Raw genomic sequence first — 57671 nt, 5'->3', positions numbered from 1 at the left:
TGGACGCTGTCGCTTAAGTGTTTGAAACCCTGGGGGAACTTCTTGGCGTTGACGAACCAATCCCCTAAAGAACTGGTGTCATCGTCGCGATGACCGAACCAACCATCGTCTAAAACTAACATTTCGATGCCCATTTTTTTAGCAGATTGGGCAAAGGCCAGCAATTTATCGGCAGTGAAGTCAAATTGAGTGGCTTCCCAGTTATTCACTAGAATTGGCCGTTCTTTGGCTGCAAAGTTTTGGTTCACCAGATGTTTGGCGTAAAGATCCCCCAGTTGTTGGCTCAGCTGATTGGTGCCCTGGTGGCTGTAACTCATGACGGCTTCTGGAGTTTGAAATTGTTTTTCAGGCGCTAAGGTCCAACCGAATTCTGCTGGATTGATCCCCGTTAAAATCCGGGTGGTGTCATATTGATCCACTTCTACCTGATCCATAAAGTTGCCGGAGTAAACTAAGTTAAAGCCAAAGGCGGCGCCGGCATCTTCGGTGGTGGTTGGCCGGGTCAATAAGAAGAAGGGGTTTTGTTGGTGGCTAGAAGACCCCCGCCGGCTGCTGATGCCTTGGGTCCCCACGTGAATGGGATTTTTAAATAAGTGTCGCTCTCTGGCCCAACTGCCGGAAAATTGGATCAGGTCGTACTGACTATCCGGCAAGTCCAACTGCAAGCTTAGCGCCCGGTTTAACACCACCGATTCTTGGCCCTGATTGGCAAAGGTGGCACTGCGGACAATGACGTCTTGATGGGGGAACACGGCGTAATTTAAGTCTAAGGCTAACTTAGCCCAGGCGTCGGTCAAATGAATGGTCAAACTGGTCACGTCATCGTCACTGGCAAAGGTTGAAGGCAAGGCACCTAATCTCGCTTTACCGGGGGTGACATCATAGCCGGTGACGGCAAACTCGGAAATGCGACTGCCATCGGCCAAAGTCACTTGAAAAGCTGGCTCGCGAAAATCCCCCTTGCCAAAACTGGCATATTCTTGTTTTAAGACTCCAGGTTGTAAGTCAGGCTGGTCTTCGCTAACAGCAGCATTGGCATTGCGCCATTCCCGGGCAGCTAAATTGGGATAAGCGGCCTGATCGTGCAAGCGGGGGCCGTAGTAAAGCTGGCCCAATTCGCCATTTTCTAAGACGTTAAAAATATAACTGGTGTGATCGGTTTGTAGATGGAATAGGGATTTGTCTTGATTGATGTGGATACTCATTAAAAATCCTCCTTAATTAGGGACAATAATATCTGGTTGGGATAAGGCTAAAGCTAGGTCACCGGATTGAACATCCCCAGTTGTTCGGGCATATTCAAATTTCTTCAGTATTTGATGGTTGGTGATCACCACCATGACGGTATCGTCTAGCTGGGCTTTTTTGATGACCCAATCGGAAAATTCTAGGAGCTTTTGGCCTTGTTTGACATGTTCCCCAGCTTCAACAAATTGAGTGAAGCCATTGCCGGCCAACCCCACGGTGCCCGTGCCAATGTGGATCAGAGCCAAGATACCATTATCCGACCGTAAGCCAATGGCATGGCGGGTGGGAAAAGTGGCTTCAATTCTGCCGTCAAAAGGTGCCACGATGGTTTGGCCAGTAGGACGAATGGCAAAGCCTTTACCCATGGTGCCATCGGCAAATTTTTCTTCGGACACTTTTGCCAAGGGGAGTAATTCACCGCTGACAGGAATAATGAAATTCGTGGTGCGGTCAGCTGCAGTGGCCTGGGCATCCACGCTGGCTTCGATGTCCGCCATGGCTTCACTGCTGTCGGCTAAATGTTGATGCCAAGTTTTTTCCAGTTCTTCAACGATCACCGCGTGTTTCTTTTCGTCCAAGGTAACTTTTTTATAGAAGACTAGGGTGGCGGTTAACAGGAGCACGGCGGGGATGCCAAACATCATAAATTTAAAGATCAAGGCGCCCCGGCCAGTGACATCACCGGCCGTGACCCCAGCGGTCATGCCGGCTAAAACAGCAGTCAAACCAGCCACACCGTTGGAAACAGCGCCGCCTAATTTATCCAATAAAGGCCGCACCGACAAGGTCAAGGATTCATCCCGGTGGCCAAACTTCAATTGGCCGTACTCCACGGAATCACTGATGATCATTAAGACCACTAAGAAAACTAAGGGTTGGGGGATATAAAACAAAACGGCGGCGGTCAAGACTAGGGGTAGGGATGTGCCAGCCAAAGCAAAGACGATGATGGATATGAATAGTAGCCCAATGGCCAAGAAGAAGACATTTCTACGGCTGAATTTATGGGCTAATGGTGGAAAAGCCAACACGGCGAAGACACCGATAAACGTGTTTAAAGCGGCTAAGTAAGTAAATTGGGAAGGTTTACCAATGATATACGTGAAATAATACAGTTCCAGGGAGTTGGTGATTTGGATGCCGGCTGTGTACAAGCCATAGGTTAAGGATAACCACATGAGCTGGTCATTGCGACCTAATACTTTGAAACTTGTTTTTTCGGTATTTTTCCGCAGATCACTGTCGCTTTCTTTGGTACCCACACCCACCACCACGGCGGAAATAAAGGAAATGGCGGCTACGGTGAGCCCAAAGGCAAACCAACCCCGCATGTCTCCTTGACCGTGGTTGCTGTTGATGGAAAAGGCCAAGACCAAAGGCATGACGAAGACGCCCACAATATTGGCGCCAATGGAGGAACCGACCCGGGCAAAGGTGGCAGTTTTTTCCCGTTCCTTCGTGTCAAAGGAAATGGCGGGGATCATGGACCAAAAACCAACATCTTTAAAGGAGTAAAAAATATCCATGGTGATATATAAAACAGCGAAAATAATGAGATAAAGTAGCGGATTGGAGGTGTTTAGACCACCCATATTGGAGAATAAGATGGTTAAGGCAATCCCACCAATGGCCCCACCTGCTAAGATCCAGGGTTTAAAGTGGCCCCATTTGGTGTTGGTATTGTCGATGGTGTTGCCGATGAAAGGATCAATGGCTAATTCCACGAACCGTAACAGGAAAATGATCATGGTGATGTAGCCGATCATGCGATCATTTTGACCCCCAGCGGATTTATCAAATAAATGGGCAGTGACGAACATAATGAAGTAAACGGATAAAGTGCCATAAAACATATCGTGGCCAAAAGCCCCAAAGGTATAGGACAGCCGGGAAATAATATTGCGCTTGGTGCTGGTTTTTGCATCCATAGCTAACGCTCCTTTGAATAATATCAGGTTTAATTTTAAGTCACTCTTAATGTAATCGTTTACTTAAACAAAGTCAAGATATTTTATTAAACAATATTTGTTTAATAAACAAAACACAACGATGAAGCGCCGTAAGCTATGGGGTAGCGGCTAGAAGGCTTTGCAATGAAACACGCATGCAGTGTATGATATGTTTAAAGCAACAACTATCGATTCAACAAGGAGAAACGCCAATGGCAACGATCAGAGATATTTCCAAGGCCGCCCAAGTGTCACCGGGCACCGTCTCCCGGGCTTTAAATCCCGAACAACAAAGTTCAGTTTCCAAAGCCACCCGTCTTAAAGTTCAAAAAATTGCCCGGGAAATGGCTTACCAATTACCGCAAAAAAAGACTAAAACAGCACCTAAACAAAAAAAATTACCGCCTGTGCGGCATTTTATCGTGCTCAATACCCATACCCCGGAAGAAGAAGCCAAAGATGAATATTGGCGCTTAGTGCGTTTAGGCATTTCCGAACAGGCCAAAAAAGAAAATATTGCCATTGACCAAGTCATTGATATGAATAATGGCTTAGACCCGGAAACCATTGCCCCCTATGATGCGGTTTTAATCGTGGGCACACCCAGCCTGGATAGTGTCCGCCAACTCAAACAAGCCAACCCCAATATTTTGGTGGTTGACGGGGGGAGTTATTTTGAAAACAGTGTGGATATCGTCAGCACGAATTTCGACGAACTCACCAAGGCTATTTTAGACACCCTGGCCGCCCATACCACCAAAGATATCGCCCTGATAAATGGTCCGCGGATCGAACTACAGCTGGATGGCAGTCGTTTGGATGGGGCTGAGGATCCCCGGACCCTGGCTTATCGGGAATGGGTGGAAATACATCATAAAAAACAACTTTTTAAACAGACCGCTTGGTCCAATACGGCGGCGAAACTGGCTTGTGATGAATTATTAGCCCAAAATGGGGCCAATCTAGGAGCCATTGTGGTGGCTTCCGATTCTTTGTTTGTCATCGGGGTCATGAAGAGTTTGGCCGAGCATCACTTAGTTGTGGGCCGGGATATTTTCTTGGTGAGTTATGATGATGCTGATTTTGCCCAATTTTTGACCCCGGCGCTGTCCACGGCTTGGTTGCCCAAAGCCGAACTGGGGGCGGCGGCGGTGATCCATGCCAAGACCTTAAGTGATACAACGGCCAAGACTTGGACCACTCGGGTCATCTTGCCCGGTGAAGTTAAATATCGGGAGACTTTTGACCCCAAGCGCTCATCATAAAACTGCAGGGAATGGCAGTTTTGCAGTACGACATTTTCGTAAACGTTTACATTTCTCGTTTTTGCAGGTAAGCTTATAGTAAGCGCAATTCACCTTAAAGGAGGTATTTTTTTGCTAGGTAAACGACTGAAAAATATTCGCCTGGAGACAGGTTACCACACCACCAATGGCTTCACGGACCGCACTGAAACCATCACCAGGGATGTCTGGATTTTAGCGGGGAAGGTACAAAAGCTGCTGGACCCCGCCGATTCCCTGCCTGGGGCTGAGATCATTGACGGCCAGGGTGCTTTATTAGTGCCCCAATTACGGGAAATGCACTGTCATTTTGACAAGAGCAAGCTAGGGGTACCTTGGTATCCCATTGAGACCGCCGAAAATATCACGGAACGGTTCAATAAAGAATTTGCTTATCTGGAAAAATTGCCCCAAAGCTTTGCCAGTCGGATGAAAAACTTGATCGACTTAGAGCTCGGCCATGGGGTGACTAGCTTCCGTTCCCATATCGATATTCACCCCAAAGTGGGGCAGCGGTATTTGGAACAGGCCCAAGCAGTCTTGGCCGACTATCAAGGCAAACTTGATTACGAATTAGTGGCTTTCCCCCAACACGGGCTTTTGCTATCCAAGGCTTATGCTGAGATGAAAAAGGCTTTGCAAAATGGGGCCACCATCGTCGGGGGGGTCGACCCTTTGAGTTTGGACCAGGATTTAGACCGGTCTTTGGGGCAAACCTTTGACTTGGCCGTGGAATTTGATGCGCCCATTGATATCCATATCCACGAGCGGGGGGATGCTGCCCGGGAGACTTTCCAAAAGATCTTAGCATTGACCCAAGCTGCTGGCTGGCAAAACAAAGTCACGGTGAGCCATGCCTATGGCTTACGGGACCTGGATCCTGGGGAGCGGGCGGAGCTATTCCCCCAATTAGCGGCCAATGGCATCACAATTATTTCCAGTGTGCCGCTGGATTTCCACATTCCGCCTTTAATGGAATTGCGGGACGCGGGGGTCAACGTGTTCTTAGGTTGTGACAATATTTATGATTGCTGGTCACCCTTTGGGGATGGGGACATCATGACCAAGTTGAATCGCTTTGCCGAGATTTTCCAACAAACATCCCAAATTGATTTGACCGAAGCACTGGATTTAGTCACAGATACGCCGGTGATCGATCCAGAGGGCTGGCTGAAACCAGAGATGCCCGCTAGCTTCACTTTAGTTGACGCCAGTTCCACCGCTGAGTTTGTGGCCCGCCAAAAGCCGGTACAGGCCAGTTATTTACGGGGACAACGGGTACTTTGATCAAACTTGAATCTTCTGCAGCTGGCAGAGGGTTTTTTTTGTGGCATCTGACAATTCTGTTAGTACCAAAAGCTAGCTGACGACGATATAATATAATTTATTATAATCATTAAGGAAGGCGGTGCCAGGCATTCGGAAGCAGTTACCATTTTTTATGTTGGGCTTATTGGTTTTAACCATGGTTTTTGTGAGTATTGGCGGTGTTTTCGGCCGAATTTTGGTTTATGCTGCCGGGATGTCGGCTGCTCACCTGCTGTTCCCCAGTGTGACCACAATTGTGGGCGCTTTAGTAACTTGTTTGATTTGGCTGATTTTCAATCATTTTTATTTGCGGATCACTGTGGGTTTACACGGGTTTAAACGCCAACAGCTGGTATTATTGCTGCCGATGGTCGTGATCTTGATTGGGGACAGCACCTTACCCACCCAATTTGATTGGACCGGGACTAACGTGTTATTGGCCTTAGGAATTGGCCTAGCGGTGGGGATGTTAGAAGAATATGTGTTTCGGGGCTTGTTGGTCAATGGCCTGCGCCAGTTATTTCAAGTGACGCCTTTGTTGGCGGCGTTAGCCAGTGGCGCGATTTTTGGCTTGGCCCATTTGACCAATCTCCTGGGCAATTCGAATTCATTAGTCAGTACTTGCTTACAGGTGATCTATGCTTTCGCGGGGGGTTTCTTTTTGGCGATTATTTATATTATCAGTGGCAGTCTGTGGCTGCCGATTTTGGCCCATGCTGTTGTGACTGCCTTTGATCAAATCGCCTTTGGGACCATGAGCAATCAGGCCAGTTCTGGGATTTGGACGACTGTACTTTATTTTGGGATATTTACTGGCTTGGGCTTTTGGCTATGGGCCAGAAAGATTCGGCGCCAAGTCATTTGATTAGTGAAAAAATGGGAGTGAATTGCATGACGGATCACGGCAGAATTGCGATTAGCCCGGTCAAAACGATCGTGGCGATTTTAGTACCAATTATTGAATTGAGTTTGGGAACGTTGACCACCAAGATACCTTCTGATTTGGGCAAGGTCAGTGTGACGGTGTTGATATTTTTAGTGGGGTTGTTAGCGCTGCTTTATTTATATGGGGGCGTTTTAAAAGCCGATTGGCCTGAGTTTCGGGCCCATCTTTGGCGCAATTTAGGGATTGCCGTATTGCTAACGATTGGTTTATATGGCGTTTTATCCTTGGTGCGCCTGGGCTTGCAGCCCTTCATGCCAGCAGCGATGCTGTTAAGTGCGCAAAGTACGGCGACCTTAAGTTTGATTGGCAGTCTTACGGCTTTGATGGCGCCGTTTTCTGAGGAAATTGTTTTCCGCTATGTATTATTTTACCAGTGGCGTAACCGGGGCTTGCTGACCCCAGTGATGTTTGTGGTCTCCGCAGTGGCCTTTGGTTTAGGCCACTGGAACAATTTCGGCGGGTATGTGCTGCAAATGATCCCTTACATGGTCATTGGGGCGGTCTTCTCGGTAATCTATTGGATATCGCAAAATATTTGGCAAAATATTGCCACCCATTTTCTCTTTGATTTCGTGCAAGTTTTTGCCGCCGTGATCATGTTCATCTTGACGTTTGTGATGGCTTAACAGGCTAATTTTTAAACGCGACCCGGTGCGCCCAAAAGGCGATGACCGGGCCTTTTTGGCTCGGTATCTAAAAAAAATTCTGCATCACAGCAAATATTTCTTCAATTAGGGAAATAACTGATAGCAATTCTCAATTAATATGTCATAATAGGGGTATATTATTGTGAAGCTATAAACTTTCGATAGGAGGTGGCGTGCTTGGCCTATATCGCATTGACCAAAGAACCCATCGACATTTTAGATTTGAACCAACGCTTGGTTGACGCCCAATATGGTGGTATTGTAACCTTTGTGGGGACAGTACGGGAGTGGACGGATGATATCCAGACCCAATCCATCAGCTACTCGGCTTATGAAACCATGGCGGAAAAAGAGCTCAAACGCTTGGCCGATGAAGTTGAAGCCACGGGCAGTCGCGTGGTACTAGTGCACCGTTTGGGTCATTTAGAGCTCACCGAAGCCGCCGTCTTTGTGGGGGTCGCTTCAGCCCATCGTGCAACCGCTTTTAAACAATGTGCGTATCTCATGGATACCATTAAAGAACATGTGCCAATTTGGAAAGAAGAATTCGATACCGACCGGACCCGCTGGGGAGGCATTGCTGATGATAAAAATTAAATTATTCGCCTATCTACAAGAAATGGTGGACGCCAACGAAATAGAAGTGGCTTTTGCCAACGACACACCCACAACCGCTGACTTGAAGCAAGCCGTGGCCGGGGCTTACCCGGTGGTGGCCGCTTACTTACCGCCGGTGCGCTTGGCAGTGGATGAAGCCTTTGTGGGCGAAGAAGCTGTGTTAGATATCACTGAAACTCATGAATATGCGTTGATCCCACCCGTTAGTGGTGGCTAGAAAAGAGGATTTACATGGAAGTATTACAAGATTCAGTACCATTAACAGGTCAAGCTGATGCCAACGAGACTGCTGTGTTAAAGGATAAATTTGGTCGAGTCCATGATTATATCCGCATCTCGGTCACCGATCGCTGTCCACTGCGTTGCGTTTACTGTATGCCCAAAGAAGGCCTGCCATTTTTCCCAAGTGATAAGGTTTTGTCCCAAGATGAAATCGTCCAGTTGGTGAAGAATTTTGCCCGCCACGGTATCCACAGCATTCGCCTCACCGGAGGCGAACCCTTAGTGCGCACGGATATTGTGGACATTGTCCGGCGGATCAAAGCCATCGACGGCATTGATGACGTGGCCGCCACTACTAATGGGCTGTACCTGCCTAAAAAAGCAGCGGCGTTAAAGGCGGCTGGCTTAGACCGTTTAAATATTAGCTTAGATACCTTTAAAGCCGACCGCTACAAGGAAATCACCCGGGGCGGCAATATCAAACAAGTCATGGCGGGGATTCAAACCGCCGCTGACCTGGGCTATAAGGCTATCAAGTTAAATGTGGTCTTGATCAATGGTGAAAATGATTCCGAAATCATTGATTTCTTGAAATATACCTTAGATCACCGGGTCAACGTCCGGTTCATTGAATATATGCCAATTGGCGCTGACAAAGCCGTTTGGAAAAAGGAATACCTGGGCTTGGAACGGGTCTTTGAAGTCTGCAAAGCCGCCGGTTTCAAGTATGACCCCATTGATTCTTTGACCGGTAACGGCCCTTCAGATAATTACCGCATCAAAGGGGCCAAGGGTAGCTTTGGTCTGATCCATCCCATTAGCTGCAACTTCTGTGAAAGCTGCAACCGCCTGCGCATCACCGCCGATGGTTATGTGAAAGCTTGTTTATTTTGGAATGAAGAAATCAATATCCGCTCGGCCATTTTTGATGACCAAGCCTTTGATCATCTAATTCAAAAAGCATTAGATAATAAACCAGAAAACCACGAAATGGCGTTAAGCCAAGCCGACCAAATTATTCATAAACAGCCTACTTGGCGTCATATGAGTCAAATTGGAGGTTAACATTTTTCATGTCAAAACAAGGTAAAACTGCAGCAACGATGGCCCTGGTCATGGGGACCTTGGCCATGCTGGTCTCATTTATGGCCTGGTCCTCATTAGCACCTTTGGCCAACCAAATCACCAAAGACTTAGGGCTAACTATTTCTGAGAAAACCTTTATGATCGCCACCCCCGTTTTATTGGGATCCATTATGCGCATCCCCATGGGGTATTTAAGCGATCGTTTTGGGGGCAAAAAGGTCTATATCGCCTTAATGATTTTTGTCCTGATTCCGTTATTCTTTATTCCCATGGCTTTAAATGCCAGCTCTTACGGCATGTTGATTTTTCTGGCCTTCTTACTGGGCATGAGTGGCACATCCTTTGCGGTGGCCATTTCATACATATCTGTCTGGTATCCCCCGGAAAAACAAGGCCTAGTGTTAGGCCTAGCCGGCATGGGGAACATTGGGAATGCCGTGGCCGCTTTATCACTGCCTAAAATTTCCCAAGGTTTCGGGCTTAGTGGGGTCTATTATTTCTTAATGATCCTCTTGGTCGTTATGATCGTTTTATTTTATCTTTTGTGTCAAGAAATGCCTGTGAACAAAGACAAGACCCTGGGACAAGCCTTTGTGGTGGCTAAAGAAGCCAACACTTGGTATTTAGCTTTATTTTATTTCTTAACGTTTGGTCTATTTGTGTCTTTAAGCAATCTATTACCCGCCCTATTGGCGGATTCCTTTAAAATCACCCCAGTGCGCGCCGGTCTATGGGCGGCTGCTTTTGCGGCGGTGGCTACCCTATGCCGGCCCATCGGTGGGGCCTTGGCTGATAAGGTCAACCCCATGAAACTACTGGAAGGCCTGTTTGGCTTAATGTTCATTTTAAGCCTATGTCTAGCTTGGACCATGGGCAGCTTAGCCTTATTTATGACCAGTATCATTGTTATTGCCCTGTTAACCGGGATTGGCAATGGGGTGGTCTTTAAAATGGTACCCTTTGTCTCTAAAGGTAACACCGGGACCGTCACTGGTTTTGTGGGGGCCATCGGTGGCTTAGGGGGCTATTTCCCACCACTATTCATGGGGGTCATCAAGCAACATACCGGCAGCTATCAATCGGGCTTTTATTTCTTAACTGCCATGATCATCGTTTGTCTGGTAGTGTTGTACCTAGCCTTTATTAAATCAGGCAATTCAGACTTTAATTGATTTGGGGGTAGTCACTTGGACTATCGCACGCAACAACGTAAATATCACGGTATCATGATTGGGACCTTTGTGGTCTTGATCATGATTTTTTTAGGTGCCCTTTGTGCCGGGCGCCTATTGTTGTCTTGGTCGGACATGTGGCAGGCCTTGACCCATCCCATTTGGTTGGCCAAAGTCCCCACCACTGCTATGACGGTGATTTGGCAATTACGCCTGCCCCGAATTTTAGGGGCCTGTTTGATTGGCTTCGGCCTGAGTTTATCTGGAGGGGCGTATCAAAGTATTTTCCAAAATCCTTTGGTTTCTCCAGATCTATTGGGGGTCACCACCGGGGCCTCCGTGGGGGCCGCGGTGGCCATTTTAGCCCACGGTAATATTATCGCCATTGAAATTTGTGCCTTTGTGGCCGGGATTATCACCGTATCTTTGACCATGATGGTGCCCGCTTTACTGAAAAGCAGTAACAATTTGACCCTGGTCTTGGCCGGGATCGTGGTGGGGGGCTTTATGACCGCCATTTTGGGGTTATTAAAATATTTAGCCGACCCGGAAAGCCAACTGCAAGATATCGTCTATTGGCAATTGGGCAGCTTGGCCAAGGTGAATTACCAAACCCTGTTGGCCACGTTGCCGGTGTTTGTCATTGCCGGGGGGATTTTATTGGCCCTGCGCTTTCGCTTAAACGTCTTGTCCCTAAGCCCCACGGAAGCCTTAGCCACCGGGGTGAATTTGAAATTTGAACGGATGATCGTGATTTTATGTGCCACCCTATTGACGGCGGCGGCCGTGGCCATTGCCGGCACCATTGGCTGGGTGGGCTTGATCATCCCCCACATCGCCAAATTACTCACCCAACAAAACAACCAACGGGCCCTGCCGCTGATGGGTATATTAGGGGCGTTGTTCTTGTTGTTGATCGACACCTTAGCCCGGACCCTGTCTCCAGGGGAAATTCCTTTGGGGATTTTAACCGGCTTGATCGGGACCCCATTCTTTATTGGGATTTTGTTCAAACAAAGGGGGCGGCTATAGATGCCTACACTCGCCACCAAAGCCTTGACCTACGGGTATACCAAGGCCAAGCTGTGTTTAAAAGACGTTAACTTAACCATCAATCCCGGGCAGATCACCACCATCCTGGGACCCAATGGGGTGGGGAAGTCCACCTTGTTACAACTACTATGTGGGCTATTGACCCCGGTGCGCGGCTCGGTTTTACTGGACCACCAAAATGTCAGCCAATTGCCCCCAGCTAAGCGGGCCCAAGCCATTGCCCTGGTGCCCCAAATGACCAGCATTGGTGCCTTGCCCTATACAGTGTTAGACTATTTATTGTTAGGGAAAACCGCTCAGTTAGGGTTGTTTCAAAAACCCCGGGAAGCCGATTATCACCAGGCCCAACAGGTTTTGGGGGAATTAAATGCCAGTGACTTGTTAAATCGGGAATGCCAAAGCCTCAGCGGCGGGCAAATGCAACTGGTGACCATTGGCAAGGCCTTGATGCAGGCCCCACAAATCATGCTCCTGGATGAACCTACCGCAGCCTTGGATTATCGCAATCAGGTTCAAATCCTTAAATTATTGCAACAACTGGCTGATCAGGGTCTGGGGATCGTGTTGACCTCCCATGACCCCAATCAAGCCGTTTTGTTAAAACATCAAGTGGCTTTGGTGGATCGTACCGGCCATTTGGAAGTGGGTGATATGGCGGCAATGATCAACAGTGAAAAGCTCAGTAAGATTTACGGCACCAATCTGCACGTGGAATATGTGGCCAGCTGTCAACGGCTGGTGTGCATGATTACCTTATGAGGAGGAGATTTAACATGAAGATGAAGCACGCACTAAAATGGTTATTAGCTATTGGGATGGTTGGCTTGTTTGCGGCGAATACTGGCACCGGCAATGTTCAAGCTGCCAAAGCCACCCGGACGGTGACGGATTTAACCGGCGCCAAAGTCACCGTACCCAACAAAGTCAATCGAGTGGCCGATTTATGGCACGCCAACAACCAGGTGGTCTTATTATTAGGGGGTCAAAAGAAGCTAGTGGCCACCACCCCAATGATTCAAAAACAACCCTGGTTTGCTCAAGTTTATCCCGGCATTAAAAAAGTGACGGCCCCATACAATGGCACGGATCTGCAGGTGGAAGAACTGGTCAAAACCAAACCCGACGTGGTTCTAGCCTCTGATGCCCCAACTGTGGCCAAGGCTAAAGAAGCCAATATCCCAGCCGTCAACGTCATGTACCAAGACTTCAACGGTTTACAAAAATCCGTGACCACCACGGCTAAAGTGTTAGGTGGCAATGCCCCGAAAGTCGCTGCCAAATATAACAAAGAATTAAAGGGCAACATCAGTTACGTTCAAAAGAAAGTGGCTAAAGCTAAAAAACCAACTGTCCTACATATTGTCAGCACCGCTGATTTGCTGAAAGTTGATGGCACCCAATCCATCGTCAACGAATGGATCAAAAATGCCGGGGGCAAGAATGCCTTAACACAAAAGGGCAATATGATCGAAACCACCATGGAACAAGTTGTCAAAGCTAATCCTGATGTGATTATTATTGGCCAAACGACGACCACTGCCGCCCGCCAAGCTTTGAAGAATGACTCTCGTTTTGCCCAATTAAAAGCGGTGAAAAATAACAAAGTCTACGGCAACCCCCAAGGTACTTTCCCATGGGATCGTTACAGTGCCGAAGAAGCCTTACAAGTCCTCTGGGCTGGTAAATTACTCCACCCTAAGGCCCTGGCTAACGTGGATATGGTCAAAGAAACCAAAGCCTTTTATAATAAGTACTATAATTACAAATTAACCACCACCGAAGCTAAACAGATTTTAGCCGGTGAAAATCCCAAAGCCTAGTGAGGTAAAGTATGTTAACTGTTAACGCAAAAACCTATGTGAACATCGATTTCGATGAGGTCTCAATTCAAACTTCCGGCATGTACGCGGTGCCCTATGATGACGCTAAAACCCGTCAGAAGGTCTTTGAAACGCTCCAAGCTTTGTTTAAACAAGCTCCTAAAGACGTGGATTTTGCTTTATCCATCATGACCACCATGGCGGAGATCATTGTGTCGCCTTTAGGCCTGATGGATTTTGACGCGGTGAAAGCCTATGGACCTAACCAAGATTTGGACTACGACCATTTGTCCGATGATGCCACCATGGTTTGGCCGTTGGCGGTGCGCTATATTTCCCATACCAGTGACGAAAAACCGCAAGACACCATTGTAGCTTCCCAATTGGAATTGAAGCAAGACTTTGCCGGGGCCTTTGAACCCCTGTGGCAAGCCATCAAAGCTGATCTGGCTAAAAGTGATGCCACTATGGCCCAAATGTTAAGCACCTTGATCACGGACAGCCAACAGGTGGAAGCGGATTTCCAACAACAGTTAAGTACACTAGATACCCAGCAACGGGCGGATAAAGTGGGTTTTGAGCTGCCGGAAAATGAAGTGGACCAGTTTGCCAAATACATGAGTGACTCCCATGAAGTGATGAATATTGTCCGTTCGGCGGCTAGCTTCGTGCAAAGTGAATTGGTTCAAGCTAAGCCCTTCAGCCAAGTCTTCAGTGATGCCCATTACCGCACCACCTATTATTGGACATTAGATAACACTTTTTATGAACTTTATTACTACTATTTGCACAAGTATGGGGATAGTCATCCCAAACTCACCAAGTTTTTGAATCATCGCCAGGATCAATTGGTGACCCAAATGCGCCAACGGGCACTAAAGGACTCCCAACAAATCAGTGAAGACCCTAAAGCCAACTTAAAGCCGGATATGTCCAAAATCTTTGATCACATTTTCCTGCCATTAAATGAAGAAATCCTAACCATGATTTTTGATTTTGATGTGAAATAACCCAGTCTGAGCAGTTTTTTAGCACTGCTTTCTAATTTTTTTGTTATAATAAACTCATGTCGAAGCTAGGAGGCTTTTTATTATGGCAAGAACAATTGGTATTATTGGGTTAGGGCACGTGGGGATTACCACGGCCTTTAACATGATCACGAAGGGTATCGCGGATACCTTAGTGATTTTTGACAAGGATGAGGATTTAGCAGAGGCCGAAAGTTACGACCTGACGGATGCTTTGGGGGGGCTTTCGACCTATACCAAAATCATTCATAACGATTATGCGGCTTTAAAAGATGCCGATGTGGTGGTCTTTTGTGCCGGGGATATCAGTGCTATTTTAGGTGGCGATCGGACCAGCGAGATCCGCACCACCAAACAGGCCATTGTGGAGGTATTACCCCAACTAAAAGCGTCTGGCTTCCACGGGGTGTTGATCGATATCAGCAATCCTTGTGATGTGGCCACCACTTATTGGTCCGAAAACCTAGGGTTGCCCCAAAACCAAATTATTGGGACTGGGACAGCCTTAGATACATACCGCATGCGCCGGGCCGTGGCTAAAGTGGTCAACGTCAATGTGGCCGATGTCCGGGGTTTTAACATGGGTGAACATGGGGAATCCCAATTTACCGCTTGGTCCACGGTCCGGGTGAACAACAAGCCTATTACCGAGATCAAAACGTTAGATTTAGATGCCTTATCTGAAGCCGCCCGGCTAGGGGGCTGGAAGATTTTCAACAAGAAACACTACACCGCCTTTGGCATTGCCACCATCGCCATGGAATTAACCGAGGCCATTTGCAGTGACGCCAAGCGCATCTTCCCAGTGTCTTGTTTTGACCCCGACTATGGGGTTTGCGTGGGCCACCCGGCTACTATTGGGGCCCAGGGTGTGGTGGACAATCCGCCAATGGCCTTGACCGCTGCTGAAAAAGCCAAGTATGATGCCACTGCGAAAACCATTCAACATAACTTAGCCACCATGAAGGCGACGGAAGTGCAAGCATAACGTGCAATAGAACTGACTGAAGGGTTAGACTGTCAAGAGTCTAGCTCTTTTGTTTTGGGGTCAAAAAAACTGCTTTGAAACTGAATTTGGCTGTTTCAAAGCAGTGACTGTTATAAAACCAAGGATTAAACTGTGGCCTGTCGGTGTTTGAAGCGAAGGGCGATCACGGTGACCACCAAGCAGGTTAAACTCAGCACACTGAGAATGATGAAATCTTTTTGCGCCCCCCAGGCCACGGCAGCTTTGTTGGCTGTGTGTAAACTGGTGGCGGACATGACCGCGGACAACACGCCCGTCCCCAGGGAGCCGGCGTATTGCTGCAGGGTATTAAACAAGGAATTTAAGTCCGCCTTGGCACTGACGGGCACTTGCAGGCTGGCGTCAGACATAATATTGCCAAAGCCAAAATTAAAGCCAAAGCGCATGAAGATATAAATCAAGGTGATACCCACCAGACTCAGGTCATGGGTGAAGCTAGCAAACAAACAAGCCCCGATAAACATGGAGCCATTGGCGATATATAAAGTGATGGCCGCCCCGTGTTTGTCGTAAATGGTCCCGGCTACTGGGGACACCAAAGCGCCAATCAAAGAGCCGGGTAACAGGATCAAGCCGGACATCATGGAGTTGGTCCCCAGGTAGTTTTGCACGAAGACGGGGATGACAAAGGAAATCCCGATGTTCATGAATTGCAGCAAGAAAAAGTTGATGGCCCGCAATAACACGATGGGGTTGGTCAAAATTCTAAAGTTTAAAATTTGATTTTTGCCATGGCTCACATGGTATAAGAAGACCACTAAGAAGCCCAGGCTAAGGACCAAAGTCACCCCTAAAGGCCAGCTGACAAAGCCATGGCGACCGCCCTGGGCAAAGACTTCGATAAAGCCAAAGAGGACCAGGGCTAACAAGGTGGTGCCTACCAGGTCGAATTTACCATTGGTATGGGCGGCCACCAGGCGAATGTTGCGGTCCCCTAAGAAGAATACCAGGATGATGACCGGCAGAATGGCGATGAAAATCATCCGCCAGCTGAAGTAGTAATTTAAGATGCCGCCATATGTAGGTCCCAGGGCTGGGGCAAAGGAAGTGATCATGCTGGCAAAGCCCATGTACACACCTAAACGATTTTCTGGAATCAAGGCTAAAATAACATGAAACATCAAGGGCGTGGACAAGCCTGTGGCGATGGCTTGCAACAGTCGCCCGGCCATTAACAGCCCAAAACTGGGGGCCACACTGGCTAAACTGGTGCCCAACAGCGTGGCGATAATGGCTGTGCGAAAAAGCGTCCGGGTGTTGAAAGCCTTGATGAGAAAGGCCGTGGTGCTCATGACGATGGTCACCATCAATAAATAACCCGAGGTCAGCCACTGCACCGTCCCCAAGGCCGTATTGAACTGCTTGGCCATGGTGGGGAAGGTGACGTTCAGGGAGGTTTCTACTAAAATACCCGTGAAAGATAACAAGCCCGTGGCTAAAATGGCGAGTTTGGTTTGTAGCGTGATTGGTTTGTCTGCCAATAAATCCATCTCCTCATGTTTTGGCAGTCGCCAAAATATCGTTTCTTTGGAAACTATTTAGGTCTATCGTAGCATTGCCAAAACTGAAGTACAATGGTTTTCTGATCGGGTTATCAGCCAATTCTAAGAAGGCCATGAGAAGGCCTTGACGTAGCTTGTCAGCTTTGAGAATATACGGTATAAACACAATTTTATGCACAAATTTGGGAGGGGATTTCTTGGCTTCTAAAACAAAGGGGCTATCTTTAAAATGGCTGTTATTGGGGTCTTTAGTGACCAATACCGGCATTAGTTTCATCTGGCCACTGACGACGATTTACATGCATGAGTATCTTCATGAGTCCCTGACCGCTGCCGGGATTGTCCTGTTCATCAACTCCATTGTGATGATCATTGGCAATTACGTAGGTGGTTTTTTATTTGACCGCTGGCAGCCCTATCGGACCATTTTGGTGGGGATCACCATTAATGTGATTTCCAGTATTATTTTGATATTCTTTCACGGTTGGCCCAGTTATGCCATTTTCTTAATCATCTTGAGTTTTGGTAACGGTATCGTGGGGACCACCATCAATGCCTTTGCCACCTTGGTGGAAAGTCGCCCGGCCAGCTACGTCTTCAATGTCCTGTACTTTATGAGTAATTTAGGTCTAGTTATTGGTACTTTGATCGTGGGCTTTGTCCTGCCTTACGGGATTCAATGGATCTTTGCCTTGGCGGCGTTGTTATTTGTGATTTTCTTAGGGGTGGCCGCGGTATTCTACCGGGTCACCACCACCAAGAAGCGTACCAAACGCACCAAGGGCAGCGAGCAATTGGCCCCCGCCAATGCCCACAAGATTTTAGGCCTGTTAGCTGTCTTTGTGATTTCTTGGATCGTTTATGAACAATGGCAAAGTAATATCTCCGCGTTTATGGTCAGCCACGGCATGTCCGTGAAGGATTATACCTTTGTGTGGACCTTTAACGCCATCGTCATCGTACTCTTTCAGCCGCTGTTGGCCCATTTTGACCGCTGGCTGTCAGATCATATGATGTTACGGCTAAACGTAGGTTTCTTATTGTTTGGCGGCTCCTTTGGCATATTGCTGCTGGCCAGCCAGTACTGGCATTTCCTACTAGCCATGGGGGTGTTGACGCTAGGGGAAATTTTAGCTTTTCCCGGGGTCTCCACTTATGTGGATGGCCTGGTCTTAGATTCCCAGCGGGGCCAATTTCAAGGCATTGTCAGCGGTACGGCTTCCTTTGGTCGGGCCGTGGGACCGTTGATCGGGGCCCAGGTGATTGAAAGATCCTCCTACCATCTCTTGTTTTTAGGGTGTATCATTGGCTTAATGATTTTCTTAGCAGGTTTTAATCTTTTAAACCGGCGCATTACCGCACACCAATAAAAACACTTAGGAGGCATTATTTATGATTGACGGACACACCCGCTTGTATGGCTTTTTCGCCCATCCCGCGGCCCACAGCAAGTCACCACTCATGCACAACACCGCTTTTAAGGCTTTAGGCATCAACGCTCGCTATTTGGCCTTTGATGTGGTTCCCGACACCCTAGCAGCGGCCATTGGCGGTTTGCGGGCCTTTCACATGGGTGGGGTGAATTTATCCATGCCCTTGAAGGAACAAGTGCTGCCTTTGTTGGATGACTTAGACCCAGCCGCCAAACTTATTGGGGCGGTGAATACCATTGCCAATCACGACGGACACTTGACGGGGTATAACACCGATGGCTTAGGGCTGTTAAAGGCTTTATCTACTGACTTCAACCCCCGAGGGGCCAAGGTGGTACTTCTGGGCGCTGGGGGGGCGATCAAGTCCGTGGCCGTCCATTGTGCCTTGGCTGGGGCCAGTGAAATCACCATCTTTAACCGCCACATTGGCCCCGGCAGTCGGGCCCATACCCTACAGCAATTATTGATCAACAACACCAACACGCAGGTCCAAGTCTTTGCCCTAGATGACTTAGCCGCTTTAAAACAAGCTTTGGGCCAAGGTGATCTATTGGTCAATGGCACCGGGGTAGGGATGGGTCAACACGTTGGGCAAAGTCCGATTCCTGACAGCAGCTATTTTCAGAAGAATCTCATTGTCTTTGAAATGATTTATGTGCCTGAAGAAACTTTACTGTTAAAACAAGCCCGAAAAGCTGGCTTGACCCGGACTTATAATGGGCTAGGAATGTTGATTCACCAGGGTGCAGCGGCTTTTCATATTTGGACGGGCCAGGACATGCCAGTCCAATTGATAGAAAAGACCATTAAAATTAATTGAATTTTTATTTGACAGATTCTCATAGAGATGTTATATTTACAACATCAAATTTAAGGAGTTTTTAATTATGCGAACATCGAATTTAAACCCAACAACTCGATATTACTGGTTTAGCTAGCCTGTAGGCGGTCATGGATATGACCTCCTGCGGGGGGATCATATCTATGATGGCTAAACCTAAGTTTTCGTGTCATTAAAAACAAAACGGCTGCCACATAGATGAAATCAAGTTTTTCAACTATGTGGCTTTTTTGTATCTTAAAGCAGCTCTTTAAGGTACCTAGAGTCCTGATGGTTGAAAAACCATCAGGACTTTTTTTATTGGCAGACGGCCAAAACCCACAAGGATGATAAAAATGAGGAGTGATTCCATGTTCGATCAAATTGATGAATTAAGTGTTAACGCTATCCGAATGTTGAGTGTCCAAAGTATTCAAAAGGCCAATTCCGGCCACCCTGGTTTACCCCTAGGGGCAGCGCCAATGGCCTATGTCTTATATCGCAATCATTTAAAAGTAAACCCCAAGGATAGTACTTATTTTGATCGGGATCGCTTCGTTTTATCCGCAGGTCATGGGTCGGCCATGCTTTACAGCATCTTACATTTAGCTGGCTTTGACTTAAGCATTGAGGATTTAAAACAGTTTCGCCAGTTGCACAGCAAAACCCCAGGGCATCCGGAATATGGCGTGGTTGATGGCGTCGAAGCTACCACCGGCCCCTTGGGTCAAGGCTTAGGCATGGCGGTGGGGATGGCCATGGCCGAGCGTCACTTAGCCGCCCAATATAACGATGGCATCAATGTGGTGGACCACCATACTTATGTATTAGCCGGCGACGGTGACTTGATGGAAGGTGTTTCCCACGAAGCGGCTAGCTTAGCCGGGCATTTGGGCTTAGGTAAGTTAGTCATGCTCTATGATTCCAACGATGTTTCCCTGGATGGGCCTAAGGATCGGGCCTTTAACGAAGACATTAAAAAACGCTTCGAAAGTTATGGCTGGGATTATCAAAAAGTTGAAGATGGCAATGATTTACAAGCCATTGATGACGCCATTAACCAAGCCAAAGCAGAAGTTAATAAGCCTTCTATTATCGAAGTTCGGACGGTCATTGGTTACGGGGCGTTAAACGCCGGGACCAACAAAGTCCATGGCGCCCCTTTAAGCCCGGCAGACATGGCCGCTGTTCGAGAAACCTTCAACTGGAATTTAGATGATTTCGAAGTACCCACTGAAGTTTACGAGCGTTTGCATGAAACCTTAGGCCAACGGGGCTGTAAAGCCGAAGTCAAATGGCTCAACCGCATTGAAGCTCAACACCAAGCCAACCCTGAACTGGCCCAACAATTCTTATTGGCCCGGGAGAACCGCTTGCCAGAAGACTGGCGCGAAGCGTTACCAACTTACTTAGCCGGCAGTGGTGAAGCCACCCGCAATACCAGCCATACTGTGATCCAAGCTTTAGGTAAGAAGATCCCCCAATTATGGGGGGGTTCGGCCGACTTGGCCAGTTCCAATAAAACGAACATGGAATGTGAGACCTTGTTTGAAAAGGACAACTTAAAAGCCCGGAACTTAGGCTTTGGGGTCCGGGAATTTGCGGAAGCCACAGCTATGAACGGCATGGCGTTACATGGGGGTACCCGGATTTTCGGCAGTACGTTTTTCGTTTTCTCTGATTATATGCGCCCGGCGATTCGCTTGGCTGCCATTCAACATTTACCGGTGATTTTCGTCTTGACCCATGACTCGGTGGCCGTTGGCGAAGACGGTCCCACCCATGAACCGGTGGAACATTTGATGAGTTTCCGGAATATGCCTAATGTCACCGTCTTGCGGCCAGCCGATGCCAATGAAACCGTGGGGGCTTGGGAAACGGCCATGCAACATCAAGATGGCCCAACCCTATTGGTCTTGTCCCGGCAGAACTTGAACATCCTGCCGAATTCCGCCAAACTCACCCGGCAAAGTGTGGCAAAGGGGGCTTACATTGTTAAAGATGTGGCAGATCCCAGCCAACAAGATGGGATTTTAATGGCCACGGGCTCTGAAGTGAACTTAGCTTTGGCCGCCCAAGCCAAATTGGCTGCTGAAAATGTGCAAGTTTCCGTGGTCTCCATGCCTAGCTTTGAATTGTTCCAGCAACAACCTAAGGCTTACCGGGATGCGGTTTTACCACCCCATATCCATAAACGGGTATCTCTAGAAATGGGCAGTACCTTAGGCTGGGAGCGGTTTGTGGGCTATGAAGGCTTGACCTTAGGCATTGACCGCTTTGGCGAAAGTGGTCCGGCAGCTGACGTCTTAGCCGAATTAGGCTTCACCACTGACCAAGTGGTGGCTCAGTACAAGACGTTGACCGTGACCAACAGTCCTTTGCCAAAACCCGCCTTGGCACCACTGCGGGCTAATAATTCTCTCTAGTTTCAAAAAATGTTAAGATAGATGTAATACAACTCTCACACAACGCAAAAATAAGGAGCATAAAACTTTATGATTATTCAATTTAAAGCACCCATCCAAATGGACATCGTCACTGGCTTACAACAAAAATTAGCCGCTTTACCCGCCCAGGTTTTTGTCATTAAAAATCATTTAGCCGCCATGGGTGTCAAATCCTTTGACTTCACCACCGCTGAAGCTGCGGCCATTGACAGTGTCAGCTTTGACGATCCCAGCTACACTTTAGGCAGTCGGCAATTCCAACCTGAAGATACCATTATCGGCTTACCCCATTCTATTATTGGTGGCGATCACTTCACCATGATGGCCGGCCCTTGTTCCGTGGAATCTGAGGAACACGTTAAACGGATGGCCAAAGTTGCCAAAGAAGGGGGCGCTACGATTTTACGGGGTGGTGCTTTTAAACCTAGAACATCCCCATACTCTTTCCAAGGTTTAGGGGAAGATGGCTTGCGTTTCTTAAGAGAAGCCGCTGATGAAAACGACATGGATATGATCACCGAAGTCATGGATGATACCCATGTACAAATGGTGGCTGATTACACCGATATTTTCCAAATTGGCGCCCGGAATATGCAAAACTTCTCCTTATTAAAAGAAGTTGGTAAAACTGATGTGGCCGTTGGCTTGAAGCGGGGCATGTCTGCCACCATCGATGATTTATTGAACGCCGCCGAATACATCGCCAGTGAAGGGAACCAAAACATCTTCTTAATTGAACGGGGTATTCGCACATTCGATAACAAATACACCCGCAACACCTTTGATTTAGGTGCTATTCCCGTCTTGCGCAAATTGACCCACTACCCCATCATCGCTGATCCAAGCCATGCCGTGGGTGAATGGGATCTGGTGACCCCAATGGCCAACGCTGCCGTAGCCGCCGGTGCCCAAGGGGAAATCGTGGAAATCCATGATGATCCCGAACACGCCTTATCTGATGGCCCCCAAGCCTTGAAACCTAAGACTTACTTAGAAATGTGCCGGGAAGTTTACGCCATTCGCAAAGTCATGGATTCATTCAAGGAAGTCAGTCATGTCAACAGTTAAACTGGAACTAACCGATAAAAAATATGACATTATCATTGAGCCCGGGATTTTAAAGCAAGTGGGCACCGCGGTGCAAAAAATTTGGTCACCGCGCCAAGTTTTACTAGTCTCCGATACCAATGTGGCCAAGTTATATTTGACCCAGGTCCAAGAAGCTTTAATGGCCAGTGGTTATGTGGTGACCACCAGTGTCGTCCCAGCGGGAGAAGCTTCCAAAAGCCTCAATGTGGCCCAGGATTTATACCGGGTCATGTTAGACCAAGCTTTTACCAGAAGTGACGGCGTCATTGCCCTAGGTGGTGGCGTGGTGGGGGATTTAGCCGGCTTTGTGGCCTCCACTTTCATGCGGGGCATCAGCTTCATCCAGTTACCCACCTCATTGCTGGCCCAAGTGGACAGCTCCGTGGGGGGCAAGACTGCCGTGGACTTTGGCACCGGTAAAAATCTGGTGGGGACCTTTTATCAACCAGATTTGGTGCTGATCGATCCTGATACTTTAAAGACCCTGACGCCCCGGTACGTGGCGGAAGGCTATGCCGAAGTCATCAAGATGGCCGCCACGGCTGCTGATCCGGCGTTTTGGCCCTTGATTGAAAGCATTCAAAAACCCGCTGATATCTTACACCAGGCCACAGCTCTGATCACCCATAGTGTGCAGTTCAAAGCTATGGTGGTGATGAACGACGAAAAAGAAACTGGGATGCGGCAAATTTTAAACTTTGGCCATACCCTGGGGCATGCCATTGAACTGTTAGCCCAGGGCAAGTTAGCCCATGGGGAAGCCGTCGCCATTGGCATGGTGCAGATTTGTCGTATCTTTGAAGCCAAGGGGTTGACCCCAGCTGGGATTACCGCCAAGATTCAAAAACAGGTGGCCGCAGTGGGTTTGCCGGTGGATTCACCCTTGTTATTCACCCCGAAATTTTATGATCAATTGCGTTTAGATAAGAAAAATCGTGGGGATCATTTGAACTTTGTTTATTTAAAGGCCCTGGGGCAACCGGCTATTTATCCAGTGGCCAAGGGTGAAATTAAAGATTTTATCGCTTCTGAAGTGTCATCTACTTAACTTATTAACTTAAATTTGATAAAACGTGCCGCTTCGATTTTTCCTTGAAGCGGCCGTTTTTTGGCGAAAGGTGGCTAATTTATGACAACAACGTTTAACATGGGTCCTATTACGCTGGGGGTCCAGGCACCCACTCAAGTGGCCGTGCCCATCACGGCCAAGACATTACCAGAAGTTTTAGAACAGGGTCAGGCTATTAGCACCAGCACGGCGGATCTGGCGGAATGGCGCTTGGATTATTTGCCGGACCTTGGTGAAGCCAGCCTTAAAAAAACTGGGGCTGCCCTGGAAACAGCTTTACATAACCAACACAAAGGGCTATTGGTGACCCTGCGGACCAAAGCCCAAGGGGGCAATTTCAGCGGGGATGGTGAAGCTTATTTAAACCAGCTGCAATTTTTGTTGCAACAGGGTTTGGGGGATGCCCTGGATTTAGAGTGGACCACCGACCCGGAATGGCGCCGGCAGATTTTAAAGGCCAGTGCTTTATTAGGGGTGCCGGTAGTCTTGAGCCACCACGACTTTAAAGCTACTCCCAGTTTAGCTGCGTTGCAGGATCAGCTGACTCAAATGGCCACTTTAAAACCGGCTTTGTTAAAAATCGCCGTGATGCCCCAAAGCACCACCGATGTGTTAACCATTTTACAAGTCGCCCAGTGGGCCGCCACTACCTTAGAAGCGCCCTTAGCCATCATGGGCATGGGGACCCTGGGGAAGCTGACTAGGGTCAGCGGCAACCTTTTCCCTTCAGCATTGACCTTCGCCACCATCGACCAAGCCTCCGCCCCCGGTCAGATCAACTTGGCCCATACCCAAGAAATTTTGACTTTATTGCAAGGTAACTAAAAAAACCGGCACCAGGGCTGAAAAAATCCTGGTGTCGGTTCTTTTAATTAGTTTTAAACGACCTTACTTGCCCGCCGTTTCAAACTGCTGGTCAAGGCTTGGGTCACGTCGTGGATGATATCGTTTTTGTTTTCGATACCCACGGAAAAGCGGACCATGTTGTCGCCCACGCCGATTTTCTCCAAATCATTGCGGGGATAAGGTTCATGGGTCATGGTTGCCGGCCGACAGACGAGGCTTTCTACCCCGCCTAAACTAACGGCTAAGTCGATCATTTGCAGGTTGTTGAAGAAGGCCTTTAAATCCACGTCTGGGGTGACTTCAAAGGATAAAACAGCGCCGTTGCCCCGGGCTTGTTTGGCCTGGATGGCCGCTTCTTCTTCGGAGAAGGAACCAGGGAAGTAGACTTTGGCCACACCTTCTTGGGTCTGCAAGGCTTCAGTCACAGCCTTTACATTTTCCATCTGACGATCTAAGCGCAGGCTTAAGGTCTTGGTGCCTCGGATCAAAGTGTAGCTGTCAAAGGGACTAATGGTGGCCCCTAATGTGTTTTGATAATCTTGGAATTGTTCCGCCAGGTCTTGGCGGTCAGTGACGATGAAGCCGGCACAAAGGTCGGCATGGCCCCCGTAATATTTGGTAGCGGAATAAGCCACCACGTCTGCCCCTAATTGGAGGGGTTTTTGCAGGTAACTGGTCATGAAGGTGTTGTCCACGATGAGGATAGCCCCGTGGTCATGGGCCAACTTGGCGATTCTGGCGATATCCACCACCCGTAAAGTAGGGTTAGCTGGGGATTCCAGGAAGACCGCCTTGGTATTGGGTTTGAAGTCGCTGGCTTTGAGTTGGTTCAAATCATAATAAAAATCACAATCAATTTTTTTCTTTGGGAAGAAGTCGGTGAAGTACCGGTAAGTCCCACCGTAAATATTGGCAGAACTAATAATATGATCCCCAGGATTGAAGGCTTCAAAAACTGTGGTCAAAGCCGCCATCCCCGAACTAAAGCCAAAGGCAAACTTGGCTCCTTCTAGAGTGGCAATCAAGTTCTCCGCCTTTTGCCGCGTGGGATTTTGGGTGCGCACATATTCATAAGGCCCCTGGTTATCAATATCTTCAAACCGATAAGTACTAGACAAGAAAATTGGCGGCATGATACTGCCGTACTCATTTTTCCGAGCAGGAACACCCTGCACTACTAAAGAATCAAATTGCAATTTTTGATCATCATGATTTGTACAACCCATATTCAATCGCCTACTTCTTTCTAAATTTTAGTTGTTCGGCCAAGCGGTCCGCCGCTGTGGCCACATATTTGGGATCTGTTGCTAAATTCAACCGGATATACGTTTTATCTTTGGGCGAGAACCAAGCCCCGTAATCCACCGCTAGCCCACAGGCTTTTTGGACAAAGTCAGTTAAACCGTCCGCTGGGACAATGGGTGCTAAATCCACATAAGCCAGGTAAGTACCTTGTAAGTCGGCCACCTTAACTTCGGGAATTTCAGCCAAGGTCTCTTTTAAAACACTGTAGTTATAAGCGATCACGCCCCGCAACTTGTCAAACCAAGGACCGCCGTGGCGATAGGCGGCTTCAGCGGCCACCCGGCCCAGCAGACTGCCTTCGGTTTGGTGAATGGTTTTGATGAAGGCATCATAGGATTCCCGTTTGTCGGGGTCGGGGATGATCACGTGGGAGTTCAACAAAGCCGCCAAGTTGAAGGTCTTAGAAGGGGCGGTCAGGACAATGACATCGTCTTGATAAGTCCCATCAGCCACGGTCAACACGGATTTGAATTGGCCCAGTTCAGCTTCATAGTCCTGATGGATTTCATCAGAGACCAACTGCACCCCGTATTGCCGGCACAGGGCCAGAACTTTAACCAATTCGGCTTCGGTCCAGATTCGGCCCACTGGATTGTGAGGGGAACAGAAAATCAATAGCTTGATGGTATGGTGTTTGAAGGTTTTTTCCAGAGCTTCAAAGTCAATTGCCCAACCCTTGTCTCCAGATAACAGGTCCACCGATAAGACTTTGCGGTCGTTATCTTTGATGGCGTTGGCAAAGGGATAATAAACCGGCTGTAAAATCACCACTTCATCCCCAGGATCCGTCAACCATTTCACCATGGCATATAAGGAATTCACCACACCGGTGTCAAAGCGGACCCAGTCTTTTTGTAACGTAATGCCGTGGCGTTCTTTTTGCCATTGGAAGAAGGCTTCATAATAGCTATCGGGGGTCAAGGAATAGCCGAATACCCCTTGCTGCACCCGCTCGGTTAAGGCTTGTCTCACCGCCACGGGTGTTTGGAATTCCATATCCGCCACCCACATGGGCAAGAGGGTAGGATCACCATAACGTTCCTGCAAAGCGTCCCATTTTAACGAATCGGTATTGCGTCGATCCACACTATAATTTGCTACAAATTCCTGTAAATCCCGTGATAATTCTGCCACCACAAACACTCCTTATCGGCTTTTTGCCGCATATTTGACGCTTTGGGCTAGTCTTGCCAGACGCTTTTAGCCACATCACGTACTAAGGAAAGTTTGCCCCATTGGTCATCTGGCGTCAAGCGGTTCCCTTCTTCCGTGGAGGCAAAGCCGCATTGGGAAGACAAGCATAAGTCAGCTAAAGGATAGTATTGACTGGCTTCAGTGATGCGGGCTTTGAGATCTGCTGGGTCTTCCAGCTCGGGGAATTTACTGGTAACGAGGCCTAAAACCACCCGTTGGTCCAAGCCGTTGGCGGCAATTTTAGCCAGGGGTTCAAAACCACCGGAGCGTTCGTCGTCATATTCCAGGAAGTAGCCATCGATGTGTAATTGGGCTAAGTAATCGGCTACGGGATCATAAGCCCCGGCACCGGCCCAAGTAGAGTCATAGTTGCCCCGACATACGTGCATGGTCAAGGTCAAATCATCAGGTTTGTTGTCGGCAATGGCGTTGATGGCCTTCACGGCAGCTTCAGCCAGTGGGACTAAGTCTGGGTTTAAAGTGTCTTTGGAAAAACTAGCCCACATGCCCCAAGAGGTGTCATCAAGTTGTAAGTAACGACAGCCTAAGTCATAAAAGCGTTGCACGGTGGTTTGATAAGCTTGGATCTCGTTAGCTAAGAAGGCTTCAAAGTCACCTTTATAGTAAGTGTCGATGACTTTGGCTTCGTCGTTGGGGAAGAAAACAGAGGGACTGGGGATGGTTTGTTTTAAGGTAATACCATCTGGCACCAAAGCTTTGGTCCGGGTGAAACCTTCAAAGAAGGGATGTTCAGGATTATAGGCTAATTTGCCATCGATCTTGATGCCGCCTTTGCGGGTTTCTTCCCCATTGAAGGTATAGCCATGTTCCGGGGTGAAGAAGTGGGCCCCTTGTAAGCCAGCGAAGAAGTCCAAGTGCCACCAGCTGCGGCGGAATTCACCATCAGTGACCGCTTTATAGCCTAGATCCACTTGCTTGGCGATGATCGTCTTGATTTCTTCGTCTTCAACTTCATGTAATTGTTTCGGGGTGATCTGGCCATTTTCTAAAGCTACCCGGGCTTGTTTCAAGTGTGCGGACCGTAATAGACTGCCCACTAAATCGTAACGATATGGAAACTTAACTTTGGTTTCAACTGCCATCTTTTAAAACTCCTTTATTTATCTATTTGGAATCGCGGGTATTAAAAAACGCCCTCAGCAAAAATTGCTAAGGGCGACTACATCGCGGTACCACCTTAAATTTTGGCGGTCTTCACAGACCACCACTTCACCGGTACCCTAAAGGATACCGTAACGCGCTAATGGGCGCACCCATTTCAACTTTACCCCCAGGGCTCAGCTGAAAAACGCTCAAAGACCATTTTCGCATTCGTAAGGCCATCGACTCACACCAACCGTCGACTCGCTTAGACCTGTAAAATACTACTTATCTTTTCATGGCGTTCTAATAATCTGCTAACTTGTTTGTAAGTATAGGGGGCTTTGGCAGGTTTGTCAAGGGGTGGTGGTTGCCAAATTTGTGGGGTTTTGATTTGGTTGCGCTCTTAGGTTGCGCTCTTAGATAGATATCATAAAAAGTCCGGGCAAATAAATGAGCATCTCCAGGCCAGCGGGCAGACACGTATTGGCGGTCTTGGACCACAAAGGCCGGCTTGAAATTCGTGGCGGTGTCCCGATCCAGGGGTAAGGGCCCAGCGTGAAATTGTTTCGGGCTATGCAAAGCTGTCATGACTTCGGTTTGCACCAGCTCAGGGTAAGTCCGGTAATACCGGCCCAGCCATAAGCCCGTCAAGGCATAGGCGGCCAATTCCTGGGTGGCCAGTAAAGCGGTGGTGTTATAATCCGCCAGGTTGGATTGGCCAGTTTCGGCGTTTTGACTGCGGGCCGCCACAATGGTGCCATGGCAAATGGCCCCGATGGGTTTGGCGGCTTTGAAGAACGCAGCGACCTTTTGCTGTAAAATACCGCTGCCCAAATAACTTCGCATCCCAGGATCGTGCCCCCCGGGTAACAATAAGCCTTGAAAGTCAGCGGAGTTGATCTGTTGGTAGGGGATGGGATGTTGAAAGCCATCGGATTGAACCATGGTTTCATAAGCGGCAATAGCACTGGGAGCGGCCATGAGCCATTTTTTAAAAGGCCCAAAGCCCTTGCCCGTTAACAAGCGCCGGTCGCCTTGGGCCACTTGGCCTTTGGGGGTAGCGAAGACCACCCGGACTTGTTGTTGGGTCAAAAATTGCCAAGGAATGGCCACTTCTGTGGGGTCGAAGCCATAAGTGGGTAAAGGCATTAAAATCAAACTATCATCTCCCTGGGGCTGGGCTAAGGATTAAGGACATTGTTAATTGGCATCCCCATCAGTATCCGACTCTGCTGAGGTGTAGTTGGCAGCGGCATCGGCTAGGTGTTGGTGGATGTCTTGGGACAAGTTGGTGGTTTCATCGCCACCATAGACTTCCCAATTTCCAATGAGTTCAATAGTGTTTAGTTCGATATTATCGGGGATCACAAAGTCGGTTTGGATGGTGGCGGCTAAATCATGCACCACTGCATTGACTTGGTCCAGGGATTCGAATTTTTGCGGGATGGTTTCGGGTGTATCAAAGATCGGGGCATATTTCTTAGCAAAGTCAGTCTTCAGCTGGTCAAAGGCCCGCCGATATTGCCGGGCTAACTGCAAGTTCCCCTCTAGATCTTCGGTGTAATAGGGACTGCGGGCATAGAAGCGAATTTGGAAAAATGGGGCATTATCCAACAGCCCCGAAGTATACGCTTCTTGGTCTAGGGTAATATTGGGATCATTAAAGATATTAAATTGTTCTAACACAATGGCAACGGCCATAATAAATTCCCCCTTTGTAAGTTAACTTCAGTATACTAAATTATACTCATAACTACTATCATAAACGCTGCGTTTGGCAAACAAATTTTCGCAGAAGGATTTTTTTCAGCATTTTAATGCTTAACGTGTTATATTAAACTTGAATTTAAGTCACTTAGCACCCAAAGGAGGGGCAATTATGGATTTAAATGGGCACCACATTTTAATCACCGGTGGCACCACTGGGATTGGGTTAGGCTTGGCGAAGGCGTTTGCGGCGCAAAACAATCAGATTTTAATTGTGGATGATAGTGCTGAAAAGTTGGCGCAAGTGAAGGCGCAATTGCCAGATGTGTTGATTTACCAGGCAAATTTAAGCAAAGCTGATCAGCGTGAAGATTTAAAGTATTGGGTCGCGGATAATTTCGCGGATATCGACATGTTGATCAACGATGCGGAGATTCAGCGTTGGGTCAACTTGAAGAATTTACAGCATGACTGGCATTGGTATCATCAAGAGCTAAATTTGGATTTTGAAGCGCAGATCCATTTGACCATGTTATTTTTACCTAGAATTTTGAAACAACCCAATGGGGCCATTGTCACGGTGTCCTCCGGTTTGGTCCTTAATCCTGGGGCTTGGGCGCCCCTATACACCGCCGCCAAAGCCGGGGTGCATGGGTTTACCCAAGCACTGCGTTTGCAGTTGCAAGACACTGATACCAAGGTGTTTGAAATCTTACCCCCAGTGGTGAATGGAGATTTAGAAGATGAGGATGCCCGGATTTATGGGGCGGACTTAGACGAATTCATCGCCGCAGTGATCCAACAATTCCAAGAAAACTTCCCGGAAATCACTTTTGATACCTCCTGGGACCAATTGCGAGCCAGCAAGGCGGATAATAAAACCGCGGCCCAAGAAAATTGGGACCGATTTAAAGATAACCAACGTTTTTTGAAAGCTTAAACTAATTTTTAAATTCGAAAACCACCCAGCTAATTTTTCGCTGAGTGGTTTTTTTGCGAGCTTATGACATAATTTTTAAAATATCTTGAGGCTGGGTCAACTGATAGCGGGCTGTGGGGAAGGCTTGGCCTGGGGCCGCCCCCCATAAGGCGGCGGCGAAATCAATGCCAGCACCTTGGGCGGCTTTGGCGTCGCTTAAAGCATCCCCGATATAAAGGGTGTTTTGGGGTGATACTTGTAATTGCGCCGCGGCATGTAACGGGGGCCGGGGGTCGGGTTTGTGATAGGGCAAGCTATCCGCGGTGACCACCACAGCCATGGCATTTAAGAACTCAGTGGGGTTCATATGTTGTAAATCAGCGTTGTTGCGGGCCGTGACCACGCCTAACTTTACGCCCGTTTGTTGTAATGCGGTCAGCGTAGCGGCTACTCCAGGGTAAAGGGGTTCCAGATATTGCCGGCGCTTGCTTTCAGCGTCATAGGCGGCCAATAAGCGGGCCTTTTGAGCCGGAGCGATGTCCAGAGCAGCCATTTCCTGGGGAACAGCCATTGAGAAGGTCTGACGCAACTGCTGGGGCGTGGCTTGCCGGTGAAATTGGGGCAAGATGGCCTGCATGATTTGCTGATAGGGACTGAAGCTGTCGATCAAGGTGCCATCAATATCGAAGAGCAGCAATTGATAAGTCATGACCTCACCTCAAATTGAATAGTCGATGGCGTTCATGGCTGTCACGGTTTTAGCGATATCCTGGCTCCGGGCAATCAGGGAAATCACGGCTGCCCCAGCCACCCCCGTTGCCGGCAAGTCCTTTAAGTTATCAGCGTTAATACCGCCGATGGCCACGATGGGCCGGTGGCTGATTTGAGTCAGGGCTGTTAACCCCGCCAAACCAATCACCGGAGCGCTGGCCTTAGAGGGACTGGTGTAAATAGCACCACTGCCGATGTAGCTGATGCCGGGGATATTATTGGCCGTTTCAATTTGGGCTTTGGTATGACAAGACAAACCGATGAACATTTCTTGGCTGACTTGGGCCACAACTTGGGCCGCCGCTGCATCGGTTTGGCCCACGTGAACACCATCGGCATGGAGACGATGGGCCAAATCCACATCGTTATCGACAATGAAGGGGACATGGTAAGCGCCGCAGAGTTTTTGCAGGCGCTGGGCCATGGTCAACAAGCGCAAACCAGTCAGCGCATTTGGGCCTTTTTCCCGATATTGAAAGGCAGTGATCCCGGCGTCTAAAGCCTGCCGTACCACGTCTTCTAGGGCTTCACCGGTAGGAATATCTGGTGTGCCGGCAATAAAATAAGTATGTAGCATGGTTTTGTCAAATTTCATAAGGCTTAAAACTTCCCTTCACCCCGCTAATCAAAGCGGATTTGTTTTTCAATGGTCGCCACATCGATCCAGCTCAGATCATCGATCAAACTAGCCGCAAAAGCACTGGGTTGGGTGGCTTTCACGGTTTTAGCCACTAATTCCCCCGTGGTGCTGAAAATCCCCGTGGCCACTTGGGCCGCTTCAAAGTAATCCGTGGTGATGCCACAGAAACAACCAATGATGCTGGACAACATGTCGCCAGAGCCCACGTGCAATTTGAATAGATCGGTTTCGTTGTAGACTTTCACCACCACGCTGCCGTTGGTGATGATATCAGTTTTGCCACTTTCCACCACCACACAATGGCGCTGGTTGGCTAAATCTTTAGCAATGGCCACGGGGTCAGCACTACCTTCACCGGCATCAATGCCCTTGGCCTGCCAGTCGGCCCCAGCTAAGGCGGCAATTTCCCCGGCATTCCCTCGAATAACGGCCACTGGATGGCGGTCTAACAGGGCTTCGGCACGTTTCTTGCGAGCCGGTGAGGCACCTACAGCCACCGGGTCTAAAATAATGGGTTTTTGATATTGGTTGGCAAAGCCCATGATGGTATCAATATTGTCGATACGAGGGTCCACAAAAGCCCCCAAGTTCACCGTCAAGGAGCTGCAGATTTTGGTCAAATCTTCGGCTTCTCCAGTTTCTTCTGCACCGCCAGCAGCTGCTGGTGAAGCCCCAATGGCATTGACGGCGTTACAGAGATCTTGGACCGTGACAAAATTGGAAATATTATAAGCAATGGGATTCTTTTCCCGTAATTCATCTAATAATGCAAGTTTCAATGTAAAATTCCCCCTAGTAAAAGTAATTAAAAAACGCTCACAAGGAATCAGCTTGTCAGCGCTTTGAATTTACTAGAGAGATGTTTGGTGATCATCTAAGCACACATTCCCTACGCAAGCACTAACTTACAGGTTCCAAGGGGCCGAGCCCAACAGGCCCATCTCAGTTGCTCACGGCAACATCCCTAGTGTTTTGTTTAACAATATGGTTGTACCATATAACCGCCAGCGGCGTCAATTTGATTCGGTGCCTCATGAGAAAGTTGGGAATGGTTGACCAAAAGCGGTGTTAACAGACCAGCAGACAGCTGATTTGGCACTTTGCCCAACTTTTTTCGGCAAAATAGGACTGGTTTTAAAGCGACTTAAAGTTGTAGAATGTAACTGTAGTCGTTACAACTGGTTTTTTGGAAAGGGGATTTGTTTTTTGAAAACATTGAAAATCGCTGACCGGACCGTTCCAGCCGTGGGTGTGGGCACTTGGTATATGGGCGAAGACAGTGCCATTCATCAACAAGAAGTTAAGGCCATTCAAACGGCCGTCCACGCTGGCGCCCGTTTGATCGATACCGCTGAGATGTATGGCAGTGGTCAAGCCGAGACGTTAGTTGGTGAAGCCATCGCACCTTTCAAACGGCAGGACCTGGTTATTGTGGACAAGGTCTTACCCCAAAATGCCAACAAAAAAGACATGGCCCATAGTTTAGACCAAAGTTTGCGGCGCTTGCAAACCGATTATGTGGACCTTTACTTATATCACTGGCGGGGCAGCACGCCCTTGGCAGAAACCGTCAGTGAACTGCAACGCCTCCAAAAAAGTGGCAAAATTTTGCGGTGGGGCGTTTCCAATTTTGATACCGATGATATGCAAGAACTCGCCCAATTGGCCAATGTACAAGAAATTGCCACGGATCAGGTTTTGTATAACGTGAACCAGCGGGGGCCCGAATATGATTTAATCCCTTGGCTGGCCAAACAGCAGATTCCCATGATGGCTTATTCCCCGGTAGACCACGGCGGGTTAAAACGCAGTGCCCAACTGAAGAATCTAACCTTGTTAGCCATGGCTCAGGACCATCAGGCCAATGTGATGCAGGTTTTATTAGCCTGGGTGATCCAAAGGGCTAATATTATCGCGATTCCCAAGACCAGCGTCCCAGAACATGCTCAAGAAAATATAGCCGCCGCTGATATCCAATTAAGCCCGGCAGAATTAAAAACCATTGACGGTATTTTTCCCGCACCAACTGAGAAAGAACCTTTAGCTATTTATTAATTTCAGACTAGCAAAAACGCTGGTCCAGCAACTGTTGAACGCTGTTGGGCTAACGTTTTTTTACATGGCTATTGAAGCCAGTACATTATTAACTTATGATTAACCTTAAATCACAAGGGAGACGAGCATGTGCAAAAAGTGGGCATTCTCGGTGGCCTAGGACCAGAAGCCACCATGATTTATTATCAAGACATCATTAAGGGCTTTCAAAAACGGTTAGGTCGGCAAGATGTTCTGCCCGAGTTGACCATCAATAGCGTCAATATGTATCATTTATTTGGGCTGTTAAATCGACAAGATAATGCCGGGGCTGCGGCTTACCTGGGAAAAGGTATCGCCCAATTAGCCCAAGCCGGGGTGGACTTTGTGGCCATGTGTGGCATGACTCCGCATATTGTTTTTGATCAACTGCAAGCAGAAGCGGCCGTGCCCCTGTTAAGCATGGTGCAGACTTCGGTGACGGCGGCCCAGGCCCAAAAGTTTACCAAGTTAGGCCTGTTTGGGACTAAATTCACCATGAGCCATGACTTTGCCACTAAACCCTTTGAGACCCAGGGCATTACCATGTGTTTACCCAACCAGGCTGACCAGGCCTACATCCATGAGAAGATCGAAAAGGAACTGGAAAATGGCATCGTCAAACCAGCCACCAAACAGCAACTGTTAAAGGTTGCCAATAACCTGATTCAGACCCAGCAAATTCAAGGTTTGGTCCTAGGCTGTACGGAACTACCGCTGATCATTCAGCCCAATGATTTACCGGTACCGGCCTTTGATATTGCCCAAATTCATATCCAGGCCATTGTGGACCGCATTTTTCAATAAATAACTGGAATAGCGATTGCGAAGGTGTTAAAGACTTTGCAATCGCTGTCTTTGATTGTGTTATGATTTAGGTAACGAATGATGGGGATTCAAATTTTGGCTGTACATAGGTTTTACCAAGACAAAAAAGGAGGCGCATTATGTCACAAAGTTTTTTGGGTAATTTAACCACCGGTATTTTGTTAGCAATTGTCATCGCGTGGTACTACTTCTCAAGAGATAACCCGTCGCTTATCCTGGTTATCCTAGGGGCACTGGCAGCGGCCGTTTTATTTGCGGCGGCCATTGCCGAAGTTGTCACTGGGCGGGCGAATATTAAAAAAGATGACTGACGAATTTTTCATATATGCACCATTTAGGTGTAATTAATACCAAAATAAGCCTATTTTTGTGTGAATCGTGCTGAATGGGTGTATTTTTGTATTGCGGAGGTGTATAGAATGGCAATAAAAGATACAAAAAAGCGGTTGAATGTCAATCTGAACGAATCTTTGTATGAGGAAGGCAATGCCATTCTCGATCAGCTGGGTCTCAGTCCCTCGACGGTGGTGACAGCACTATATAAGCGGATCGTCGCTGAACAAGGCATTCCCTTCAAACTAGCGCTCACACCGCGAGAAACAGTGGGCAATGAGTTGGCCCAAACGGTCATGGGCTTACCGGCAAAGCCATTCAAGAATAAAGAAGAGATTCAGAAATGGCTGGCAAATGATGAAAATTGGTAATGGCGATTGCTTTGGTTTATACGGCGCTTACGTGCCCGACCCCGGTGGTAAAAGACGCCCAGTAGTCGTCTTTGTTGGCGAGCAACAACAGCTGCGGGTCATACCGATCACGACCAAGTACACAAATAAATCTGACCGGATCAAACGTCAATACTACACGATTTAACAATGGCAAGCCGCCGGTCTAACAGAACCTTCGTGGATCGACATCCGCGACGTCCGGGCTTTGAACCGGCGTGAATTTTTAGCATTGCGGCCAAAGCCATTCGGTCAATTGACGATTGATGACCTGCAAGGACTGCTACAATTTATCAAAGAATATTGGTCTTGGACCAATGATTAGTACCCAGAAGCATCGTCGTTGAATGACTGCGGTGCTTTTTACGTGGCCTGAAAACAGCCATTTTCTATGGTTTTACCAAGATAAAAGAGAATACAAATGTCACAGATTTTTTGGGCAATTTAACCACCGGTATTTGTTAGCATTGTCAATCGTGTGGTACTACTTCTTAAGAGATAACCCGTCGCTTATCCTGGTTATCCTAGGGGCACTGGCAGCGGCTGTTTTATTTGTGGCGGCCATTACCGAAGCCGTTACTGGGCGGGCGAATATTAAAAAAGACGATTGATTATTGAAGCGAGAGTTAAAGTGCATCTAAATGTTAGCGAGTTTAGAAAGATATTTGGTTGACGAAACATACGTGTATTAGAAAAGTAGATCAAACAAAAAGCCTCTCAAGAAGCCGTTGTAAGAATGGCATTTTGAGAGGTATTTTTTTCCTGATAGGGTATGTTAAATCTCTGGAGAGAAAGTTTTCAGTTTCTTTTGTTTAATCATAGTTTGCTTAAGCCAATTTAAGATTACTGTTAAGGCTAAGCCGATATTTCCTAACTGACAATGACTGCTGCTGTATTCTTCAGCAGTGAATATTCGAGCGGTCAATGATTGAGCGTTAATCAGTGTACTAATTTGAAGTGGCAACTGGTCAACTGGAACGTAATGATCATTTTGTCCAGCAAGTAGGAGTACATCTTGTGTAACCAAGGGTGATATCTTGGTTGTATTATATTGCATTGCTTTTCGGATAAAGTCATACGGCGTATCTGCCCCCAGAACAGTCATACCTTGATGAATGACCCATTGGAGCATCAAACTCTTTCGCATAAGTGCCGTTAGAGTTGCATTGATGTCGGCTTTATTCACGGCTATAATCTTGTTCTTTTGAATTTTTTGTTGAATTTGTTCTGGCAATTGATGCGTGATACAGGTAAAAAGGTCTGGCAAAACATCAAAGCAAACAACTTGTTTGATACGTTTTTCGTAAGCAGCAGCACGGAGAACTAAATTACCACCTAAGGACATGCCGATGGCTATTGCACTATGGATATCAAAGTAGTCCAAAACGGTTTTCATAGGCTTTTCCCATTGGTGTGTCATTGGCATGTGATAATTCTCAAGCATGTAGCCTTGGCCAGGGCCGTCAAAATAAATGACGTTATAACCAGCGTCTCTAAATATTAACATCATTCGTGATAATTCTTCGATGTAGCCATCAAACCCATTTACAAAAACGATTGTTCCCTGTGGATTTTGGCTCATGACTTTATAGGCAGAAATATTACCGTCACTATAAGGAATCAAAAAATGTTTGGCATTATCAATACCGTAAAAATTATTATTAAGCTCAATAAATTGGTCACGTAGTTTCTTTTTACTTGGATTGTTTTCCGGGAGGTAAAATTCAGCTGCTCGCAAATACATAGCTGCTCTTAGTTGGTTACCTTCTTCTAAAGCATTTTGTCCAAGGCGTTTAAAAGCTGAAATGATCTGAGGATATGTTTGTTGCGGGGTTTCAATACCCTTCATTTGATGTAACATGGTCTTGTCGTTGGTCCAATTGAAAAAACGATTCATTTGAAAATTTACACTTTGATCATCATTCAGTTGGTATATGCCTATAGGGAAATCATCAACTGTCCATTTTTTTGTCATTTATAAACACTCTTTCCTTGTTTCAAAGCTACTATACAAGCTATTAGGGCTGCTCTACAATGAGTAACAAACAGGGATTTATTGTATAAACAACACTTTACATAAAAATGTGGTGTTATTGTGGGATAAATAAACGGAGGTGCAGCAATTGTCTACTCATTTAGATTTACGTGTGGTTAAGACTAAGAATTTAATCCAATCAACCTTCATAGAGTTGATTAAGCAAGAAGGTTTCAAAAAAATCACTATCAATGATATTTCAAGAAGTGCAAATATTAACCGATCAACCTTCTATTTGCACTATACTGATAAATACGATTTATTAAATCAGATCGTTGATAGGAATATTGACCAGATTATCAATTCAATCCCCCGGCAATTACATGTCACTAATAATGCACTAGATTATGATACCTTTGCGGTTGACTTAGATCGTACATTAAAAGTAGTTGCAACTAATGATAAGCTATACGAATTTATTTTGAACGATCCTGAATCTTTAGGCTTGGCGCAGAAGATTGAAAAAGCTTTACAACAACGTCTTGATAAGTTGATGCCTGAAGAGACGTTAGTCACTCGGGACCTATTGCTTGAGATTGTGTCATCAATTTATTTGTCAGTGATTCGTTGGTGGTTGGCACATGACATGAAATATTCCTCAAAGTTTTTAGCCAAGGAATTAGTCCATTTTTTTGAGCTTGGGTCAAAAAGCATTCTGAAAGGAACCCTATGATAATTGATTATTTCAAGGGTAGCAGATACACGGTAGCTCTTTGATTAAAGGTGGTTTCAACGTAATTGTTAATAATAATCAGATTTATCTTTATTCTAAAAAGCGCATATCATTGATTATTTTCCAAATGATATGTGCTTTCTAATCTGAAATAATATTTGACTTAGTCTGATTTTCACAAATACAATGCTAATTTCTCAAAAAAGCTGGCCGCTTTGGTTTGAATATAGATGGTCTGCTTATCACCAATCCTGGGCTGATCTGAATTAACTACAATTTTCGGCACGTTTTTGGGAAAGCTGGTAACGTTGCGCTGGGTGCCGATGATGAGTACTAAGTCTGCTTGAGCCAAGAGTTGGTGGCCCTTTTGGATGGCGGCGGGATAAGTGGCCAAGTTGCGCTGGACAAAATCCGGGAGAACGAGCTGACCGCAAGTGTGACAATGGGGGATGGGTTGCTGGGCGATGGTATCCCAATCGTAGGCTTGCTGACAGTGGATGCAGTGATTTTGGCGCAGATCACCCCAATATTCAGCCACATTTTGGCTGCCGGCCAGTTGGTGTAAGTAATCAATGTTCATGGTGACGACCCCCGCCAAGTGGCCCGTTGTAGCTAGTTGAGCTAGGAAGTGGTGGGCGGCATTGGGACGCGCATCGGGGTGAAAAAATGTTTGCCGATACAAGCGATAAAATGTGGCGGGATCACGGGTAGCAAAGCTGGGGTCTAACAGGTGGAAGACGTCGCCATGAAAGGTTTTATCGGCGTTTAAGATGGCCGCGATGCCCGCCAAGTCAGGGATACCCGAATCTGTGGATATGCCGGCGCCGGTGAAGGCCACCGCGTGGGTGGCGTGTTGAATGAGCTGGCCGACTGTGGCCAGTTGGCTATCAGCTGGTTGGTTGTTGATGGGCATTGTTGAAGACCTCTTTTGCCACGGCAATGGCGTTTAATACTTTGGGGAAACCCACGTAGGGGATGCAATGGATAAAAGTTTCGATGATAGCCTGTTGGGACAAGCCCACGTTTAAGGACCCGTTAATGTGGACCCGCAGTTGATCAGCGGTGTCCCCTTGGGTCAACAGTGTGGTAATGGTGATCATTTCCCGCTGTTTCAAATCTAATCCCGGTCGATTATAAATATCGCTGAAGGCAAATTCTAAAATATACTTGCCCACATCCGGGGCGATGGTTTTAAGAGAAGCCATGACGTTAGCGGCTGCAGCACCATCTACTTTGGCCAAAGTGGCTTGGCCATTACTTAATCTTGTTGTCATTGACATAACCTTCTTTCGTTTGATTAAGGTCAGCTTAATTGCTGGAGTGAACTCCATGTCAAGGCCAAAATAAAAAAAGTTGACCTTAGCCAACTTCTTTAGTTTGAATCAGATTGCGTCGCCGGGGTCGTTGCCGGTTTGGCGAGTAGCTGGTGCTGCATTTGATGATAGGTCGTGATTTTTGCGTCAAGGAAATCAACATGACGCTGAAGCTCAACTTGGTCGGCTTTTAACCGTTGCCGCTGTTCATATAATAGGCTAAGACGCTCAGCAATCGTGGCATCCCCTTGATAGCGCAACGTCGCATAACATTGGATATCTTTAATGGGCATGCCCGTTTGTTTCAAACGTTTGATAAAAGCGATCCATTTGACATCATGATCCGTGTAAACACGGCGATTATTGTCATCCCGTTGGGGCAAAATTAAGTGTTCTTTTTCGTAATAGCGCAGGGTGTCGATGGACAACCCAACTAGTTTTGAAAATTGACCGATGCCATAATCCATATAATCCAGCCTCCTCAGGGGGATACCATTTGGAATTGCTAACCAATTAAGCAATCAAAATATTAGTCTAATCATAGGGCAATTTTGATTTTTTTCCAATATTTTCTAGGATATAGATTTGGGATATTAAAATAAGAACAATAGTCAAGCCACTATGATGGTTAACTTTAGGGCGTAATCGTTAAGGCAGAACTGGGTTTTGACTATCATTTCTGAATTCATTTTTTGCTGTTACTAGCTCAGTTCTATCTTTAAGCACAATGTTTTTAAAGACCCAAGTTGCATCTTCATCTGGCCCAACGTTGACTGCCGTAACAATATAGGATCGCGGATTGATACGGACATAAAACGGGCCCAGACGCTTGTACAGATTAAAGAAGTACGTCCGAGTAAAGCCAAGTGTATTGTTGGTAGAAGTAACCACATAGGGTTGACCCTTTATATTGATTCTTGTTGCATTCGAAGGGAACATCACGATTGTATGTGATTCACCACCTGTTGAAAGTGAGGTTTCGTGGACGAAGCTCATGACGCCAAGTAAGCTCAAAAATAAGGCGATACGCGCCGTCTTTATGAGCCAATGATGATACTGCTCAGCGTGGCCATCTAAATAGGCCATGACAACTGCCATTGCAAGACTGCAAACAATCATTAAGAAAGCAGGGAAGGTTTGTAGTATGACCCAATTAGCCGTCAGCAACAAAATGATGAATAATAGCACGAAAAAGCGCGTACTTCGTTTGATAACAAATTTTTGTTCCAAAATAAAATCCTTTCGTCAAACAAATATCAGTGGTGGACGATGGTTACTATAAATTATAGCGCTTTGCGTTAAGGAGTTTTAATATTGGAAATCACAAAAACTATTCAAGTGCCAATAAGCACCAATTTTTGTACGTATATTCAAAATACTTTCGCTATATTTTCTCTGGGATTATAATGACAGCAGCAAAAGTCGGGTAACTTTTCCTATTGAAAGTAGATGATGCTCGTGTTGCTAGTGAATATACTCCTCATGCTTTATGGTGTTGTTTTGATAATCATTGCGCTAAAGGCACCTGATTCGGAAATCCATGAAGGCGCTGTCCAGTGGCCAATGGAAAATGCAATATTACTCATTCTGTTCTTGGGATGGGTGGCAAAGAAGGCTGGGCTAAATCTGCCCTACCGCAAGACTACGTTTATAGTCGGTTTGGGACTGATTATTATTCCAGCAATTGTCATATTCTATGAGCGGTAGTGGTGCTTGAGGTTTTTGATGAGATTAGTGTAGAGTGTAAAAAACGACCATCCGTTTTGGTGATGGTCGCTTTTTATACGCTGAATTTAACAGATCAAGTACCGAGTTCGATACAAAAATAAATTATTAAGTTAGAACAAGGACGTCAAGATAGTATAGCCACGATAGCGTGGGCATATTTTGACGTCTTTTTTGCTGTATTAAAAAAATCCAAATCAAAAGCGGACAAAAAGTGGACTTTTTCCGGACAAACACCGGACCATTTCACGGCCAATGCCAGCTAAACTAAAAGTATCCTAAAGGAAAGGGCATGATAACAATGGTGTATTTATCGGATTTAAACGCAGGAACAGATGGCAACAACAATCAAACAAATTAAGAAAGAGATTTTTATTTATGGCATATTTTACAATTCAAAACAACGTAGCAACAATTACAGACAAGACATTACTATGGCGGCTACTGCCAGACTATGGTAATCCCGCCAACAATCACCCATATGGCTTTAACCAGTATCCATTTACGCCTTATTTTGAAGGGGATACAATTCGCTTCCTAACACCTGGGGAAGCTTACCAAACATTTTCAAGCGGTGTTACGATCCTGATCGATGGCATCGGTGGTTATACTTGTAACGCTGTTAGAGTTGGCGGGGACATGTGGATTTTTGACAGCCCAGTCTACAATGACCCGACCCGTAACTTCGTAGGTCGTACCATTAACTGTACCAACGGTGAAACCCTTTATGATACCTACAAATTTGGGCGCCATGAAGTCGCACCACTTTCAAACGGGACGGGGGCTTATAAAATCATCAATAAAGGTGACAATGAAATGACCAATGGTATCCAACAAATCGACAATGTTTATTTTGTCCGCGTTGGGAACACGCAATGGGTCAAGCGGTTTGATACTTCTAATGGTCAAGGCAAATGGGCCGCTAATGCCAACAGTTATGAGGACTATCGCCAAGATGCCAACAACCCACTGGCAAATGTGACTGGTGCCAGTCTGTTGAGCAGTCCCTTTGCAGATGAGCAAGTGGTCTTGAACCAACAAGCCAATCTGAGCAGTTTACAAAACGGTTATATCGTCGTTAACAATCGGCAATATGCTAAAGTTACTGGGGGTTATGTCTGCAACGATGATGTGATGAAGAACTTGACCCCATTACCGACAGGCTCTGGTAGTAATAAGATTCCGATCTTGGCTTATCATGCAATTCAAGATGAAGATGGTGATGATTACCATTTGAGTTTTGATAAGTTCCGTGATGACATGCAGTGGTTAGCTGACAATAATTGGCATACACTAACTGAAAGCGAAGTTATCGATGCTTTGACGAAAGGCACTGCGATCCCTGCTAATTCAGTGTTGGTCACGTTAGATGATTTCTACCCAGGCTGGTATACCGGCTATAATGGCCGAGGGGCTATTGGGATTATGGAAGACATTGGCATCAATGCCATTTTGTTCTTGACGGTTAAAAATATGGATGAAAATCCAGGGTCTTGGGATTTTGTAAAGGTATTGGATCATAATCAGTTTGCCTTAGGGTCTCATAATAAGATTCATGTAGGTGATGGCAATCTGACAAATACCCAATTGCATGATGAAATAGTTAATTCCAAAAAGACTATTTCAAAGTTGGGTCTGACAACTGTGCGCTCTTATGCTTATCCAACCGGTTCTAGAAATGATGACGCTAGATTTGAACTTCGTAAAGCTGGTTATGATATTGCCTTTAATTTTGGTGTCAATGAAGATACTGGGACTACTGAAACCATTTTAGATGGTACACGGCTCACAGTAGCCTCAACGGATGGTACTTTGACCCGTTATAACTTCAACCGTAAAGCTGTCAAACCGAGCAACGCCTATGATTTACCTAATTTACTGCAAAATAATTGATAACTAACGAAAAATGGAGACCGGGATAAACCCTGGTCTCTATTTTTTTAATCCAGTGAATCAGATGTGGCCTGCAGCCAAACATTAGTCCCTACCTGATACCAAACACCACCACCAAAGTAAACATTAGTAGACAACCACTGTGAATTTGGTTCCAGATCAATGCTTGCAGAAAGCGAATAGGGCAGTAGTCTTGTTGGGACTTGTTTATCACCATGAACTGTAACGACAATTGGATGTTGTAGCTCGACATGACTTCTAAACTGCTGCATATAGTCACTATTTATGCCTGGGTAATTATAAGCATAATTAAATTGATAAAATAAGTTGTTATTAAAATAAAAACTTGGAATCCACTGATTATTCCCCAAATCAAACCAAATACTACCATCAGATCCAGCATAGTAACGAGTAATTGTCCAGACACTTCCAGGTTTTACAGTACCTACTTGCCGAGTATAATCTGTACTACCCCAAAGTGCCACCGGACCATCATTATCGACGATACCTGCAGTGAAGCTTGTATCATATGGAAGAATTATAAAATTAGCCGGTGTTTTTACAATTTTGCCTTGTGGAATCACTAAAACTTGGGAATCCGCTAACCAAGTATCTGGTCCAACTTTATAAGCTTGCGTGGCGCCGTTCCAAAGGTCTGAACCTCTGTTAGACAGTAGCGAGGCCGTCGCTTGAATCTTCCAGGCCGACAAACCATAAACCGGACCGGTAGGTTGGAGTTGATCTGCCTTGGTCGGCGTTACACCTTTACCAGCGGTGACAAAACTGCTGTCTTCCACGGGAATGGCCACCATTGTTTCAGCGTTGACAGTTTGGGGTTGCTGCAAGATAAAGCTTAAGCCCAACAGCAATGCGCCAAAACTTAAGAACTGTAGTAATTTCTTCATTAGAAAATCCTCCTCAAGCGCTTAAGAACTACCTAAATTATATCATGGCTGTCCTACTTCCTGAGAATTAGACATACATTTAAGTTTTGGCTTCATTATCATGTTCAAGCTGGCGTGGATCCACATTAAGAAAGTTAGCTTAAAAATCTTCTATAAATTACCCCCGCTGATTCGCCTGGCTATTTAAATCCCCAAAAATTGGCGTCGCTAAGCCAAAGCCACCAGAGACGGTGAGGATTTGCCCGGTGGTATAGGCACTGTCATCACTGGCAAAATACACGACGGCCGCGGCGATTTCTTCAGGCTTGGCCATGCGTTCTAAGGGGATATGTTTCATAAATAAATTATTGAAGTTATCACTAAGATTATCCTTAACCGCATCGGTGGCGGTCATGCCAGGTAAAACGGCATTGCAGCGAATTTGATGCCGGGCTTCTTGGACCGCAATCAGTTTGGTTAAGTAATTGATGGCTGCCTTACTGGTGCCGTAAGCAACTTGGGAAATATCTGGGACTAAACCGCCGATGGAAGAAATATTGATGATACTGCCACCGTTGCCCTTGGCCATATATTGAATGGCACTTTGGCTACTGATAAAAACACTTTTCAGGTTCATGTTGACGGTGTCGATAAATGTGTCTGGGTTGGTGTGGGCGATGTCTAGGTCCACCTTAGGATCAGAGGTACCAAAATTATTCACCAACACATCAATGTGGCCTTCTGCTTGGACGATGTCGTCGATCATGGTGCGGTAGGTTTCCGGTTTTGATGCATCATTATAAACGTATTTGACGGTATAGCCGGTTTTTTGAAACGCTTCGATTCGTGCTTGGGCCCGTTCTTGATTCCGGGCGGCCATATAGACGATGGCGCCTTCTTGGGCACAGGCGGTGACGATGGCATAGCCAATCCCCCGAGTGGATGCGGTGACGGCAATGACTTTGTTTTTCAATCTCATGATGCAAAACCTCCAATGTTTAGTCATAAATTGCATTGAGCAGTGTAGCACAGGACTGGGGGATTTGCAAAAACGCTTACATTATTCAGGCATATGCCAACTGTTAAGCCATGTTTTAAGGTCAATTTGAACGAACTTAATCCCAAACATCTAGCTGATGATTCTTGAAGTAATAGGTTTTATCCTGGTCATTGATTGCCCGTGCGACGCGACAAGGGCTACCATAGGCCACGACGTATGCCGGAATATCTTTGTCGACGACACTACCAGCACCGATAACTGTATTATCCCCAATTGAAACACCAGGCAAGATTTGGGCCCCGCTGCCGATCCAGACATTATCCCCAAGGGTAACTGGAAAATTATAGACGTAGTTGTGCAAACGTAACTTGGGTAAAATGGGATGACCAGAGGTAGCTATGACGACATTTGGACTGATCATACAATCATTGCCAATATAAATATCAGCATCATCAACTAATGTTAAGTTGAAGTTGATATAACAGCCACTGCCCAAATGGAGATTATGAGCACCCCAATTAGCATGAAGCGGTGGTTCAATATGACAATTAGAGCCAATACTAGCTAACATTTTGGTCAATAGTTGCTGTCTTTCAGTACTTTGACTGGGACGTGTTTGATTATATGCATACAGCAATTCAAGATAGGCTTGCTGTTGGCCCATCAATTTGGGATCATCATAATGATAGGGTAGGTGTTGTTTCTTTCTAGACAGATTATCCATGGGTTTTCATACTCCTTACATTTAAAATGAGTTATAACACTTGTAGTAGATAAGAAACGATAGTTCTCAAATATTGATTTTGCTGACGACTGAGTTGAAAATAGATTAATATACTTTTATTATTAAATGTAAAAATGTTGAAATGTATTGATATATATGCCATTTTTTGAAAATACGTAAGTTAAAATAGACAATTTCAAACTTGCGCAAATCATCATTTTAAATGAATAAAATTAATGGAGGTGTTTTAGAAATGCGTATTTCTTTTCAAAAGCCGGCGCAACAACTGCCATTATATTGCGAAAGTATAGGGTATCATTGGCCCCAAACTGCTGTTAAACGACCCCATGGCTATTACGCTTTCCATTGGTTACAAACTGAGTCAGGCTCGGGATTAGTTACTGTGGATCAACATCAAGTTAAATTAGCACCACACCAAGGAATACTAATTTGTACCAATGTGCCCCATGCTTATCACCCAGTAGGGAATCAAGAATGGAAAACAGCATTTTTGGCATTTTCGGGACCAATTGTGGCTAATCTGATGTCCTTTTTAGAGCTAAGGAACTTTATTTATTTTGATAAGTTAAATCCAACGGTCGATACGTTTATTTCACAGGCCTATGATTATTTTCTCCAAGATAATATTTTAGACACGATTGATCAGTCAGCCGTAATTTACCGTTTTATTATGGATATCAAACAAAATCATTACTTGGGCACTAATCAATTCGTTGATCAAGATATCATAACGCCAATTCTAAGTTATTTAACTCAGAACTTTGAGCACAGAATTACGAATGAACAATTGGCCCAAGTCACAGGATATTCGATTCCCTATCAAAATCGGATTTTCTTTAAGAAATATGGTCAGTCACCACTTCAATATTTAGCCGACTATCGTTTACGAAAAGCAAAGGTTCTTTTGACATTGCACGCTGATTTACAGATTCAAGAAATTGGCAATATGGTAGGGTTTAGTGATATTTCACGTTTTATTTACCAGTTCAAAAAACGCTATCATTTAACACCGAATCAATTTCGAAAATTAATGTGATATCCATTACACAAGTCATGTAGCTTCAATTTGTCAGTTGCATTCAAATCAATTCAAAAATAATTGGGTTAGGATAGGAGATCTGAAATCTGTAATGCGGTATTTTAGGTCTTGGCAATTTTGTAAAATTGGTTGGTTATCAGATGAAACAAGACCGATAATGGTTTTTATCTGTGCATTTTTAGCTGCTTGAATCCCAGATAAAGCATCTTCGAAGACGACAGTAGCTGAAGGTTCAAGATATAGTCGGTTGAGTGCCTGAACAAATATAGTTGGGTCTGGTTTCCCTGGCATGTCGCCAGTGTTATAAACGATTCGCTGAATATCAAACCATTGTGCCAGATGAAAGTGTTTAAAATAAAATGTGACATTGTCAATTGTCGCAGAAGTCGCGATCGTCATGGGTATGCCATGTTTAACCAAGTTATCAAAAAAGACTGTGGCGCCAGGCACGAGATGAAAACTATCCGGATTAGCTAAGCAGATGCTGCGATAAAGCTTCTCTTTTTCTGAGGCTAAGTGATGCAGTTCATGGTTGGTCAAAGTACGTTTGAATAAGTACTTTAGGATTGTTTGATTGCTACGACCGTGGACATATTGCGCGAATTCCATTGGTGTAATTCTCCGGTGCATATATTTCTGGGCTATTTGTTGCCAGGCTTGTTCATGCTGATGTGAATCCTTGAATAATGTGCCATTAAAATCAAAAATAACACCTTGATAATTGTGCATTGGCTGCTTTTCCTCCTTAAGTTTGTCAACTAAATTTAGATACTATTAATAATCAATTGAACATTTTCAGTATAGTGAACGGCGTTATTAAAATATATAGCTTTTTGAACTAAAAATAGGTTAATTTGATGATTGTCTTAAAAAGGCTGATTTGTTTAAATCGCGCATTTTAAAGCATATTTTAGTTAATGATAGGGACGCATTATAGAAATAATAGGCAAATCAAATGATGCTTTCTGTTGCGGAAATTGAAACAAAAAAGACTACCACGTTTATTAACGCACTAGTCTTTAGATATCAGAATCAAATTTTTGATTTGTTTATTTAGGCGATGGATGCCTACCGGGCCGCCGTTAAGACAAAACTTGGGGCCCAGGGACCACCCCACCAGCCATCATGGCCAGCGGAGTAGGTGGTGAAGTGATTGAAACCTAAGTCTTTTAAAATACCTAAATATTCCTTATCTTTGTAGGCCATATCCACGATGAGCAATTCACCGGTATCCTTTAAGACCCGGGTGATCTCCTGCAGCGCTTTTCGGCGTTGGGCTTGAGATTTTATGTTGTGGATCGCCAAACTGGCGGTGATCAAGTCAAAGCTATTGGCTTCAAAGGGCATTTGACGCATATCAGCGGTTTGAACCTGGAGCAAGTGGCTGAGGTTTTTAGTGGCAATTGCGGTTTCAAGATTCGCTTGGCTATTATGGGACTGATCCTTGGCCCGCCAAATATCAATGCCCAAAATTTGACCGTGGGGCACATAAGCGGCCAGTTTAAACATCACTAGGCCATTGCCACAGCCCACGTCAAGGCACTGAGCGGCGGGATCAATGGCGACTTTATGTAATAAGGTGTCCCAAATCTTACCCTTGCCAGCAATGCTGGTCTGTAGGAAGCGCAAACCACAGGCGCCTAGGAAAAGGCCCGCAATGATTTGTAAGAAAAAACCGGGGCTGAGCCTAAAGGGGGGCAAGCAGGCTAGGACAATCAAAATGATTGCTCCTAGTCCGAAAAAAATAGGTACGAGTGGTGCGTCAATGCTTTTTCGCATAGATAAAACTGCCTCATTTCTGAATAATAAGCACTTAACTAGTTAGATTAGCACATTACGGCCCATAAGTCAGCTACCTAACGGCCAGTTGTCAGGTTAAAGTGGCAACAAACACCGCCCAAAATACCAGTAGATTGCGGGTATTTTGGACGGTGTTTTAAGCAGAGATTTAATTGAATGATGAAGTTAGTCTATGACTGGGCATAGTGTTTGATAATGGCCGCTAGAACGGCTGCAGCATTGGAGCTACCGGTTTTATCGGCATAGTACTGGCTAAAGCGGGGATCGGCGGTATACATTTGAGCTAGGCCTTGGTGAATTTCTGCCGAATAGGCGGGCAAGGTATATTGCAACCATTGCCGGTGCAAGTTGAATACTTGCTTAGCTTCCGGTGAAGCAATGGTTTTGTTGGCGATAACTGTTTTAAGGGCCGTGAGCAGGGCTTGTTCGGTTTGTTGCATGGCCTCGTAATCTTGCGGCGTTAAGCCGGCAAACTTGGCATTGGCCTGCGTCACTGTTGTATCACCATACTTGTCCCGCAGCTCTTGGCCATACTGGGTTTCATTAGTTTGCAGGGCGTTTGTTTTAAATGCTGAAAATTTATCCGTATCTGACATGGGATTGCCACCTTCCTTTAAAGTTTGGTCTAAAGTGCTGAGCAAGTTGTCTAGGCGTTGTCGTTCCTGCAGGATACGCTGGCGTTGGGCGGCCAAGGCTTTGTGTTGGCTGGCCAGGGGGGCATTTAAGAGCTGGTGGATCTTAGCTAGCGGCATATCGAAAAGACGGAGAAAAAGAATGCGCTGCAACCTGTCGACTTGGGCTGTGGTATAAGTTCGATAGCCGTTATCTGGATTACGCTGGGCCGGCAACAACCCGATTTTGTCGTAATAACGCAATGTCCGGGTACTGACCCCGGCCAAATTGGCTAGCTGTTGAATCGTGTAAGGCATGACATCACCTGCTTTCTTACTCATAGGATAGTCTAAAGCTTGACGTAACGACAAGGTCAAGTCAACTAAAATCACCGTATTTAATAGTGATATGCTACACTTATTTGTAGGAGGTGTGGGGTATGCAACGAGCAGACAAGGTAAAACGTTTTAAAGTGGGTCGAGCTAAGGTGACCTTGACCATGCACCACAATAATCGGCAAGAAAGGCATCAAGCCGCCTTGGAATGGGTCGGCGTTGCCCTTATTGTAGGCCTGATATGGTATCTTAAACAGCGCTAATATCAGCCTACTGACAAGAATCGCTCAAAATTGCAGGGATTTTTCGCGCTGATCATTTTCAATATTGTCAACGCCATTGTCTTACTTTGGCCGACTAAAACAAGGAAGTAGTGCATCAACTATGTAAAAATGCCCAACCTCATTAGCGAAGTTGGGCATTTTTACATGGCACTGAAAACTGGTCTTTGGCCAGTTAATGGCTTAGTTTGAGCGCTTGAGACATTTATAACCTACATAACCGCCAATAAAAACCAAGGCAATGACGAGCTGGTATTTGATATACCAGGTGATGAACCCGATAACAATGAATCCCAGCAATAGCCACCAGAGCCAGCGGGTAAAAAATCGATGCAGGATATATAGCAAACCCATGACGAGTATTAAAGCAGACACCGGAAATAACTCCTTTTGTAACGGCTATCAATTAAGCAATTGCACTATCAAAGAATTGCAACATATCATCTTTGCTCAGGGCAGCCTTGGCGGCGGTATCGTAGTCGCCTTCAATGGCCCCATCATTTAACACGATCAAACGGTTGCCATATTTCAACGCATCGTCCAAGTGATGGGTGATCATCAAACAAGTCAAATTGCGTTCTGAAATAATTTGGTGGGTAAAGGCCATCAATTGGTTGCTGGTCTTGGGATCAAGGGCCGCGGTATGTTCATCTAATAGGAGTAATTCGGGTTTGGCCGAAATAGCCATCATCAAGCTCAAAGCTTGGCGCTGGCCCCCGGATAAATCCCCAGTGGGGGTATCAAAGCGGTCGGCTAAGCCATTATCGAACAAGCCTAGTTCTTTTAACAATTGGGGTTTCTTTTGCCGCAGGTGACGCAGGCCCAAGGTACGGCGTTGGCCTCGTTTTTCCGCCAACAGCATATTTTCGCCGACAGTCATTCTTGGGGCAGTGCCCAGTTTAGGATCCTGGAAGACCCGGCTGATATAGCGGGCTCGCTTTTCTTCAGAAAACTTGGTGATATCCTTGCCATCCAGTAAAATCTGGCCGGCCGTAGGGGTCAAATTCCCACTGATCACATTGAACAAAGTGGACTTCCCAGCCCCGTTAGTCCCCAAAATTGTGATGAAATCCCCAGGATTTACATTTAAATTAATATGATTCAAAATATTTAAACTTTGGCCGCCGTTGGTAACGGTGACGGTCACGTCATTTAGTTGCAGCATGGCTTGGGTCATTTGGCTTCACTCCTTTTTCGATAACTTTTTGAATTTGGAATTTGTCTCTTAAAGCTGGTAGCATCAAGCAGATGGCCAAGACGATGGCAGAAATCAGTTTCAAGTCGTTGGTATTGAAGCCCAGCTGGAGGACAAATAAGATGACGATCCGATAAATGATACTGCCGAAGATCACGGCAATCAGGCGTTGGCCCATGGTCAAGTTGCCATAGACCACTTCCCCGATGACCACGGCTGCCAGGCCAATCACGATGACCCCTAGGCCCATATTTACGTCAGCGTAGCCGTCGTTTTGGGCGACTAAGCCCCCAGACAGGCCTACAAAGCCGTTGGAGACCACCAGACCAATAATTTTCATGGTATCAGTTTTGATCCCTTGGGATTTAGACATGGCCTCGTTATCCCCAGTGGCGATAAAGGCTTGACCCAAGTTGGTTTGTAAGAAGTAGTTCAAGACCACGAAGGTGATGATCACCACGATCAGGCCGATGATGACACTGTTGAAATAAGGGGGCAGACTATCTACAAATTTATTGGCAAATAATGTTTTTGTATTTAAGAGGGAAACGTTGGACTTGCCCATGATACGCAGGTTCACGGAATAGGCGGCAGTCATCACCAAGATACCAGCTAAGAGCACGGGAATCTTGCCCTTGGTGTACAACACCCCGGTGGCCAGGCCCGCTAGCCCCCCCGCCACAAAGGCTAGTAAAGTAGCAAGGAAAGGCGACATGCCATTGGTGATGCAGGTGACACAGACAGCAGCGCCCACGGGGAAAGATCCTTCAATGGTCATATCAGGGAAACGCAAGATTCTAAAACTGAGAAATAAGCCGATACCAGTGATGCCGTAGAGCATCCCCTGGCCGATGGCAGAAGTTAATAAGTTCATTTGACAAGTCCTCCTTTAGCTTTGGCGTCATCCAATAAGTGCTGAGGAATCTTGATGCCTAGCAATTTTGCTTCAGTGGTGTTGATGTAAGGCTGACCTTTACCAATGACTTGGACTGGCGTGGTGGCTGGTTTACTTTTACCATCTAACACATCGGCAGCCATATTCCCAGTGGCCACCCCTAAATCATATTGGTTGATCCCAATGGTGGCCAAACCGCCATCTTGAACCATGGTGCCTGCTGGTGGGAATAATGGAATTTTGGCAATATTGGCATTTTTCACCAGGGTCTTCATAGCACTGGCGATGTTGTTATCTTGGGGAATATAAACGGCTTTGACTTCTTTGAGCATTTGTTGGGACACTTGATCTAAGTCGTTGGTGGTGGCAATGGTGTATGGCTTAATGGTCATGCCGTACTTCGGTGCCAAGCGTTGCAGCTCTTTAACGGCAACTTGGGACGTGACGTTACCGGCGGTGTAGATGACCCCTAATTCGGTGACGTTAGGGACGATTTCGTGGATGAGTTTTAACTGATCGTTGGTGGGATTAGTGTTGGACACCCCGGTGATGTTATGGCCTGGGTGTTTTAAATCGGTGACCAGCCCGGCTTGAATGGGGCTGGAGATAGCCCCCATGATCATGGGGGTAGTCTTTTGCACGTTAGCCAAAGCTTGGGCGGCTGGGGTAGCGATCCCAATGGTCAAGGCCGGGTTTTGGTCGTTGAGTTTTTCGGACATGGATTTCAGATTACTCTGATCACCTTGAGCGTTTAACAAAGTAATGTGGGCACCCTTGCCGTCTTTGTAACCCCGCTTGGCCAATTGGTCCACCGTCCCTTTGGTGATATCATCTAAGGCCGGTTGGGAAAGGGATTGTAAGATGCCAATGGTGGGCGTCTTAGTGCTGGCACTGTTGCTCTTAGATTGGGCGTTACCGGGATGATAGCTGAAAAACGCAACTAATAAAAAGCCCAAAACTAAGATGATTGATGCATATAGTCGTTTCATGTCACTGCCTCCAAAATAATTTTTAATAAAAAAAGACGCAACCCTCAATGCGGGCTGCGTCTAGCAACTAAAAAACCCGCATGAATCGATTACCGATCCATGCGGGTAGAACTCAGCATAGATACGGTCTACATTTGGTAGACCGCAACAAACACGACCCACCGCTAGCGGCTTTGCCACCAGGCGGTGTTGGACAATGTATTCAATTGCATCATTGACTGTGTCATGTTGGTGTCCTGCTTTCTAATTGTTTTTTAACTTGATTTCATTAAACCATAAGCTTTTTTAGCTGTCAAGCCCAACCTGTTGCTCGTTCGTGGTAAACTATTAACTATATTCAGATCACCGGGAGGACGCAGTTGTGGCACGACTTGGCAAATTTATGGATCAGGCAATTCAGTTAATCTTTGGCACCCTAGTGGCAATTTCTTGTGTCTTTGCCTTTTCCAGTCCTAATTTTAAAATGGTTCATTTCTTCGGGCACTACTGGGCCAAAATCATCGGCATCTGTGTGACGTTGATTTTATTGTGGCTGTTATGGCGGCCGAAAGTGCGGCACTGGTTGAAAAATTTCGCCTTTTCATGGCGCTGGGCCGCCCTGGGCGTGGTGGTGTTATTCGCCTACCAAATGGTGATGTACTGGCAACTCACCTTGATCCCCAATTGGGACCCAGGGACCATCATGAACAACGTGCCGGAAAACACCAGTTATTTTTATTTTTCGGTGAATTATAATAACACTTTGCTCCTGTTACTGGAAAAAGGGCTGTGGCACATGCTGGTACCGGGGCTGTTCAGTCAGTTCACCAGTGCTTTATTGGTGGTGAACGCCATTGTGTTAGACAGTGCCTTATTAGCGGTGTATACCATTGGCCGCCGTTTAAAAGATCAACATCTGGCCAGCCTGTTGTTTTGCTTAGGCTTGTTATTTTGGGGGTTGTCTCCGTGGATCTTGGTTTTTTATTCGGATACGTTAGGGATTTTTGCCATTGCCTTTTTAATGTTGGTGGCTATCTTGTTGTGGCAGGCCCAACGTACCTGGCAGCGGCTGGTGTGGGCCGGGGTTTATGGGCTATTAGCCTTGATCAGCTTTTGGCTGAAACCCACCAGTTTGATTTTCAGCATCGCCTTTTTACTGGTAGTCTTAGTCAAAGCCTTGCGGCAATCCAGCACTTGGCGGCAAAAGTTAGTGGGGTTGGTTTGTATATTGGGCATCGCCGGTATTTTAGGGGGTGGCTCAAAACTGTATACCAACTACATTTACAGCACCATGACCTTTCAGATGTGGGGCCAGCAAAAAAAGCTCAACCCGGCATTACGCATGCCCCCCACCCACTTCATCGCCATGGGCCTAACCTTGATTGGCGGCTTTAACCCGGAAGATACCAAGGCCAGCTATGAAGCGCCTACCTATCAAGCCCGAGATGAAATGAATCGGCAAAAAATCAAGACCCGCTTGAAAAATTATGGGGTTTGGCGTTATTTAAACTTTTTGATTTTGAAATTTAATAATAATATTGGTAACGGTAATTTTACTTGGGATGGGGATGTGACCTTCCGGGCTAAAAATAATCCCCGACCGCTGAATCTGATTTCTCGCTTCAGTCGGGCTTTGAATTATGGCAAAGCCAAGCTGCGGGACCCCATGCGCTTCGTCAATCAGATCACCTGGATCTTGTTGTTGCTCATGAGTTGGGTCAGTGTCTTGGCGAATCCTAAAACAGGCCGCTGGCTGTTGCGCACCTGTCAGTTGACGGTGGTGGGTGTGTTGATTTATCTCTTGATTTTTGAAGGGGGTACCAGCCGTTATGTATTCATGTGGCTGCCTTGTTTTGTGGTTTGTGGGGCTTATGGCCTGGATCAGTACTGGCGCTTGCCCTTTGATCAATTGTTCAAACGCAAAGTTTAGCGCAAAAAAATACCACCTGGTTTTATCGCCAGGTGGTATTACCGTCCATTGGGCTGTTTAAGAATTAGACATTCCCAATTTCATTGATTTCTTTTTCAGCTGCTTGGGTAATTTTAATTTCCTTGTTGTTAGAAACTTCGGATAATTTATCCATGGCTGCATCCCGTGTAGGGATAATGTCCATATTGAAAATAATGCCTTTGATGACCCCATTTTCATAATCGAACAATTCATGCACCAAGTAAGGTTCTTTGTTTTCGTTATGAATTTCTTTATCTAACTTATCGCGCAAGGCCGCGCCTTTTTCATCGTTGTCGATCTCAGGGGCATCTGCTGCCGTGAGATAACCCTTTGTTAATAATTTGTCAGTTAATTCAGAATCTGTCATATTATTTCGCCTCTTGAGTTCATTATAGTTCAACTTGTAAAAAGTGACGAAATAATTTATATTTTCTTAGAGAATTCTAATTTTAGGCAATATCACTTTGACCCAGGGATGTCGTATAATGTGAGTGTAGCAATGGGAGGGATCGTGGATGTTGGGACAACCTAACCCGGATAAGGAATTATACACCCAATTATTAAAGGGCCAGTTAGGCCTTGATTTCAGTCAGGCCAAAATGGCTGATGATTCGGCCCAGGTTTTAACAGGGCCAATCGTGCCCCGAGACGCGGTTAAAATTGATGCGCTTTTAGTGCGCCGGGGGGCTTATTTTGCCCAGGCCCAACTGAAAACAAAACGAGCGGTGCGGGCGTTACAACAGGCTCAACGGCGTTTGACCCGGTTTCAAAATCGCTGGGTGGCCTTAAAGCAATTAATGACTTGCCAGCTTTTAAAAGATCAAGGCCAACAGCAACAGTTGCGCGCCAAAATGACCCAGCAGCAGCAACTGGCTGACACCCAACAACAGCAATGGCAACAGGCCCAACATGACCAACAGCAACGGTTGCAACAAAAACAGCATCGCTTAGCTAATTTGCTGGGTGATTTAGATGCCAGCCAAAGCGCCGTGATCCCCGGGGGGCATAACGCCTCCCAACGCCGGGTGGCCCGGGTTTACTACCAGCAACAACAAGCCTATGTGTTACAACAGATCCAACAAGCCCAACAACGGCTCAATCAATTACAAGACCAGCTAACCCAGCTGCAGCAACAAGTCCATACAAAAGGGGCGGCCATGCAAGCCGCCATGCAAGCCTTAGTTAATCGCCAGGCCCTAACGGGGGCTAAATTGGCCGACTTAAAGGCGAGTCATCAGCGCTATATTCAACGTTTTCAAGCCGCCCAAACAGCTTACAAAGCGGCGTTAGCTGCCCAACAGACCACCTTTGCCCAATTTTTAGAAACCCATCAGGCCCACAATCAGCTTACGCCGGACCAGCGGGCGGCGTTTACGCATTTGCCGGACTTAGTGACCAAAGAGCAATTGTTGACCCAAACCCGCTATGAACAGGCCGATGGGGGCAGTTTGGCCGAAGCCCGCACGGAGATTCAACCCAAATTGCGCTTCCATAAACCCCGAGTCCTGCCGGGCTTTGCCTTGGATTTAGATGCCAGTTATTGTTGGGGTGATCAGGGGCAAATTGGCAGCTTACGGACGCTGATGGCTGCTTTTGAATTTGCAACGCCTCAAGGGCTGGTGGCTTGGCTCAATACCACCAGCCATAATCCCACGGGCACTAGCCAGCGGGTGGTTTTAAACTATGTTTACCAGCGCTGGGTCCGCCTAGAGATGGTCTTCTTGGGCCAGACTGGGCCCAAGACCAAACCGTTACAGGCCAAACAAGTGGTGGCCGCCACCGAGCCACCAGCTTTTACGCCGCCCCCAAGTTTTACTGGCTATCAGTTAAACTGGGCTCAAACGGGGCTTTATCTAGACCAGGATACTAAAAACTATTGGCCAGATTACCTAAAATTAGCCCAAGGCCAGGGGGCTGAGGCAGTCAAAGCTTTGAATCAAGACATCGCTGCCCACCGTTTAGCGGCGGGGCAGGTGACCTTGGTGTGGCTTTACACGGCGTTACCTAAAGCTAACAAATTGCCAGCAGCGGTGACCGTAAGTGCTGATTCGCACATCGCCCAACGCTTGGCCAAGCGCCTAGCCGTCGCACCACCAAAACCAATTCGGTATTAAATTTCGAAAGTGAGTTAACAACATGGGTGAAAAAACCGAGAAATTCAGAGCTTATATTTTAGAACGCACGAAACCAGAAGCCCAGGCCGATATGAACGCCTTGATCGATGACGTGGTTGCCAAACAAAAATCTGGTAATTTAAGCACCACCAGCTTAATGACTTTGGTACCCAAGGCCATGGGGATGATCCAACCTGGGGCTTTAGGGGAAGTTCGGGATTATATGCTGAAGATGAAAGATAATCTCAAATAGCAATAAAAAATGAAGCCAGGGGCCAATTCTGATAGGGTCCCTGTCAAGTGCACCGATGAAAAACAAAAATCTCAGAAATTCTAA

Annotated in this window: 59 protein-coding genes, 1 riboswitch and 1 other annotated feature (1 of these 61 running past the window's edge); of the genes, 32 read left to right on the top strand and 27 right to left on the bottom strand. The window is 46.4% G+C overall.

Annotation, left to right across the window (positions count from 1 at the left end; all coding sequences use genetic code 11):
* Positions 1-1205, bottom strand: partial view of an alpha-galactosidase gene (locus FC83_RS09120; RefSeq protein WP_057002677.1) — the 5' portion only. Its footprint begins 1015 nt before the window's first position; 1205 of the gene's 2220 nt are visible here — the first part of the coding sequence; its start codon is at positions 1203-1205; its stop codon lies off the left edge, out of view.
* Positions 1206-1217: 12 nt separating this feature from the next.
* Positions 1218-3176 (bottom strand): sugar MFS transporter, encoded by a 1959-nt coding sequence (locus FC83_RS09115; protein WP_035450957.1) that lies wholly within the window; start codon positions 3174-3176, stop codon positions 1218-1220.
* Between the two features lie 233 nt (positions 3177-3409).
* Between FC83_RS09115 and FC83_RS09110 the strand changes: the two genes are divergently transcribed.
* From FC83_RS09110 to FC83_RS09050, 13 genes are all read left to right on the top strand, one after another.
* On the top strand, positions 3410-4462 hold the full coding sequence (locus FC83_RS09110) for a substrate-binding domain-containing protein (protein ID WP_057002676.1): 1053 nt from the start codon (positions 3410-3412) through the stop codon (positions 4460-4462).
* Positions 4463-4573: 111 nt separating this feature from the next.
* The gene (locus FC83_RS09105; RefSeq protein ID WP_235184187.1) at positions 4574-5767 is read left to right on the top strand and encodes an amidohydrolase family protein; all 1194 of its coding nucleotides are present in this window, start codon (positions 4574-4576) and stop codon (positions 5765-5767) included.
* A gap of 121 nt (positions 5768-5888) precedes the next feature.
* Positions 5889-6653 carry a CPBP family intramembrane glutamic endopeptidase gene (locus FC83_RS09100; protein ID WP_052004449.1) on the top strand — a complete coding sequence of 255 codons (765 nt, stop codon included), beginning with the start codon at positions 5889-5891 and terminating at the stop codon, positions 6651-6653.
* Positions 6654-6679: 26 nt separating this feature from the next.
* Complete coding sequence (locus FC83_RS09095; RefSeq protein WP_057002675.1) at positions 6680-7360, top strand: CPBP family intramembrane glutamic endopeptidase; 681 nt, start codon at positions 6680-6682, stop codon at positions 7358-7360.
* 198 nt (positions 7361-7558) lie between these two features.
* Positions 7559-7978: a molybdenum cofactor biosynthesis protein MoaE gene (locus FC83_RS09090; RefSeq protein ID WP_035450960.1), complete on the top strand. Its 420-nt coding sequence runs from the start codon at positions 7559-7561 to the stop codon at positions 7976-7978.
* Positions 7965-8216: a MoaD/ThiS family protein gene (locus tag FC83_RS09085; protein ID WP_057002674.1), complete on the top strand. Its 252-nt coding sequence runs from the start codon at positions 7965-7967 to the stop codon at positions 8214-8216. Before FC83_RS09090 ends, FC83_RS09085 begins: the two co-directional genes overlap by 14 nt.
* 14 nt (positions 8217-8230) lie before the next feature.
* On the top strand, positions 8231-9286 hold the full coding sequence (moaA, locus tag FC83_RS09080) for a GTP 3',8-cyclase MoaA (RefSeq protein WP_082622583.1): 1056 nt from the start codon (positions 8231-8233) through the stop codon (positions 9284-9286).
* 8 nt (positions 9287-9294) lie between these two features.
* A complete protein-coding gene (locus tag FC83_RS09075) occupies positions 9295-10479 on the top strand; it encodes a nitrate/nitrite transporter (protein ID WP_057002673.1) in 1185 nt (394 codons plus the stop codon).
* 54 nt (positions 10480-10533) lie between these two features.
* Positions 10534-11511, top strand: a complete 978-nt coding sequence (locus FC83_RS09070) for a FecCD family ABC transporter permease (protein ID WP_035451073.1) — start codon at positions 10534-10536, stop codon at positions 11509-11511.
* Positions 11512-12291 (top strand): ABC transporter ATP-binding protein, encoded by a 780-nt coding sequence (locus FC83_RS09065; protein WP_035450964.1) that lies wholly within the window; start codon positions 11512-11514, stop codon positions 12289-12291.
* Between the two features lie 20 nt (positions 12292-12311).
* Positions 12312-13352: an ABC transporter substrate-binding protein gene (locus FC83_RS09060; protein ID WP_035451076.1), complete on the top strand. Its 1041-nt coding sequence runs from the start codon at positions 12312-12314 to the stop codon at positions 13350-13352.
* Between the two features lie 11 nt (positions 13353-13363).
* A complete protein-coding gene (locus tag FC83_RS09055) occupies positions 13364-14362 on the top strand; it encodes a hypothetical protein (RefSeq protein WP_035450966.1) in 999 nt (332 codons plus the stop codon).
* Between the two features lie 82 nt (positions 14363-14444).
* Entirely contained in the window at positions 14445-15368 is a 924-nt protein-coding gene (locus tag FC83_RS09050; protein WP_035450969.1) for a lactate/malate family dehydrogenase, read from the top strand.
* Between the two features lie 125 nt (positions 15369-15493).
* Here the strand turns inward: FC83_RS09050 and FC83_RS09045 are convergent, their stop codons facing one another.
* Positions 15494-16888, bottom strand: a complete 1395-nt coding sequence (locus FC83_RS09045; protein ID WP_035450972.1) for an MFS transporter — start codon at positions 16886-16888, stop codon at positions 15494-15496.
* Between the two features lie 218 nt (positions 16889-17106).
* Between FC83_RS09045 and FC83_RS09040 the strand changes: the two genes are divergently transcribed.
* The 6 genes from FC83_RS09040 (at position 17107) to aroD (ending at position 24592) form a co-directional block, all read left to right on the top strand.
* Positions 17107-18279 (top strand): MDR family MFS transporter, encoded by a 1173-nt coding sequence (locus FC83_RS09040; protein WP_152537674.1) that lies wholly within the window; start codon positions 17107-17109, stop codon positions 18277-18279.
* 22 nt (positions 18280-18301) lie between these two features.
* Entirely contained in the window at positions 18302-19162 is an 861-nt protein-coding gene (gene aroE, locus FC83_RS09035; RefSeq protein WP_035450976.1) for a shikimate dehydrogenase, read from the top strand.
* Positions 19163-19533: 371 nt separating this feature from the next.
* On the top strand, positions 19534-21588 hold the full coding sequence (tkt, locus tag FC83_RS09030) for a transketolase (RefSeq protein WP_081762970.1): 2055 nt from the start codon (positions 19534-19536) through the stop codon (positions 21586-21588).
* A 69-nt stretch (positions 21589-21657) separates the two neighbouring features.
* Positions 21658-22677 (top strand): 3-deoxy-7-phosphoheptulonate synthase, encoded by a 1020-nt coding sequence (gene aroF, locus FC83_RS09025; protein WP_057002672.1) that lies wholly within the window; start codon positions 21658-21660, stop codon positions 22675-22677.
* Positions 22664-23746, top strand: coding sequence for a 3-dehydroquinate synthase (gene aroB / locus FC83_RS09020; RefSeq protein WP_035450979.1), 1083 nt, complete (start codon positions 22664-22666; stop codon positions 23744-23746). The genes aroF and aroB overlap by 14 nt, the downstream gene beginning before the upstream one ends.
* Before the next feature lie 81 nt (positions 23747-23827).
* Entirely contained in the window at positions 23828-24592 is a 765-nt protein-coding gene (gene aroD / locus FC83_RS09015) for a type I 3-dehydroquinate dehydratase (protein ID WP_035450986.1), read from the top strand.
* 53 nt (positions 24593-24645) lie between these two features.
* Here the strand turns inward: aroD and FC83_RS09010 are convergent, their stop codons facing one another.
* The 5 genes from FC83_RS09010 to FC83_RS08990 all read right to left on the bottom strand — a co-directional run bounded on the left by FC83_RS09010 (position 24646) and on the right by FC83_RS08990 (position 29917).
* The gene (locus tag FC83_RS09010; protein WP_235184190.1) at positions 24646-25839 is read right to left on the bottom strand and encodes a trans-sulfuration enzyme family protein; all 1194 of its coding nucleotides are present in this window, start codon (positions 25837-25839) and stop codon (positions 24646-24648) included.
* 10 nt (positions 25840-25849) lie between these two features.
* The gene (locus FC83_RS09005) at positions 25850-27052 is read right to left on the bottom strand and encodes a MalY/PatB family protein (RefSeq protein ID WP_035450990.1); all 1203 of its coding nucleotides are present in this window, start codon (positions 27050-27052) and stop codon (positions 25850-25852) included.
* A gap of 47 nt (positions 27053-27099) precedes the next feature.
* A complete protein-coding gene (locus FC83_RS09000) occupies positions 27100-28215 on the bottom strand; it encodes a 5-methyltetrahydropteroyltriglutamate--homocysteine S-methyltransferase (protein WP_057002671.1) in 1116 nt (371 codons plus the stop codon).
* A 66-nt stretch (positions 28216-28281) separates the two neighbouring features.
* Positions 28282-28522 (bottom strand) — a binding site (T-box leader).
* Positions 28520-29365 carry a type 1 glutamine amidotransferase domain-containing protein gene (locus FC83_RS08995; RefSeq protein ID WP_081762974.1) on the bottom strand — a complete coding sequence of 282 codons (846 nt, stop codon included), beginning with the start codon at positions 29363-29365 and terminating at the stop codon, positions 28520-28522. It overlaps the preceding feature by 3 nt.
* A 51-nt stretch (positions 29366-29416) precedes the next feature.
* Positions 29417-29917 (bottom strand): hypothetical protein, encoded by a 501-nt coding sequence (locus FC83_RS08990; RefSeq protein WP_035450993.1) that lies wholly within the window; start codon positions 29915-29917, stop codon positions 29417-29419.
* Positions 29918-30095: 178 nt separating this feature from the next.
* On the opposite strand from FC83_RS08990, the gene FC83_RS08985 reads away from it, so the two are divergent.
* Positions 30096-30863 (top strand): SDR family NAD(P)-dependent oxidoreductase, encoded by a 768-nt coding sequence (locus tag FC83_RS08985; protein ID WP_035450996.1) that lies wholly within the window; start codon positions 30096-30098, stop codon positions 30861-30863.
* Between the two features lie 61 nt (positions 30864-30924).
* On the opposite strand, the gene FC83_RS08980 is transcribed toward FC83_RS08985, so the two are convergent.
* The 3 genes from FC83_RS08980 to thiM are packed head-to-tail and all read right to left on the bottom strand — an operon-like array spanning position 30925 to position 33032.
* Positions 30925-31551 carry an HAD family hydrolase gene (locus FC83_RS08980; protein ID WP_052004450.1) on the bottom strand — a complete coding sequence of 209 codons (627 nt, stop codon included), beginning with the start codon at positions 31549-31551 and terminating at the stop codon, positions 30925-30927.
* A 9-nt stretch (positions 31552-31560) separates the two neighbouring features.
* Positions 31561-32208 carry a thiamine phosphate synthase gene (gene thiE / locus FC83_RS08975; protein ID WP_035450998.1) on the bottom strand — a complete coding sequence of 216 codons (648 nt, stop codon included), beginning with the start codon at positions 32206-32208 and terminating at the stop codon, positions 31561-31563.
* 26 nt (positions 32209-32234) lie between these two features.
* Positions 32235-33032 carry a hydroxyethylthiazole kinase gene (gene thiM, locus FC83_RS08970; protein WP_035451000.1) on the bottom strand — a complete coding sequence of 266 codons (798 nt, stop codon included), beginning with the start codon at positions 33030-33032 and terminating at the stop codon, positions 32235-32237.
* An 89-nt stretch (positions 33033-33121) separates the two neighbouring features.
* Positions 33122-33229: riboswitch (TPP riboswitch) on the bottom strand.
* A gap of 230 nt (positions 33230-33459) precedes the next feature.
* Here thiM and FC83_RS08965 point away from each other — a divergent pair.
* The 5 genes from FC83_RS08965 (at position 33460) to FC83_RS17070 (ending at position 36487) form a co-directional block, all read left to right on the top strand.
* Positions 33460-34308: an aldo/keto reductase gene (locus FC83_RS08965; RefSeq protein ID WP_035451002.1), complete on the top strand. Its 849-nt coding sequence runs from the start codon at positions 33460-33462 to the stop codon at positions 34306-34308.
* A gap of 129 nt (positions 34309-34437) precedes the next feature.
* A complete protein-coding gene (locus FC83_RS08960; protein WP_035451005.1) occupies positions 34438-35133 on the top strand; it encodes an aspartate/glutamate racemase family protein in 696 nt (231 codons plus the stop codon).
* A gap of 140 nt (positions 35134-35273) precedes the next feature.
* Complete coding sequence (locus FC83_RS08955; RefSeq protein WP_035451007.1) at positions 35274-35465, top strand: hypothetical protein; 192 nt, start codon at positions 35274-35276, stop codon at positions 35463-35465.
* Between the two features lie 108 nt (positions 35466-35573).
* Positions 35574-35858 (top strand): type II toxin-antitoxin system RelB/DinJ family antitoxin, encoded by a 285-nt coding sequence (locus tag FC83_RS08950; protein WP_035451009.1) that lies wholly within the window; start codon positions 35574-35576, stop codon positions 35856-35858.
* 485 nt (positions 35859-36343) lie between these two features.
* Positions 36344-36487 (top strand): hypothetical protein, encoded by a 144-nt coding sequence (locus FC83_RS17070; protein ID WP_156405584.1) that lies wholly within the window; start codon positions 36344-36346, stop codon positions 36485-36487.
* 164 nt (positions 36488-36651) lie between these two features.
* Here the strand turns inward: FC83_RS17070 and FC83_RS08935 are convergent, their stop codons facing one another.
* Entirely contained in the window at positions 36652-37851 is a 1200-nt protein-coding gene (locus FC83_RS08935; protein WP_035451016.1) for an alpha/beta fold hydrolase, read from the bottom strand.
* Between the two features lie 148 nt (positions 37852-37999).
* Between FC83_RS08935 and FC83_RS08930 the strand changes: the two genes are divergently transcribed.
* Positions 38000-38584, top strand: coding sequence for a TetR/AcrR family transcriptional regulator (locus tag FC83_RS08930; RefSeq protein WP_035451020.1), 585 nt, complete (start codon positions 38000-38002; stop codon positions 38582-38584).
* A gap of 175 nt (positions 38585-38759) precedes the next feature.
* Here the strand turns inward: FC83_RS08930 and FC83_RS08925 are convergent, their stop codons facing one another.
* The 4 genes from FC83_RS08925 to FC83_RS08910 form a co-directional block, all read right to left on the bottom strand.
* A complete protein-coding gene (locus FC83_RS08925; RefSeq protein ID WP_035451024.1) occupies positions 38760-39497 on the bottom strand; it encodes an SIR2 family NAD-dependent protein deacylase in 738 nt (245 codons plus the stop codon).
* Positions 39472-39864, bottom strand: a complete 393-nt coding sequence (locus FC83_RS08920) for a carboxymuconolactone decarboxylase family protein (protein WP_035451081.1) — start codon at positions 39862-39864, stop codon at positions 39472-39474. Before FC83_RS08920 ends, FC83_RS08925 begins: the two co-directional genes overlap by 26 nt.
* Positions 39865-39956: 92 nt before the next feature.
* Positions 39957-40364 carry a MerR family transcriptional regulator gene (locus FC83_RS08915; protein WP_035451025.1) on the bottom strand — a complete coding sequence of 136 codons (408 nt, stop codon included), beginning with the start codon at positions 40362-40364 and terminating at the stop codon, positions 39957-39959.
* 181 nt (positions 40365-40545) lie between these two features.
* Complete coding sequence (locus FC83_RS08910; RefSeq protein ID WP_035451026.1) at positions 40546-41127, bottom strand: hypothetical protein; 582 nt, start codon at positions 41125-41127, stop codon at positions 40546-40548.
* An 873-nt stretch (positions 41128-42000) separates the two neighbouring features.
* Between FC83_RS08910 and FC83_RS08900 the strand changes: the two genes are divergently transcribed.
* A complete protein-coding gene (locus tag FC83_RS08900) occupies positions 42001-43515 on the top strand; it encodes a polysaccharide deacetylase family protein (RefSeq protein ID WP_057002668.1) in 1515 nt (504 codons plus the stop codon).
* A gap of 47 nt (positions 43516-43562) precedes the next feature.
* On the opposite strand, the gene FC83_RS08895 is transcribed toward FC83_RS08900, so the two are convergent.
* The 3 genes from FC83_RS08895 to FC83_RS08885 form a co-directional block, all read right to left on the bottom strand.
* On the bottom strand, positions 43563-44420 hold the full coding sequence (locus tag FC83_RS08895; RefSeq protein WP_035451028.1) for a hypothetical protein: 858 nt from the start codon (positions 44418-44420) through the stop codon (positions 43563-43565).
* A gap of 157 nt (positions 44421-44577) precedes the next feature.
* A complete protein-coding gene (gene hdhA / locus FC83_RS08890) occupies positions 44578-45378 on the bottom strand; it encodes a 7alpha-hydroxysteroid dehydrogenase (RefSeq protein WP_057002667.1) in 801 nt (266 codons plus the stop codon).
* 136 nt (positions 45379-45514) lie between these two features.
* Complete coding sequence (locus tag FC83_RS08885) at positions 45515-46123, bottom strand: sugar O-acetyltransferase (RefSeq protein ID WP_035451029.1); 609 nt, start codon at positions 46121-46123, stop codon at positions 45515-45517.
* A 253-nt stretch (positions 46124-46376) separates the two neighbouring features.
* Between FC83_RS08885 and FC83_RS08880 the strand changes: the two genes are divergently transcribed.
* A complete protein-coding gene (locus tag FC83_RS08880) occupies positions 46377-47180 on the top strand; it encodes an AraC family transcriptional regulator (protein ID WP_035451031.1) in 804 nt (267 codons plus the stop codon).
* 48 nt (positions 47181-47228) lie between these two features.
* Here the strand turns inward: FC83_RS08880 and FC83_RS08875 are convergent, their stop codons facing one another.
* The 3 genes from FC83_RS08875 to FC83_RS08865 form a co-directional block, all read right to left on the bottom strand.
* A complete protein-coding gene (locus FC83_RS08875) occupies positions 47229-47912 on the bottom strand; it encodes an HAD family hydrolase (protein ID WP_035451032.1) in 684 nt (227 codons plus the stop codon).
* A 339-nt stretch (positions 47913-48251) separates the two neighbouring features.
* Complete coding sequence (locus FC83_RS08870; protein WP_035451033.1) at positions 48252-48962, bottom strand: class I SAM-dependent methyltransferase; 711 nt, start codon at positions 48960-48962, stop codon at positions 48252-48254.
* A gap of 191 nt (positions 48963-49153) precedes the next feature.
* A complete protein-coding gene (locus tag FC83_RS08865) occupies positions 49154-49912 on the bottom strand; it encodes a MerR family transcriptional regulator (protein WP_057002666.1) in 759 nt (252 codons plus the stop codon).
* Between the two features lie 122 nt (positions 49913-50034).
* Between FC83_RS08865 and FC83_RS17065 the strand changes: the two genes are divergently transcribed.
* Positions 50035-50193: a hypothetical protein gene (locus FC83_RS17065; protein WP_156405583.1), complete on the top strand. Its 159-nt coding sequence runs from the start codon at positions 50035-50037 to the stop codon at positions 50191-50193.
* 201 nt (positions 50194-50394) lie between these two features.
* Here the strand turns inward: FC83_RS17065 and FC83_RS17060 are convergent, their stop codons facing one another.
* The 4 genes from FC83_RS17060 to trpX are packed head-to-tail and all read right to left on the bottom strand — an operon-like array spanning position 50395 to position 53290.
* Complete coding sequence (locus FC83_RS17060; RefSeq protein ID WP_035451035.1) at positions 50395-50586, bottom strand: hypothetical protein; 192 nt, start codon at positions 50584-50586, stop codon at positions 50395-50397.
* 31 nt (positions 50587-50617) lie between these two features.
* The gene (locus FC83_RS08860; protein ID WP_035451038.1) at positions 50618-51388 is read right to left on the bottom strand and encodes an ABC transporter ATP-binding protein; all 771 of its coding nucleotides are present in this window, start codon (positions 51386-51388) and stop codon (positions 50618-50620) included.
* On the bottom strand, positions 51360-52280 hold the full coding sequence (locus FC83_RS08855) for an ABC transporter permease (RefSeq protein ID WP_035451040.1): 921 nt from the start codon (positions 52278-52280) through the stop codon (positions 51360-51362). The genes FC83_RS08860 and FC83_RS08855 overlap by 29 nt, the downstream gene beginning before the upstream one ends.
* On the bottom strand, positions 52277-53290 hold the full coding sequence (trpX, locus tag FC83_RS08850) for a tryptophan ABC transporter substrate-binding protein (RefSeq protein ID WP_057002665.1): 1014 nt from the start codon (positions 53288-53290) through the stop codon (positions 52277-52279). Before trpX ends, FC83_RS08855 begins: the two co-directional genes overlap by 4 nt.
* Before the next feature lie 361 nt (positions 53291-53651).
* Here trpX and FC83_RS08845 point away from each other — a divergent pair, with 361 nt between their 5' ends.
* On the top strand, positions 53652-55199 hold the full coding sequence (locus FC83_RS08845) for a glycosyltransferase family protein (RefSeq protein WP_035451043.1): 1548 nt from the start codon (positions 53652-53654) through the stop codon (positions 55197-55199).
* A gap of 64 nt (positions 55200-55263) precedes the next feature.
* Here the strand turns inward: FC83_RS08845 and FC83_RS08840 are convergent, their stop codons facing one another.
* Positions 55264-55587: a hypothetical protein gene (locus tag FC83_RS08840; protein WP_052004452.1), complete on the bottom strand. Its 324-nt coding sequence runs from the start codon at positions 55585-55587 to the stop codon at positions 55264-55266.
* Between the two features lie 148 nt (positions 55588-55735).
* On the opposite strand from FC83_RS08840, the gene FC83_RS08835 reads away from it, so the two are divergent.
* Together FC83_RS08835 and FC83_RS08830 are read left to right on the top strand one after the other, a co-directional pair.
* Positions 55736-57334, top strand: coding sequence for a hypothetical protein (locus tag FC83_RS08835; RefSeq protein WP_057002664.1), 1599 nt, complete (start codon positions 55736-55738; stop codon positions 57332-57334).
* A 22-nt stretch (positions 57335-57356) separates the two neighbouring features.
* A complete protein-coding gene (locus FC83_RS08830) occupies positions 57357-57587 on the top strand; it encodes a hypothetical protein (protein ID WP_057002663.1) in 231 nt (76 codons plus the stop codon).
* The last annotated feature ends 84 nt before the right edge of the window (positions 57588-57671 follow it).

Origin of the sequence: Agrilactobacillus composti DSM 18527 = JCM 14202 (assembly GCF_001436375.1) — a bacterium.
Lineage (GTDB): Bacteria > Bacillota > Bacilli > Lactobacillales > Lactobacillaceae > Agrilactobacillus > Agrilactobacillus composti.
Note: the sequence above shows the minus strand (reverse complement) of the source record. Positions and strands in the feature narration are given on the sequence as shown.

What these genes read in the sequence shown, in the direction of transcription:
- FC83_RS09115 (WP_035450957.1), bottom strand. Translation starts at nt 3,176, where the DNA reads ATGGATGCAAAAACCAGCACCAAGCGCAATATTATTTCCCGGCTGTCC.
- FC83_RS09110 (WP_057002676.1), top strand. Translation starts at nt 3,410, where the DNA reads ATGGCAACGATCAGAGATATTTCCAAGGCCGCCCAAGTGTCACCGGGC.
- FC83_RS09095 (WP_057002675.1), top strand. Translation starts at nt 6,680, where the DNA reads ATGACGGATCACGGCAGAATTGCGATTAGCCCGGTCAAAACGATCGTG.
- FC83_RS09085 (WP_057002674.1), top strand. Translation starts at nt 7,965, where the DNA reads ATGATAAAAATTAAATTATTCGCCTATCTACAAGAAATGGTGGACGCC.
- moaA (WP_082622583.1), top strand. Translation starts at nt 8,231, where the DNA reads ATGGAAGTATTACAAGATTCAGTACCATTAACAGGTCAAGCTGATGCC.
- FC83_RS09075 (WP_057002673.1), top strand. Translation starts at nt 9,295, where the DNA reads ATGTCAAAACAAGGTAAAACTGCAGCAACGATGGCCCTGGTCATGGGG.
- FC83_RS09070 (WP_035451073.1), top strand. Translation starts at nt 10,534, where the DNA reads ATGATTGGGACCTTTGTGGTCTTGATCATGATTTTTTTAGGTGCCCTT.
- FC83_RS09065 (WP_035450964.1), top strand. Translation starts at nt 11,512, where the DNA reads ATGCCTACACTCGCCACCAAAGCCTTGACCTACGGGTATACCAAGGCC.
- FC83_RS09060 (WP_035451076.1), top strand. Translation starts at nt 12,312, where the DNA reads ATGAAGCACGCACTAAAATGGTTATTAGCTATTGGGATGGTTGGCTTG.
- FC83_RS09055 (WP_035450966.1), top strand. Translation starts at nt 13,364, where the DNA reads ATGTTAACTGTTAACGCAAAAACCTATGTGAACATCGATTTCGATGAG.
- FC83_RS09050 (WP_035450969.1), top strand. Translation starts at nt 14,445, where the DNA reads ATGGCAAGAACAATTGGTATTATTGGGTTAGGGCACGTGGGGATTACC.
- aroE (WP_035450976.1), top strand. Translation starts at nt 18,302, where the DNA reads ATGATTGACGGACACACCCGCTTGTATGGCTTTTTCGCCCATCCCGCG.
- tkt (WP_081762970.1), top strand. Translation starts at nt 19,534, where the DNA reads ATGTTCGATCAAATTGATGAATTAAGTGTTAACGCTATCCGAATGTTG.
- aroF (WP_057002672.1), top strand. Translation starts at nt 21,658, where the DNA reads ATGATTATTCAATTTAAAGCACCCATCCAAATGGACATCGTCACTGGC.
- aroB (WP_035450979.1), top strand. Translation starts at nt 22,664, where the DNA reads ATGTCAACAGTTAAACTGGAACTAACCGATAAAAAATATGACATTATC.
- aroD (WP_035450986.1), top strand. Translation starts at nt 23,828, where the DNA reads ATGACAACAACGTTTAACATGGGTCCTATTACGCTGGGGGTCCAGGCA.
- FC83_RS09010 (WP_235184190.1), bottom strand. Translation starts at nt 25,839, where the DNA reads ATGGGTTGTACAAATCATGATGATCAAAAATTGCAATTTGATTCTTTA.
- FC83_RS09000 (WP_057002671.1), bottom strand. Translation starts at nt 28,215, where the DNA reads ATGGCAGTTGAAACCAAAGTTAAGTTTCCATATCGTTACGATTTAGTG.
- FC83_RS08995 (WP_081762974.1), bottom strand. Translation starts at nt 29,365, where the DNA reads ATGCCTTTACCCACTTATGGCTTCGACCCCACAGAAGTGGCCATTCCT.
- FC83_RS08990 (WP_035450993.1), bottom strand. Translation starts at nt 29,917, where the DNA reads ATGGCCGTTGCCATTGTGTTAGAACAATTTAATATCTTTAATGATCCC.
- FC83_RS08985 (WP_035450996.1), top strand. Translation starts at nt 30,096, where the DNA reads ATGGATTTAAATGGGCACCACATTTTAATCACCGGTGGCACCACTGGG.
- FC83_RS08980 (WP_052004450.1), bottom strand. Translation starts at nt 31,551, where the DNA reads ATGACTTATCAATTGCTGCTCTTCGATATTGATGGCACCTTGATCGAC.
- thiE (WP_035450998.1), bottom strand. Translation starts at nt 32,208, where the DNA reads ATGAAATTTGACAAAACCATGCTACATACTTATTTTATTGCCGGCACA.
- FC83_RS08955 (WP_035451007.1), top strand. Translation starts at nt 35,274, where the DNA reads ATGTCACAAAGTTTTTTGGGTAATTTAACCACCGGTATTTTGTTAGCA.
- FC83_RS08950 (WP_035451009.1), top strand. Translation starts at nt 35,574, where the DNA reads ATGGCAATAAAAGATACAAAAAAGCGGTTGAATGTCAATCTGAACGAA.
- FC83_RS08935 (WP_035451016.1), bottom strand. Translation starts at nt 37,851, where the DNA reads ATGACAAAAAAATGGACAGTTGATGATTTCCCTATAGGCATATACCAA.
- FC83_RS08925 (WP_035451024.1), bottom strand. Translation starts at nt 39,497, where the DNA reads ATGCCCATCAACAACCAACCAGCTGATAGCCAACTGGCCACAGTCGGC.
- FC83_RS08920 (WP_035451081.1), bottom strand. Translation starts at nt 39,864, where the DNA reads ATGTCAATGACAACAAGATTAAGTAATGGCCAAGCCACTTTGGCCAAA.
- FC83_RS08915 (WP_035451025.1), bottom strand. Translation starts at nt 40,364, where the DNA reads ATGGATTATGGCATCGGTCAATTTTCAAAACTAGTTGGGTTGTCCATC.
- FC83_RS08900 (WP_057002668.1), top strand. Translation starts at nt 42,001, where the DNA reads ATGGCATATTTTACAATTCAAAACAACGTAGCAACAATTACAGACAAG.
- FC83_RS08895 (WP_035451028.1), bottom strand. Translation starts at nt 44,420, where the DNA reads ATGAAGAAATTACTACAGTTCTTAAGTTTTGGCGCATTGCTGTTGGGC.
- hdhA (WP_057002667.1), bottom strand. Translation starts at nt 45,378, where the DNA reads ATGAGATTGAAAAACAAAGTCATTGCCGTCACCGCATCCACTCGGGGG.
- FC83_RS08885 (WP_035451029.1), bottom strand. Translation starts at nt 46,123, where the DNA reads ATGGATAATCTGTCTAGAAAGAAACAACACCTACCCTATCATTATGAT.
- FC83_RS08880 (WP_035451031.1), top strand. Translation starts at nt 46,377, where the DNA reads ATGCGTATTTCTTTTCAAAAGCCGGCGCAACAACTGCCATTATATTGC.
- FC83_RS08875 (WP_035451032.1), bottom strand. Translation starts at nt 47,912, where the DNA reads ATGCACAATTATCAAGGTGTTATTTTTGATTTTAATGGCACATTATTC.
- FC83_RS08870 (WP_035451033.1), bottom strand. Translation starts at nt 48,962, where the DNA reads ATGCGAAAAAGCATTGACGCACCACTCGTACCTATTTTTTTCGGACTA.
- FC83_RS08865 (WP_057002666.1), bottom strand. Translation starts at nt 49,912, where the DNA reads ATGCCTTACACGATTCAACAGCTAGCCAATTTGGCCGGGGTCAGTACC.
- FC83_RS17065 (WP_156405583.1), top strand. Translation starts at nt 50,035, where the DNA reads ATGCAACGAGCAGACAAGGTAAAACGTTTTAAAGTGGGTCGAGCTAAG.
- FC83_RS08860 (WP_035451038.1), bottom strand. Translation starts at nt 51,388, where the DNA reads ATGACCCAAGCCATGCTGCAACTAAATGACGTGACCGTCACCGTTACC.
- FC83_RS08855 (WP_035451040.1), bottom strand. Translation starts at nt 52,280, where the DNA reads ATGAACTTATTAACTTCTGCCATCGGCCAGGGGATGCTCTACGGCATC.
- trpX (WP_057002665.1), bottom strand. Translation starts at nt 53,290, where the DNA reads ATGAAACGACTATATGCATCAATCATCTTAGTTTTGGGCTTTTTATTA.
- FC83_RS08840 (WP_052004452.1), bottom strand. Translation starts at nt 55,587, where the DNA reads ATGACAGATTCTGAATTAACTGACAAATTATTAACAAAGGGTTATCTC.
- FC83_RS08835 (WP_057002664.1), top strand. Translation starts at nt 55,736, where the DNA reads ATGTTGGGACAACCTAACCCGGATAAGGAATTATACACCCAATTATTA.
- FC83_RS08830 (WP_057002663.1), top strand. Translation starts at nt 57,357, where the DNA reads ATGGGTGAAAAAACCGAGAAATTCAGAGCTTATATTTTAGAACGCACG.